A 57,671-nucleotide genomic window follows, 5' to 3' on the forward strand; every position below is an offset into this window, starting at 1 on the left:
CGACCCGGTGCTGGCCGCCGATGTCGTGGACCTCGTCGTGAGCGACGCCGACCGCGCCGCCGGCGCGCTGGGCTTCCTCCTCTGCCGCCCCGGCGGCACGCTGGCCCAACCCGTCGTGGTGGGGGAGGTGGCGCAGGAGGACCCGACCCAGGTGGTGGCGCGGATGATCCCGGTCATCGCGGACCTGCCGGACACGCCCGGATTCGTCCTGGCGCTCGCCCGCCCGCGTGGCGGGGTCGGCGACGCCGATCGGGCCCTGCACCAGTACGCCCTCGACGCCTGCGAGGACGCCCGCCTGACCCTCTGGGGCACCTTCCTCGCCACCCACGCGGGAGTGACCCACCTGCCGGTCGCCTCCGGCCTGGTGCCCCGCAGCGGCGCGGCCTGAGCCGCAGAGCCGCCGCCGGACCGGGACGCCGCCGCTCGGAAACCCGGTGGTGCCGCCTCGTTAGAGTGGAGGGCGTGCCCGAGCCCGACCGACGTGACCCCGACGCGGGCACCGGTCGACGGCAGGGGGGCCGGGGTCGCGCAGGCTCCGGGCGTCGTGGCCGGCGCCGGCCGCGCGGCACAGGGTCACCGACACGCTCGGACCCGGGGTCGGACCGTCGCTCACGCGGAGCCTCGCGAGAGCAGGCCGCCGCGGCGACCGCCGCCCGACGGGCGGCCCAGCCGGCCCCCGGATCGTTGCACTACCCGCCCGAGCTGCCCGTCTCCGAGCGGCGGCAGGACCTGCTGCAGACGGTCGCCGAGCACCAGGTGGTGATCGTCGCGGGGAGACCGGGTCGGGCAAGACCACCCAGCTGCCGAAGATCTGCCTGGAGCTGGGGCGCGGGGTCGAGGGCATGATCGGCCACACCCAGCCGCGCCGGATCGCGGCGCGGTCGGTGGCCGAGCGGGTCAGCGAGGAGCTCGGCGCCGAGCTCGGCACCGTCGTGGGATACCAGGTGCGCTTCACCGACGTCTCCCGCGCGGACACCCTGGTCAAGGTCATGACCGACGGGATCCTGCTCTCGGAGCTCCAGCGCGACCGCGACCTGCGCCGCTACGACACGCTCATCATCGACGAGGCGCACGAGCGCAGCCTCAACATCGACTTCATCCTCGGCTACCTGCGCCGGCTGCTCCCGCGACGACCCGACCTCAAGGTGATCATCACCTCGGCCACCATCGACGTCGAGCGCTTCGCGGAGTTCTTCGCCGACGAGCAGGGGCGGCCGGCACCGGTCATCGAGGTCTCCGGCCGCACCTACCCGGTCGAGGTCCGCTACCGGCCGCTCACCCGTGAGGAGCCGCCGCGGGGCCGTGGGGCCGACGCCGAGCCCCGGCAGGTCGAGATCGACCAGGTCACCGGGGTGGTCGAGGCGGTCGAGGAGCTGTGGACCGAGGACACCGGGCGCGACGGCGCGGGCGAGGACGTGCTCGTCTTCTGCTCCGGCGAGCGGGAGATCCGGGACGTCTGCGACGCGCTCGCCGGGCTCGACCTGCCCGACACCGAGGTGCTGCCGCTCTACGGCCGGCTGTCCGCCGCCGAGCAGCACCGCGTCTTCGCCCGGCACACCGGCCGACGCATCGTCGTCTCCACCAACGTCGCCGAGACCTCGCTCACCGTCCCCGGCATCCGGTATGTCGTGGACACCGGCACCGCGCGGATCAGCCGCTACAGCCAGCGGCTCAAGGTGCAGCGGCTGCCGATCGAGCCGATCAGCCAGGCCTCGGCCAACCAGCGGGCCGGGCGCTGCGGGCGCCTCGCCGACGGCATCGCGATCCGGCTCTACAGCGAGGAGGACTTCGCGAGCCGGCCCGAGTTCACCGACCCCGAGATCCTGCGGACCAACCTGGCCAGCGTCATCCTGCAGATGACCAACCTGGGGCTGGGGGAGATCGAGAAGTTCGGCTTCCTCGAGCCGCCGGACCCGCGGCAGGTCGCCGACGGCGTCCGGCTGCTCACCGAGCTGCAGGCCATCGACCCCAAGGCACCCGCGCACCTGCCGCGCCAGCGCCTCACCCCCTACGGCCGGGCCATCGTCGGCCTGCCGGTCGACCCCCGGCTCGCGCGGATGCTCCTCGAGGCCGAGCGGCAGGGGGCTCTCCAGGAGGTGCTCGTGGTCGTCGCGGCGCTGTCCATGCAGGACGTGCGCGAGCGACCCGCGGACCGGCAGCAGCAGGCGGACCAGGCGCACGCCCGCTTCCGCCGCGCGGGCGGTGCGCAGGGCCCGCCGAACCCTCGACAGCCGGCATCGAAGGACCAGACCGACAAGGACGCCAAGGACGTCGTCGACAGCGACTTCCTCGTCGTCCTCAACCTCTGGCGCTACCTCCAGCGGCAGCAGAAGCAGCTGTCCGGCAGCGCCTTCCGGCGGATGTGCAAGGCCGAGTTCCTGCACTACCTGCGGGTGCGGGAGTGGCAGGACCTGCACACCCAGCTGAAGCGGGCCGTCAAGCAGCTGGGGATGGAGCTCAACCAGCACCCGGCCACCAGCGACCAGGTGCACTCCTCGCTGCTCACCGGGCTGCTGTCCAACGTGGGGATGTGGGAACGCGAGGCACGGGCATACCTCGGCGCCCGCAACGCCCGCTTCGTCATCCAACCCGGCTCCGTCCTCCATCGGAGGAACCCCGAGTGGGTGATGAGCGCCGAGCTCGTCGAGACCACCCGGCTCTGGGCGCGGACCAACGCGGTCATCGACCCGGCCGAGGTGGAGCGAGTAGCCGCGCACCTGGTCAAGCGGTCCTACAGCGAGCCCCGCTGGTCGCGCTCGGCCGGGTCGGCGGTCGCGGACGAGCGGGTGACGCTCTACGGCATACCCCTCGTCGCGGGACGCGCGGTGCCGCTGGGGCGGATCGACCCGGAGACCGCGCGCGACCTCTTCATCCGGCAGGGGCTGGTCGAGGAGGACTGGGAGACGCGGCACGACTTCTTCCACGCCAACCGGCGGCTGGTGCGCGAGCTGGGCCAGCTCGAGGAGCGGGCGCGGCGCCGCGACATCCTCGTCGACGACGAGACACTCGTCGAGTTCTACTCCGCCCGGATCCCGGAGCAGGTGGTGTCCGGCGCGCACTTCGACACCTGGTGGAAGACGGCACGCCGCGAGGACCCGCAGCTGCTGACCTTCACCGAGGACCTCCTGGTGGGCGACGCCGGCGACCGGGTGAGCGGTCTCAGCGAGGACTTCCCGACCGAGCGGACCCAGGGCGAGCTGACCGTCGGGCTGACCTACCAGTTCGAGCCGGGTGCTGACGCCGACGGGGTCACCGCGCACCTGCCCGTCGAGGTGCTCAACCAGGTGCAGGACGAGGGTTTCGACTGGCTCGTGCCGGGGATGCACGAGGAGCTGGTGACGGCGCTGGTCAAGGCTCTGCCGAAGGACGTGCGCCGCAACTTCGTGCCGGCTCCGGACCATGCGCGCGCCGCGCTCCGGGGTATGCGCGAGGCCGGCGTGGTCGGGCAGGTCCCGGTCCGGGAGGCGCTGGCGGCCGAGCTCACCGGCCGCGGCCTGGTGCGCGTGGATCCCGCGGACATGCCGTGGGAGCGGGTGCCGGACCACCTGCGGATGACCTTCCGGGTCGAGCGCGCGGTGCGGCCGGGCGGGGGCAAGGGGCGGGGCCGGCGGCGCGGACGGGCCGAGGTCCTCGGCGAGGGCAAGGACCTCGCGGCGCTGCAGGAGCAGCTGGCGCCCGCCGTGCGCAGCTCGATGGCTGCCGCGGCCTCGGGCGTGGAGCGCACCGGTCTGACGGTGTGGCCCGGCGACCTCGATCCGTTGCCCGAGACCTTCAGCCGGCAGGTGGGGCCGCGTGAGGTGCAGGGCTACCCGGCGCTGGTCGACGCCGGTGACGCGGTGGACGTGCGCGTGCTCGCGACGCGCTCGGAGGCGGACCGGGAGACCCGGCGCGGCGTGCGCCGGTTGCTGCTGCTCGGCACGACACCGCCGTGGAAGCGGCTGCTGGCGTTGCTCTCCAACAGCCAGAAGCTCTCGCTCGGCCACAACCCGCACGGCTCGGTGCCCGCCCTGCTCGAGGACGCGCTCGCCGCGGCGGTCGACTCGGTCGTGGCCGAGCAGCCGGGGGCCACGGTGCGCACGCCCGCGCAGTTCGAGGCAGCGCTGGCCGGGGTGCGGCAGCAGAGCGTGCCGCGGGTGCTGGAGATCGTGGAGTCGCTCGTCCCGATCCTCGACACGGCGCGCGAGGTCTCGCTGCGGCTGCAGCGGCTGGACGCCCCAGCCGCGGCGGACCTCGCCACCGACCTGCGGCGACAGCTCGACGCACTCGTGCGGCCGGGCTTCGTGACCGACGTCGGGTATGCCCGGCTGCCGCGGATGGTGGTGTGGCTGCGGGCGATGGCCGAGCGGCTCGACAAGGGGGTGCAGGACTTGCCCCGGGACCGGCAGCGGATGGGGGACGTCGGAGTCGTCGAGTCCGAGCTCGCGTCCTTCCTCGACGGGCTGCCCCCGCACCGCCGGGAGGACCCCGACGTCCGCGAGGTGGTGTGGTCCCTGCAGGAGCTGCGGGTCTCGCTCTTCGCCCAGCGCCTCGGCACGCCCGCCCCCGTCTCGCCGAAGCGGATCTACGCCGCCATGGATCGCGCCGAGTCCGCCGGCTAGGGCCGCGGGTACTCGCTGACCCAGAGATCCACGAGGACCTCCTACCGTCCGGTCGGGCGACGCAGACCGTGCGGCCGGTCGTGATCTGGCAGAGTCGCGGTATGTCCTCCGAGACGCTGACCGACCACGCGCTGTCCACCGACCCCGAGCTCTCCGACTGGCGGGTGCTGCTCGGGAGGCTGCAGACCCGCTTCGCCTCGCCGGACTTCTCGACCGGGGCCCGGCTGGTGTCGCGGATCGCCGAGCTCGCCGACGAGCTGGACCACCACCCCGACGTCGACCTGCGCTACCCGCACGTCACCGTCTCCACGGTCAGCCACGACGTCCGTGCGCTCACCACGCGCGACCGGGCGCTCGCCGTCGCGATCACCGCCGCCGCCGCTGAGCTCGGGCTGGACGCCACGCCGCACGAGGTCGCGGCGCTGGAGATCGCGCTCGACGTCACCGACGCCCCGTCGGTCGAGCCGTTCTGGGCGGCCGTGCTCGGCTACGCCGAGGCCGGCGAGCACCAGCTCGAGGACCCGGCGGGGCGGCTGGCCCCGATGTGGTTCCAGCAGATGGACGACGGCCGGACCCAGCGGGGCCGCTTCCACCTCGACATCACCGTCCCGCACGACCTCGCGCAGGAGCGGGTCGCTGCGGCGCTCGCCGCCGGCGGCACCCTGGTCACCGACGAGTTCGCCCCGTCGTGGTGGGTCCTCGCCGACCCCGAGGGCAACGAGGCCTGCGTCTGCACCTGGCAGGGGCGCGAGGGCAGCGGCGAGATCTCGTCATGACTCTGCGCGTCGGGCTCTCCGGCGGCATCGGGTCGGGCAAGTCGACGGTCTCGGCCCTGCTCGCGGACCTCGGCGCGGTGGTGGTCGACGCGGACGCCGTGGCGCGCCAGGTCGTCGAGCCGGGTATGCCCGCCCTCGCGCAGATCTCCGAGCGGTTCGGGCCGGAGGTGCTGGCACCCGACGGGTCGCTCGACCGGCCCGCGCTGGGCCGGGTCGTCTTCGGCGACGAGCAGGCCCGGCGTGACCTGGAGGCCATCACCCACCCGCAGATCCGGCGCCGCTCCGCCGAGCTCATGGCCGCGGCACCGGACGACGCGGTCGTCGTCCACGACATCCCGCTGCTCGTCGAGCTGGGGATGGCCGCCGACTACGCGCTCGCGGTGATCGTCGACGTGCCCGAGGGCGAGCGGGTGCGTCGGCTGGTGCAGGACCGCGGCATGGACGAGCAGGCGGCCCGCGACCGGGTGCGGGCCCAGGCCGACGACGCCGCCCGCGCCGCGGCCGCCGACGTGCTGCTCGACAACACGGGCACCAGGGACGACCTGCGACGACGAGTCACCGAGCTCTGGCACGAGCGGCTGCTGCCCTTCGAGGCGTCGCTGCGCTCGCGGACCCCTCCCGAGGGCGCCCGCGAGCCCGCCCCCGGCAGCCCGGAGCACGAGCGGCTCGCGGCGCGGGCCCGCAGCGGCACCGACCCGGACGCGCTGCGGCGCCGGGGGATCGTGCCCGCTCCGGACGGCAGCGGGTCGCTCATCTGGTGCTGCCCGCCGGCGCCGCTGCTCTGGTCGCCCGGCGTCACCGCCGCCGAGGGGTAGCCGGCCCGGCCGGCCCGGTCAGGACGCGCCGGGGGAGCCGTCCTCGCGCGAGCCGTCCTTCGTCGGCGGGGTCAGGCCGAGGTGCTCCGCCGCGGGCGGCGGCTCCTCGCCGAGGACGTGCTCGGCGAGGAAGGCGCTGACGGTGGCATACCAGACGGTGGCGTGCTGGGGCTTGAGGATCCAATGGTTCTCCTGCGGGAAGAAGAGGAACCGGTGCGGGGTCGTGCCGTCCTCCGCCTGCGGCAGCCCGGAGCGCGAGAGCAGCTCGTACCACAGCCGCAGGCCCTCACCGATCGGCACGCGGTAGTCCTTGTCCCCGTGGATGACCAGCATCGGGGTGACGATGTCCCCGATGAAGCGGTGCGGGCTGTTGGCCTGCGCCATCTCCGAGGTCATCTCCCGCTGCCAGTAGAACGCGGCGTCCGTCGTCGGCCCGAAGCCGTCCAGGGCCCAGAGCGAGGCGTGCGTGACGACCGCCCGGAACCGGTCGGTGTGCCCGGCGATCCAGTTGGCCATGTAGCCGCCGAAGGAGCCGCCCATCGCCGCGGTCCGGTCGGCGTCGAGGTCGTCTCGTCCCAGGGCCGCGTCGGTGATCGCCATGAGGTCGGTGTAGGGCGCCTGGCCCCACGCGCCCCACCCGCGCTGCACGAAGTCCTGCCCGTAGCCGGTCGAGAGCGCCGGGTCGGGCAGCAGCACGGCATACCCCTGCGCGGTCATCAACCACGGGTTCCACCGCCAGGTCCAGGCGTTCCACGACCCGAGCGGGCCGCCGTGCACCCACAGCAAGAGCGGGTGGCCGACGTCCGACGCCGGCTCACCCTCCGGGAGAGCCAGCCAGGCGCGGACCCGGCTGCCGTCCTCCGCGGTGGTGTCGACCTCCTCCAGCCGGCCCGGGAGCGTCGGTCGCTCGGCCGGACCGGGGAGGCGGGTGACCTCCCCGGTGGCCAGGTCGAGGCGGGCGAGCTCGGGTGGGAAGAGGTAGGACGAGCGCACGCCGTAGGCGGTGGCGCCGTCGGGGGAGAGGACCAGCTCGCTCCAGGCGGCGTCGTCGTGGGTGACCTGGGTGACCTCGCCGGTGGCGACGTCGATCCGGAAGACCGGCCGCCGACCCTCGCTGTCGGCGAGCGCGATCACGGAGGCGCCGTCCGGGGTCCACGCGACGGGCTGCGCCCAGCGGTCCCAGTCGTGGGCCAGCGCTGTCGTCTCCCCGGTCGTGGTGTCCATGAGGTGCAGCCGGGGGCGTGGCGCGCTCGTCGGCGAGGTGATCTCGCTGATGACGACGACGGCGCGGGCGCCGTCCGGGCTCACCGGTCCCGCGTGCGCGTCGTGGCCCGGCGTGTCGACCAGGGTGCGCGTCCGCCCGCTGTCGAGATCCACCCGCACGACGCCCTCGCGCAGGTCCGCCCGGCCCTGGGTCACGGTGAGCCCGACGAGCGCGAAGCTCCCGTCCGGAGCGACCACGGGGCTGGGCTCGTGCAGGGGTGTCGGCAGGTCGCCGGTGAGCAGGCGCAGGTGCACCTCGCGGGCGCGGTCGACGGTTCCGGGCAGCTCGGCGGGTGCCTCGTGCTCCGTGTCCTCCGGGACGGCCTCGACGCCCGCTGCGGGACCGTCGTCCAGGGCGAAGACCTGCGGCCGCGCCGGGCCGAGGTCGTGGTCCCAGTAGCGGATCGGGTAGGACGTGTGCAGGATCGCGTCGACCTCGGCCTTGCGGCGGCTCGCGGACAGCTGTGCGTGCTCCGCCTCCGTGGACGCCCCCGGCAGCAGCCCCGCGACGACGAGGACGCGATCGGCGTCCCGGGCGGTCGCCACCGCGTCGACGCCGCCGGGGCGGCTCAGCACGACCCGCGCCTCCCCGCCGCGGCGCGGGATGGTCCACAGCGCCGCGCCGGCAGCGGAGCTCTCGGCGGCGTCGTCCTGCTGGCCGTCCGGGTCCGGGCGGGCGGAGGTGAAGTAGAGGTCGCCGTCGGCGGCGAAGGCCCCGCCGCTCTCGCCCTTGGCGCTGCGCGTGATCCGGTATGCCGGTCGCTCGCCCGTCGGGTCGACCTCCCACAGCGCGGAGACGTAGCCGGTCCCGGCGCCGTTGAGGGTCGCCACAGAGGTGACCAGGCGGGTGCCGTCGGGGCTCAGCGCGAGGCCGGAGACACGGGGGAGGGCGACGTAGTGGGACAGGTCGTGGAAGGGCGTCCGGGGGGAGGGCATACCTCGTTCCTATCATCGGCGCCCGCACGTCTCGCGCCGACATGGAATCCTGGGTGCCGGACCGACGTTGTGCTGGGCAGACCCCGAGAGGAGACACCGTGACGACGCACTCGCCGCTGTTCCGGCTGGAGGCTGACGCCGCCCGCCAGCCGCAGCCCGCCCCGCTGCTGCTGGTCTCGCTGGACGGCTTCCTCGACGCCGGCCAGGTGCGCTCGACGCTGGCCGAGCACCTGCTGGACACCCTCGAGCACGAGGTCGTCGCGACCTTCGACGTCGACGAGATGGTCGACTACCGGTCGCGGCGCCCGTTGATGACCTTCGACTCCGACCACTACACCGACTACGACGACCCCTCGCTCATCCTCTACCGGATGGTGGACGCCGCGGGCGAGCCGTTCCTGCTCCTGCACGGGGTGGAGCCGGACTACCGGTGGGAGGGCTTCGTCGAGGCGGTGCGCCAGCTCGGGATGGCCTTCGGGGTGCGACGGATGGTCAGCGCCCACGGCATCCCGATGGCGGTGCCGCACACGCGACCGGTCGGCACCACCCGCTTCGCCAGCGACAACTCGGTGCTCGGGGACTACACCCCCATCTTCGGGCAGGTCCGCATCCCCTCCAGCGCGGACTCGCTGCTGCACCTGCGGCTGGCCGAGTCCGGCCTGCTCACCATGGGCGTCGCGGTCCACGTGCCGCACTACCTCACCGAGACGCAGTTCGGCGACGCCGTCGTCGCGGCGGCGGACACCCTCATGGACCTCACCGGTCTGGTGCTGCCCACCAAGGAGCTCGTGGCCATGGCCGGGCTGACCCGGGGCCGCATCGAGGAGGAGCTGGCCAGCAACGACGAGGCGCGCGAGGTCGTCGAGGGGCTGGAGCAGCGTTACGACCACTTCATCGAGGGCCAGCGGCGCAAGAGCCTGCTCGCGGCCGAGGTGGCCAACCTGCCCAGCGCCGACGAGATCGGTGCCCAGCTCGAGGCCTTCCTGCGCGATCCGGAGGCCGCCGACGAGACGGACGAGTCCGACGACGACGCCCCGCCCGCGGATCAGGGTGGCGGCGGCAGGTCGTAGCGCGGCCCCGTGGGCCCGCCCTGCGGCGGGCCGGACGGCGGCGGTCCGTAGGGATCCCGCGTCGGGGGAGCGGTGCGCGGGTCCAGGGTGTATGCCCCGGGATCCGGGCCCTGCTCCGGCTCGGTCCGGCGCCGGGCGAGCACGGCCAGCACGGCGCAGGCCAGACCCAGCGGCAGCAGGAGGAGGCCGAGCGTGAGCCCGGTGCCCCCGCGCAGGCCCGTGGGGGCGGTGGCCGGCCCGAACGGCCCGGCGTAGACGGTGTCCTCGGTGTCGCAGACCAGCGGCAGGTCGCCGATCGGATGGCCGGCCGGGGTGCGCGCGACCTCGTGGAACTGCTCGCCCCCCACCCGGGTGGTGAAGTCCTCGCCCGGGCGCTCCAGGGTCTCAGAGTCCAAGGTGCAGACCGTGTCGGCCCGCGTGCCGGCGCTGCGCGACCAGACGGACAGGCCGTCGGCACCCACGCTGACCCGGTCCCCGGCGACCACGCCCACCATGTCCGCGCTCGCGCGGTCGCGCGAGCCGAGGACCCCCAGCACGAGCAGGACCAGGCCCGCCACGGTGAGCAGCGCCGCCAGCGGCCAGAGGACCCGCGCCCCCGGCGGCCGCTGCGGAGACGTCATACCGCGCAACCTAACGCACCCCGTGTCAGGATGAGGCGCAGACAGGCCCCCCAGACGTGAGGAGACATGACGTGGCTCGACGTGAGTCCGAGGTCGCGACCGACAACCCCGAGGCGCCCGAGGACGGGCCGCTCGACAGCCTGGCCAACGCCTTCGTCGGCAAGCTGCTCGACTTCGGCGTGGACGGGGTGGGGCCGCTGCAGTCCTCGAGCCAGGTGCTGGTCAAGGCGCGCCGGGAGAAGGGCCAGGACGACGAGAAGGTCGTGGACGAGATCGTCTCCGACCACATCAAGAAGGCCGCCGTCGGCGGCTTCGTGACCGGCGTCGGCGGCATCTTCACGATGCCGGTGGCGATCCCGGTCAACGTGCTGGAGTTCTACACCCTCGCGACCCGGATGGTGGCGGCCATCGCCGAGCACCGCGGCTACGACGTGAAGAGCAAGGAGGCGCGCGCCGCCGTGCTCCTCTCGCTCGTCGGCGCGGACGCGGACGACCTCATGCGCAAGGCGGGCATCTCGACCGCCGCCGGCCTCACCGGGTCCGGGCGGCTCGCGACGCTGGCGATGTCGAGGCTGCCCAAGGCCGCGTCCATGATGGTCAACAAGGCGGTCGGCTTCCGGCTGCTCACCACCGTCGGCGGCAAGGCCCTGGGGCGGCTCATCCGCTTCGTCCCGGTCGCGGGCGGCGTCATCGGCGCCGGTCTCGACGGCTACCTCATGAAGCGGATCGCCGACCATGCGCGCGCGGAGTTCGCGCCGCGGCCGGAGGTGGCGGGCGAGCAGCCCGGCTGAGTTATCCACAGATCGCGAGCGGGCCCGTCACGGCGGGCCCGCTCGCGGCACGCTGGGGGTATGACGACACACGAGCCCGGGGGGCGCTCGCGCCGGCACGACGTTGCCGCTGACCACGACGCCCACGACCACGCCCACGACCACGACGGCGCCCCTGACCAGCGCGGCCGTCGCGACCACGACGAGCACGATCACCCGTCGCGAGCCGCGACGACCTCGGCCCGGCTGCGCGGCGCCGAGCAGCTGATCGCCGTCCTGCCGCAGCTCATCGGCTACCAGATCGACCACAGCGTGGTCGTGGTGGCGGCCCGGATCGGCGGGCCTCACGGCCGGTCCGTGGGGCAGATGATCTTCACCGGTCGACTGGACCTCCCGCCGCCCGAGGCGATGAGCGACCACCTCGACAGCATCCGGACGGCGCTGCTCCAGGCGGACGACGGGTCACCGGGGCCGGTCCTGCTCACCGTCGTGGGCTACGACCTCCCGGAGCGGGAGCCGGGCCACGTCGACGAGGAGCACGTGATCGCCCTGGAGGCCGCGGCCGACCGCCTGGCAGACACCACCGGTGCTCACGTGCACGACCTGCTGCTGGTGCGTGATGAGGGGCGGGAGACCTATGGCGTCCGGCGCGACGGCGAGCACGTGCCGCCGCCGGAGCGAGGCTGGAGACCGACCCCACCGGCCGCGGACGTTCCGGTCGCCGCCGATCTGGTGCTGCAGGGCCGCGTCGCCCTGCCCAGCCGGGCGGCCCTCGCCGAGCTGGTGCGTCGCCGGGACGAGCCGGCGGCGCGGGCCACCGCCCTGGCCCTCGGGATCCTCGACCTCGACCCGACCCGGCACGACCCCGGCGCGATGCTGCGGGCGCTGACGGCCTGGCTGACCGACGGTGTCCCGCCGACGGCGGGCCAGCGCGCCGGCATCGCCTGGACGCTCGCCGACCGGGAGGTGCGCGACGCCGTCCTGGCCCGCTGGCTGCCCGAGCTCGGCTGGGACGACGGCCTCGGGCAGGACGGCGCGAGAGACCTGTGCGCGGGGTTGGCCGCCTTCCCCGGCGAGGGATGGCGGGAGCCGGTCGGGCGGCTGCTGGCCCTGGCGGGGGAGGTGCCGCACCCCTTCGACAGCGCGGTCCTGACGATGGTGGCGATGGTCTCCTGGGTGCGCGGCGACGGCACCCTCGCCAACGAGGCCGTCGACACCGCGCTCGAGCGGGACCCCCGGTATACCCTCGCCCGGCTCCTGCGCCGGATGCTGGAGGCCGGCCTGCGACCACCGCGCGGGGCGGGCGTCGGGGCTCGTCCGGACCGACGCTCGGGAGGCCGATCGCCCATGAGGTTGTAGCCTCTCGGCGAAGGCAGTCACCGTCAGGAGGTCCACGTCCATGTCGATCATCGTTGGCTACATCCCCACGCGCGAGGGCCGCGCGGCCCTGGTCGCGGCGCGCACCGAGGCGCTGCTGCGCAAGGTCAAGCTCGTCGTGGTCAACTCCCACCGCGGCGGCCGGGACTTCGACGCGGGGGAGGCGCGGCGGTTCGAGGAGGAGCTGGAGTCCGTGGCCAGCGACCTGGACGGCGCGGGGATCGAGCACGAGGTCCGGGCGCTCGCGCGGGGCAACGAGCCGGCCGAGGACCTCATCGAGGTGGCCGCGGAGTCGGACGCCGACCTCATCGTCATCGGGCTGCGTCGCCGGACCCCGATCGGCAAGCTCATCCTCGGCTCCAACGCCCAGCGGATCCTGCTGGAGGCGCAGTGCCCGGTCCTGGCGGTCAAGGCCGGCGAGGGCGACTGAGGCGCGCCCTCGCCTCGGCCTGCACCGCCGGTCACCCCAACGGGAGGGCTGCCGCGGGCGGCGGGAATGTGTCATCGGCCCGCAGGGTTCTATAATGGTGTAAGTCGCGTGCCGCACCCGGCACCGCTCACCACTTCCTGATCCGCGTCGGGGCGCCCTGCTGCCCTGGCTGCGGCATACCTGCGTCGTCAGAAAGAGTTGGTTCAGCCCGTGACAGCCAGGACGTCCCGCACCAGCACCCCTGAGCTCCCGCCCGCCTTCGAGCACGAGGCCCTGCGTGCCCTGCTGGCCTCCGGGACCGAGCAGGGCTACGTCGAGGCCGACCAGATCAAGACCGCCCTGGAGGCGGCGGAGGTCACCGCGGCCGCGACCCAGAAGAAGGTGCTACGCGTCTTCAGCGACCAGGCGATCGAGGTGCGCGCGGCCGAGCCGGCCCCGGCGCGCCGGCGCAGCTCCACGACGAAGAAGAAGGCGGCTGCCACCAAGGGGACGTCCACGGGCTCCGGGACGACGAGAAAGACGTCAGCCGCCGCGCAGGGCTCGACCTCGACGAAGGCCGCGACCCCGTCGAAGAAGGCCGCCCCGTCGACGACGTCCAGCAGGAGCAAGAGCACCACCAGCAAGAGCGCGTCCTCGGGCGCGAGCGCCGCGAAGAAGAGCACGCCGGCGTCGACGAAGAGCTCGGGCAGCACCCGGGCCGCGGCCAAGACTGCGTCGAAGACCCAGAAGGGCTCCGCGTCCGCGACCCCGACCAAGACCGGCGGCACCGGGCGGCGGAAGAAGAAGGACGTCGTCGAGGAGATCGTCGGGACCGACGCCACCGACCCGGCCGAGGTCGAGGACGCCGAGGACGCCGACGACGCGGCCGAGACCGAGACCCCCGAGGCGGCAAAGACCAAGACGCCGGCCACGAAGGGCGACGAGGACAGCTTCACCCTGTCCACGGCCGACGACGACGACGCCCCGGCCCAGCAGGTCGTGACGGCCGGCGCGACCGCGGACCCGGTCAAGGACTACCTCAAGCAGATCGGCAAGGTCGCCCTCCTCAACGCCGAGCAGGAGGTCGAGCTCGCCAAGCGGATCGAGGCCGGCCTGTTCGCCGAGGAGAAGCTCAACTCGGGCGAGAAGGTCGAGGCCAAGCTCAAGCGTGAGCTGTGGTGGATCTCCAACGACGGCAAGAACGCCAAGAACCACCTGCTCGAGGCCAACCTGCGGCTGGTCGTCTCGCTGGCCAAGCGGTATACCGGCCGCGGCATGCTCTTCCTGGACCTCATCCAGGAGGGCAACCTCGGCCTCATCCGGGCGGTCGAGAAGTTCGACTACACCAAGGGCTACAAGTTCTCCACCTACGCGACGTGGTGGATCCGGCAGGCCATCACCCGGGCCATGGCCGACCAGGCCCGCACCATCCGCATCCCGGTGCACATGGTCGAGGTCATCAACAAGTTGGCGCGCGTGCAGCGGCAGATGCTGCAGGACCTCGGGCGCGAGCCCACCCCGGAGGAGCTCGCCGCCGAGCTGGACATGACCCCGGAGAAGGTCGTCGAGGTCCAGAAGTACGGCCGCGAGCCCATCTCGCTGCACACCCCGCTGGGCGAGGACGGCGACAGCGAGTTCGGCGACCTCATCGAGGACTCCGAGGCCGTGGTGCCGGCGGACGCGGTGTCGTTCACGCTCCTGCAGGAGCAGTTGCACTCGGTGCTCGACACCCTGTCCGAGCGCGAGGCCGGTGTGGTCTCGATGCGCTTCGGGCTCTCCGACGGCCAGCCCAAGACGCTGGACGAGATCGGCAAGGTCTACGGCGTCACCCGCGAGCGGATCCGGCAGATCGAGTCCAAGACGATGTCCAAGCTGCGGCACCCGTCGCGCTCGCAGGTCCTGCGCGACTACCTGGACTGAGCCGACCGGGACCGACCGCGTTGTCCCGGACGGACGGTCGGTCCGGTCGGGGTCAGCCCTTGTTGCCCGTCTCCCGCCACTGCCGCTCGAAGGGCAGCCGCCAGGTGAACGGCGTGATGAGCTGGTGGATCTGGTTCGGTCCCCACGAGCCCTGCTGGTAGGGCCGCACCACCGGCGGGTTGTCGAGCAGCGGCTGCGAGATCTCCCACAGGCGCTCGATGCCGGACGCGGTGACGAAGAGCGTGCGGTCGCCGCGGGCGGCGTCGTAGATGAGCCGCTCGTAGGCCTCCAGCACCGATCCGGCCCAGTCGGTGTCCTGCATCGAGAACTGCATCGACAGCTTGTCCAGCTTCATCCCCGGCCCGGGCCGCTTGCCGTAGAAGCTCAGCGACATCCGGGCGCGGTCGGCCAGGTCGAAGGTCAGGTGGTCCGGGCCGTGGTCGCCCACCCCCGACCCTGGCGGAAACATCGACTGCGGCGGCTCCCGGAAGGCGATCGAGATGATGCGGGCGCCCTCGGCCAGCTGCTTGCCGGTCCGCAGGTAGAACGGCACCCCCGCCCAGCGCCAGTTGTCCACGAAGCACTTCAAGGCGACGAAGGTCTCGGTCTGGCTGTCCTCGGCGACCCCCTTCTCGTCGCGGTAGCCGACGTACTGCCCGCGCACCACGTCGGTGGGCTCCAACGGCAGCATGGACCGGAAGACCTTGTTCTTCTCCCGGCTGATGGCGGCCGGCTCCAGCGACGTGGGCGGCTCCATCGCGGTGAAGGCGAGGATCTGGAACAGGTGGGTCACCACCATGTCGCGGTATGCCCCGGTCTGCTCGTAGAAGTCGCCCCGTTGCGACAGGCCCAGGGTCTCGGGCACGTCGATCTGGATGTGGTCGATGTGGTTGCGGTGCCAGATCGGCTCGAAGAGCCCGTTGGCGAAGCGGAAGGCCAGGATGTTCTGAGCCGGCTCCTTGCCGAGGAAGTGGTCGATCCGGAAGATCTGCTCCTCGTCGAAGACCTGGTGCAGCCGGCCGTTCAGCTCGACCGCCGAGGCGTGGTCGGTGCCGAACGGCTTCTCCATGACGATCCGGCTGCGCTCGACCAGACCCGCCTCGCCGATGGTGCCCACCGCCTCCAGGGCCGCCCTGGGTGGCACCGACAGGTAGTGAAGGCGCAGCAGCTCGTCCCCGCCGAGCTCCTCCTCGGAGCGGTCGACCGCCTCCCGCAGCGCCTGCGGACCGGCGGAGCCGGGCACGTAGTCGAGGTGCTGGGCGAAGTCGCGCAGCGCCGCCTCGTCGCTGTCCCGGACGCTGAACTCCCGGACCGCCCCCGTCGCCAGGTCACGGAACTCGTCGACCGACATCTCGTCCAGCGAGGTGCCGACGACGCGCAGGTCGTCGACCAGCCCGGAGAGGAAGAGGTGCAGCAGCCCGGGGATGAGCTTGCGGCGCGCCAGGTCACCGGTCGCGCCGAAGAGGATCACGGTCAGCGGTGCGGTCATGGCCCCACTCTGTCCTGCCCGCACCCACGAGCGCCACCCGAGGGAGGTCCGGTGCTCCTGCCGTCAGCGACGCAGCAGCCGACGCACGCCTTCGCGCAGCCCCTCGACACCGCTGCCCGGCACCAGGGCGGCACCGGCCCGCTGGTTCCACGCCGAGGTGTGCCGGACCCCGTCGACCACGGTCCGGACCTCCTCGCCCATCCGCTCGGCCTCGTCGTCGGTCACGAGGTCCGGCGCGGCATACCGGGTGCGCTCCAGCGTTGCCGTGGCGCGGCCGAGCGCCTGCTGGCCGTCCTCCTCCATCGCCGTGGCCCGCAGGTAGTGGCGGCGCAGCTCGCGCGGGCTCCGACCGGGAGGAGGGTCCACCCCCAGGTCGGTGAGGGAGCGGGTCAGCAGCTGCCACTGCCCCTCGACCCGTTCGGCCGGCGTGCTCGCGGCCCGCAGCGCAGCCTCCCGGTGTCGGCGTCCGGCGAGCGGCAGCACCAGCAGGAGCAGGCCCAGGCCGACCAGGGCCACCACCGCGCGCAGCACGGTGGGCAGCAGGTCGCCGAGCCGGTCCAGGACGGTCGGGTCGGCGGGCGCCGGCGCGGCGGTCGGCTCGGGGGTCGGCGTGATCTCCTGCGGCACGGTGGCGGTGCTCGGCGCCGTGTCGGGCTCGTCGGTGGAGCGCGCGTAGGCGGGCGGGGTGCCCGCTCGTATGCCGGGCGTGGGCTCGAACCGGGTCCACCCGAGACCCTCGATCCACAGCTCGGGCCAGGTGTGCGCGTCGGAGGCGATGACCTGCCGGGTGCCGTCGTCCTGCGTGGTCCCGGGCAGGAAGCCCACGGCCATCCGGGCCGGGATGCCCTCGTAGCGGGCCATCATGACCATCGCGCTCGCGAACTGGACGCAGTAGCCCTGCCGGGTCTCCAGGAAGGCGCCGATGGGGTCCTCGGCGCCGACCTCGGCAGCCGGTGCGAGCTCCAGGGAGTACTCGTAGTCGCCGTCGGTGCGCAGGTGGTTCTGGATCAGCACCCCCGCCCGCAGGGCGTTGTCCTCCGCGCCCACGACCTCGTCCGCGAGGGCGCCGACCGCCTCGGCGGAGTCCTCGTCCAGGTCGAGCAGGTCGCCGTCGAACTGCTCCGGGTCCGCGGGGGTCTCACCGACCCCCTGCGGCAGCTCGCCGCCGGACTCCAGGCTGAGGTAGGTCGCGTCGTAGCGGCCCACCCGACCCTGCACGACGACGGTGCTGTCCTGGGGGTCGTAGCGGTAGGCGCCGCCCTGCAGTTCCAGCGAGGCCAACGGGCTCGGCGCTGCGAGGTGCGGGGGCTCCAGCTCGTTGGCGAGCACGCTGAACTCGGACTCGGTCAGGGGGACGCCGTCGCCGAGCCCCGGGGGGGCCGGCAGTGGTGCGCCCTGCGGCAGCAGGCCGGAGCTCAGCCGCTCCGGCGCGACCCAGCGACCGTCCTCGAAGCGCTCGGTGGCCGTGACCCGCAGCGGCTGGACGGAGACGGCGTTGGTGCGGTAGGTCACGACCGGGGCGCGGGACTGGTTGCGCAGGTCCTGCGCCGGGTCCATGGTCTCGGTGAAGGACACCTCACCGGTGTCGCCGTCGGCGTCGCGGGCGTCGGGGTTGCGGGCCAGCCCGTCGCCGAAGAAGGTGGGCGGCAGGTGCGGCAGGAAGGCGGCGCCGAGCACCGCAGCCACCAGGGTCAGCGCACCCACGACCTGCGCGAGGCCGCGGTAGGTGCGGGGGCCGGCGGCGACGTCGTCGCCGCCGCGGGACTCCCGGCGGTTCGCCGTAGGCCAGGCCAGGGTGAGGCGCTGCCCCTGCTGGGCGAGCATGAGCAGCCACATCACGAGGACGGCGGCGAAGTACCACGGCTCCATCGCCTGCCCGGTGTTGGAGACCGATACCAGGAAACCCGCCACCAGCGGTATGCCCGCGCTCGCCGGCGCCCGCCCCGTCACCCCCATCGAGTCCACCGAGACCGCGGTCAGGGTGAGCACCGCCACGACGAGGAAGGCGACGCCCTGTGTCGTCGGCGCGGGCGCGGCATACGTCTGCAGGACGGCACCGGCCTGCTGCAGCAACGTGGCGACCCGGTCCAGCGTCGCTCCCGTCGGGACGACCCCGCGCCACAGCGTGTCCCGCAGGTACAGCGCCACCAGGCCGGCCAGCCCGAGCAGGAGCTGCCCCAGGGCCACCACGGTCGGCGGTGCGTCGAGGGTGCGCAGGACCGCGCCGGTGAGGGCCACCAGGACCACCATCGCGACCGCGGGCACCACCCACATCTCCTCGCGCAGCAGGTCGGTGAGCGGCCACGCGACCGCCAGCGTGGCGAGGGCCGCGACGAAGCCCTCGGCCCACAGGCCGCGCTCCCACCACGCCCGGTCGTCGAGCCTCATGCCGACCTGCCCAGGGCAACCTGGCGCAGCGAGACCCACGCCTGCGCGAGCTCGGTATGGGGCCCGACCGTCACGGTGCGCCACCCGGCGTCCGCCAGCACGCCGGTCGGTCTGTCGGTGGGGCTGGAGCCGCCCTGATCCGCCCCGAACCGGGCGGGGTCGAGGACGAAGGCGATGGCGCGTGAGCCCGGCTGCCGGACGGAGGCCAACGAGCGGAGTGCGGCATCGTCGTGGGCGACGACCGCCGCGATCAGGAGCACCCCGCCGGAGGTGAAGGAGGAGGCGGCGGCCGCGACCCGGTCGAGCCGGGCGTCCTCCTCGGGCTGCACCCGGGCGAGGGTGTCCATGAGCGGGCCGAGCTCGACCTGGTGCTCGGCGCTCCCGTCGCGCAGGGTCTCGTCGGCGAGCAGGTGCACGACGAAGCCGTCGGCGACCAGGTGTCGGGCGATCGAGGCGATCGCGCTGACCGCCCATTCGTAGGAGGCGCGCATCCCGGTCCCGGGATGCGCGTCGGCCCGGGAGTCCAGGAGCAGCACGGCCCGGCGTCGGGCGGGACGGTCCTCCTGCCGGACCATGAGCTCGCCCCGGTGTGCCGTCGCCGGCCAGTGCACCCGGCGCAGCTCGTCCCCGTCCCGGTAGGAGCGGATGCTGACGTCGTCCTCCCCGTGCAGCGCGATCATCTGCGGCATCTCACCCTCGCTGCCGCGCGAGCTGCCCCGAAGCCGGTCGTCACCGAGGGACACCACGCGGGGGAGCACCAGCAGCTCGGTGCGGGAGGACAGGTGCAGGGTGCGGAAGGTCAGGCCGAAGGGGTCGCGCTGCCGCAGCACGATGGGCCCGAGCGCATACGCGCCGCGGTGCCGGGACCGGACGGTGTAGCGCAGCCGCCGCTCCTCCCCGGTGCTCATCCGGGGCAGGATGTAGCGCGGCCGGTCGCCGAGCTGGTAGTCGAGGTGCTCCTCGGCGAGGTAGACCGCTGAACGGGCACCGACGTTGCGGAACCGGACCTCGACCTCGCCGCGCTCCTCGGGCGTCAGCCGCTGGGGGGTGACCTCGCGGGACACCGTGAGCCGCGGGGGACGTCGCGGCATGAGCAGCAGCACGAGGACGGGCAGCAGCAGCAGCGCCAGCCCGACCCGGGTGACGTCCTCGTAGCCCAGGAAGGTCCCGGCCACGACGAGGAGCACCCCGAGCACGGCGAAGACCTTGCCGCGCGCGGTGAGCAGCCCCCACGGGGAGCCGGACGTCGTCATGCCCCTGGCACCTCTCGGTCAGCGTCCGGACGGCACGGCCGTGCGCTCGACCAGGTCGCGCACGATGTCCTCCGTGCCGCGATGGGCCAGCGACGCCTCACCCGTGGGCAGGACGCGGTGGGCGAGGACGGGGACGGCGACCGTCTGGACGTCTTCGGGCAGCACGTGGTCGCGCCCGGCGAGGGCGGCGTGCGCCCGCGCGGCCCGCAGCAGCTGCAGCCCGGCGCGCGGGGAGGCCCCCAGCCGCAGCAGCCGGTGCGCGCGGGAGGCCGCCATGAGCTCGACGACGTACTGCCGCAGCGCGGCGGAGATGTGCAGTCTCCGGATGTTCTCGATCTGCTGCTGCACGTCGGCCGCCGTGGTCACGGCGCTCAGCCCCTCCAGCGGGCTCACGGCACCGTGCGTCTCGAGCATCGCCATCTCCGAGGCGGCGGCGGGGTAGCCCATCGAGATCCGGGCCATGAAGCGGTCCCGCTGGGCCTCGGGCAGCGGGTAGGTGCCTTCCATCTCGATGGGGTTCTGCGTGGCCATGACGAGGAAGGGGCGGGGCAGGGCGTAGGTCTGCCCGTCCACGGTGACCTGCCGCTCCTCCATCGACTCCAGCAGCGCCGACTGCGTCTTCGGCGACGCCCGGTTGATCTCGTCCCCGACGACGACGTTGGCGAAGATCGCGCCGCGGCGGAACTCGAAGGCACGCGTGTCCTGGTTGAACACGCTGACCCCGGTGATGTCGCTCGGCAGCAGGTCCGGGGTGAACTGCACCCTGCTCACCCGGCAGTCGATGGCCCGGGCGAGCGCCTTGGCCAGCATCGTCTTGCCGACCCCGGGCACGTCCTCGACCAGCAGGTGCCCCTCGGCCAGCAGCACGGTCACCGCGGTGGAGACCGCCTCGTCCTTGCCCTCGATCACGGTGGCGACAGCGCGATGCACAGAGCCGGCGACGGCCTTCACGGCGTCCAGGTCGACGGTGTCGGGCGCGGGAGAGATCGCAGACATGACCCGATCCTGCCAAACTCCCGCCGCGCAGGCCGCACGGCAGGCCTCCCGGCCGCCCGCGGACCCTGGTCCTCCACATCGCCCCACCCCGGACCGGGAGGGCCGCCTGCTGCGGCCCATTGAATGTGTCGCCAGCTTGTGACCTGCGGCGATGCGGGCGGTGGCCGTCAGGACCTGCGACCGCGGTGACCGCGCGCCGGTCCGGCGCAAAATCTCCCTCCACCTCGCACCACCCCCTCTGACCTGCGTCGATGGCCCGCGATCTGGCACCATCGGACCCGAGTGCTCGCCAGAGTGGGGGAAAGTGGAGTAGAGTGGCGCGCACTGGGAGTCGTCCGCACCGGATCGCGTGAAAGGGGTGGTGCACGTGCTGTTCCTCGGCACCTACACGCCCCGCCTCGACGACAAGGGCCGGATGATCCTCCCAGCCAAGTTCCGCGAGCGGTTGGCCGGCGGGGTCGTCATCACCCGTGGCCAGGAGCGCTGCCTCTACGTCTTCACCCAGGCCGACTTCGACGGCCTCGTCGAGCAGTGGCAGAGCAGCCCGACCTCCTCGAAGACGGTCCGGGACTACCAGCGATTCTTCCTCTCCGGCGCCTCGGACGAGATCCCGGACAAGCAGGGCCGGGTCACCGTGCCCGCACTGCTGCGCACGTATGCCGGCATCACCGGTGATTGCACGGTGATCGGCGCCGGCAACCGGCTGGAGATCTGGGACACCCAGGCGTGGGAGTCCTACACCGACGCGCACGAGCAGTCCTTCGCCGACCTCTCCGAGGAGGTGGTCCCTGGGCTCATGTGAGCGCCGGCCCACCCGGGCCCCGGCCTCCCCCCGTCCGCACACGCCGTGCCCCCGACTCCTCTTCCCCGGAGCCGGGACGCACCTCGGCAGCCGACCCGACTTCCCCCGGGCCGGACGCCGGTGGACGGTGGGGGACCAGGATCCGGGTGGCGGGCGCCCGCCGACCAGGGACCACGAGACATGGCCGCCGCCGCGCAGCGCCCCACCCAGGACCGGCACACCCCGGTGATGCTGGACCGGTGTGTCGAGCTGCTGGCCCCCGCGCTGCAGCGCCCGGGCTCGGTCTACGTGGACGGGACGCTGGGGATGGGTGGCCACACGGAGGCCGTCCTGCGCGCGTGCCCGGACGCGAGCGCCGTGGGCATCGACCGCGACCCGCAGGCCCTGGCCCTGGCGACCGAGCGCCTCGCCCCCTTCGGTGAGCGCTTCCGCCCGGTGCACGCGGTGAGCGACGACCTCCCGCAGGTGCTCGCCGAGCTCGACCTGGTGGGCGCCGACGCGGTCCTCTTCGACCTCGGGGTCTCCTCGCTGCAGCTGGACGAGCTGGACCGGGGCTTCGCCTACCGCGCGGACAGCCCGCTCGACATGCGGATGGACCAGAGCACCGGACGCACTGCCGCCGACGTGCTCAACGACACGGAGGTGCGCGAGCTGGAGCGCATCCTGCGCGACTACGGCGAGGAGCGCTTCGCCCGCCCGATCGCCCGCGCCATCGTGCGCCGCCGGGAGAGCGAGCCGTTCACGACCTCGGCACCGCTGGTCGAGCTGCTGCACGACGTCGTCCCGGCGGCCTCGCAGCGCAGCGGCGGGCATCCCGCCAAACGCACCTTCCAGGCGCTGCGGATCGAGGTCAACGCCGAGCTGTCCACGTGGCGGGACGGCCTGGCCGCCGCCCTGCGCGCGCTGCGGGTGGGTGGCCGCATCACCGTCCTGTCCTACCACTCGCTGGAGGACCGCATCACCAAGCGTGGGCTGGCCGACGGCGCGAGCAGCTCGGCCCCGCCGGAGCTGCCGGTCGAGCTGCCCGAGCACCGGCCCTGGCTACGCCTGCTCACGCGAGGTGCCGAGCAGGCCGGTCCTGCCGAGCGCGAGACCAACCCGCGCTCCGCCTCGGTCCGGCTCCGGGCCGCCGAACGCACCCGGACCACCCCCGACCAACCGCACCTGCCCACCCGTGAGGAGCACCGATGAGCCAGATGACCATCTCCGCCCGGCTCGGCCGCACCGCAGCCCTGGGGGCGCGGGGCCGTGCCCGCGCCGTCGACGCCGCCCCGACCTCGGCCAACCACGGCTTCCGGCTGGTGTGCGCCCTGCTCGTGGCGCTCACCTTCACTGCGGTGCTGCTGCTCAACACGGTCCGGGCCGAGGGGTCCTACGTCCTGAGCACCCTCGAGGTGGAGGCCACCGCCCTGCACGACGAGAAGGTCACGCTCGCCGACGAGCTCGCCGGCAAGGAGTCCTCGGAGCACCTCGCCCAGGCCGCCACCAAGCTCAAGATGGTGCCGTCCACGTCCACGGCGACGCTGCGGCTGTCCGACGGTTCCCTCACCGGCGTGGCGTCCAAGGTGGACGGCTCGCGCACGCTTACCGTTGATCTGCCCTCGACGGGCACGGCACCGGCGAAGGACGACTGACAAGGGGTAGGCACCGTGGCAGCACCACGCAACGGTCGTCGACGGACCTCTCCCCGCGCGGTCGCGGCCGGCGTCGCCCACCCGGCCCGGCGCGCCCGCGCGCTCATGCTGGGCGTGCTCATCGTCCTCAGCCTCTTCGCCGCCCAGCTGGTGCGGCTGCAGGGTCTCGACGCCGCGAGCGTCTCCGCGGCGGCCCTGGGGGAGCGGCTGCAGAGCCGGGCCATCCCGGCGGCGCGAGGCAGCATCACCGACGTGGACGGCGAGGACCTCGCGGTCAGCGTGGAGCGGCGGCGCATCGTCGCCGACCCCACCCTGGTGGAGGACTACGAGCGCACCGAGAAAGGTCCCGACGGCAGCACCGAGGTGGTCGGCGAGGGGTATGCCGCGGCCGCCGAGGTGGTCGCCGACATCACCGGGGCCGACGAGGCCGACGTGCTGCGCCGGCTGACCGAGCCGCTGGGGGAGCAGTACGCCATCCTCGTCCCGGACGCCTCGCCCCAGCAGTGGCAGGAGATCAACGCCGCGGGGATCCGCGGGGTCTCCTCCGAGGAGTTCATGCGCCGGGAGTACCCCCTGGGGGAGTCCACCGCGCCGCTGCTCGGCTGGGTCGGGTCCGGCGACATGCCCGCCGGTGGCCTGGAGCTGGTCAACGAAGAGGCGCTGACGGGTGAGCCCGGCGAGGCCCTCTACGAGGTCGGCCGGGACGGCGAGATGATCAGCACCGGCGTCTACGAGGAGGACCCGGCCGAGCCCGGCCAGGACCTGCGGCTCACCCTCGACGGCGACCTGCAGTGGCGCGCCTACGACGCGGTGCGCACCCGGGTGAAGGAGGCCGGGGCGATCTCGGGCTACGCCGCGGTGATGGACATCGAGACCGGTGAGCTGCGCGCGCTCACCAGCTATCCCAGCTTCGACCCCTCGGACAGCACGCAGGACGCCGACGAGATGCGCAACGCGGCGATCGAGGACGTCTACGAGCCGGGGTCCACGTCCAAGCTCATCACCGCGGCGGCCCTGGAGCAGGGCATCGTCGACGTGGAGACCCCGATCGAGGTCCCGGTCACGATGAGCCGGGCCGGGACCCGCTTCAAGGACGCGGAGCCGCACCCGGTGGAGTACCTCACCTTCGGCGGCGTGCTGGCGAAGTCCTCCAACATGGGCACGATCCTCTACGGCGAGAAGCTCTCCGACCAGCAGCTCTACGACTGGATGCGCCGCTTCGGCATCGGCGACCCCAGCGGCCTGGGCCTGCCCGGGGAGTCGCCAGGGCTCGTCCCCGAGCCCTCGACCTGGAGCGCGACGACCCGCTACACCTTCATGTTCGGCCAGGGCCTGTCCGGCACCATGCTGCAGCAGCTCGGCGTCTTCCAGGCGGTCGCCAACGACGGGGTCATGGTGCCCCCGAGCATCGTGGCCGGCACGGTGGACGAGGAGGGGCGCTACACCGAGGACGAGCAGCAGGAGGGCCGCCGCGTCGTCTCCGCGGAGACCGCCCAGACCCTCACCGACATCATGCAGTCGGTGCCCTCCACCGAGGGCACCGCACCGCTCGCCGCGGTCCCCGGCTACCACGTCGCGGGCAAGACCAGCACGGCGAGCCGGGTGGACCCGGAGACCGGGCGCTACTCCGGCGGGGTGACCTCCTCCTTCATGGGCTTCGCCCCCGCCGACGACCCGAAGTACGCCGTCGCCGTGGTCATCCAGGGCCCCACCCGGATCAGCGAGTTCGGCGGCGTCATCGCCGGGCCGGTCTTCGCCGACCTCATGCGCTACACGCTGCAGCAGGAGGGCATCGCGCCCGCCACCACACCACCGACGCAGATCGACATCGAGTTCGACCCCGACGAGAAGGTGGGAGACGGCTCGGGTGACACACTGGGGGACATCGCCATCAAGGACGAAAGGACCGATGGGTGATCCCCCTGACCCTCGGTGAGGTCGCCCGCGTGACCGGTGGTCAGGTCCACCCGGGCTCTCCCGGGACCGAGGACCTGCGCGTCACCGGACCGGTCGTCACCGACTCCCGCGAGGCTGGCCCCGGAGCCCTCTACGTCGCGCGCCGCGGCGAGGTCGCGGACGGGCACGACTTCGTCGACGCCGCCGCCCGGCGGGGCGCGCTCGCCGCCCTCACCAACCGCGTCGTCGAGGGCCTCCCCTGCGTGGTGGTGCCGGAGGATCCCGACCGGCTCTCCGCCCGCCCGGACCGGCCGCCCTACGACGCCGTCACCCGCGCCTTCGCGGCGCTGGGACGCGAGGTGGTCGACCGGTGCGCCGCCGCGGGCGGGCTGCGGGTCGTCGGCATCACCGGCTCCTCGGGCAAGACCTCGACCAAGGACCTCCTGGCGCAGGTGCTGCCGGCGCTGGGCCCCACGCTGGCCCCCGAGGCGTCCTACAACTCCGAGGTCGGCGTGCCGCTGACGGTCTGCCGGCTCACCGAGGACACGGCCTACCTCGTCGCCGAGATGGGCGCCTCCGGCGCCGGTCACATCGCCCACCTCACCGCGATCGCGCCCCCGCAGGTCGCCGTCGTGCTCAACGTGGGGTCCGCCCACCTCGGGGAGTTCGGCTCCCGGGCGGCCATCATGGAGGCCAAGTCCGAGCTGGTGCAGGGGCTGGTGCCGGACGGGCTCGCGGTCCTCAACGGCGACGACGAGGCGCTGGTCGAGACGATGGGGGGCCGGGCCCGCGACGTCGGTGCCCGGGTCGTGCTCGTCGGGCTCGGGGAGCGGGCCGACCTGCGCGCGACCGAGGTCGTCACCGACGAGCGGGGCCGGGCCACCTTCACGCTCACCGCCCCGGGGCTCGGTGCCCCCGAGCCGGGGCTCCGCGTGGCGCTGCAGCTCGTGGGGGTCCACCACGTCGGCAACGCGCTCGCCGTCGCCGCGGTCGCCCACGAGTGGGGTATGCCGTGGGAGCAGATCGCCGCCTCGCTGGCGGCCGCGACGCCCCGGTCGCGCTGGCGGATGGAGGTCACCGAGCGCGAGGACGGCGTGACCGTCGTCAACGACGCCTACAACGCCAACCCCGAGTCCATGCGTGCGGCGCTGCAGAGCCTGGCCGCGATGCGCCGGGCGGAGGGCCGGACGCTGGCCGTGGTCGGGGGGATGCTCGAGCTGGGCGCCGACAGCGACGCCGAGCACGCCGGTGTCGGCGCCCTCGCCGCCCGGCTGGGCGTCGACCACCTCCTGACGGTGGGCGAGGTGGCGCGGCCGGCCGCGACGGCATACCAGCAGGGTGGTGGTGCCCGGGTGAGCTCGGTCGCCGACCGTCACGAGGCGCGCGCCCTGCTGGAGGAGGAGCTGCGGGCCGGCGACGTCGTGCTGCTCAAGAGCAGCCGGGACTCCGGGCTGCGGGTGCTGGGGGACGAGCTGGCGGGCGTGACCGACTGATGGTCAACGTCCTGCTCGCGGGTGCCGTGGCGATGATCTGCGCGCTCTTCGGCACCCCGCTGTTCATCCGCTTCCTCGTGCGCCGCGGCTACGGCCAGTTCATCCGCGACGACGGCCCGACCTCGCACCACACCAAGCGGGGCACGCCCACGATGGGCGGCGCGGTCATCATCGTGGCCACGGTCGTCGGCTACCTGCTCTCGCACCTGCTGCTCATCCTGCTCGACGTCACCGGGATCCTCGAGGTCACGCACTCCCGCTTCAGCCTCAGCGCGATCCTCGTGCTCTTCCTCATCACCGGCCTAGGGTTCATCGGCTTCCTCGACGACTACACCAAGATCTCCAAGCAGCGCAGCCTCGGCCTCACCTCGGTCGAGAAGCTCACCGGGCAGACGGTCGTCGCGATCGTCTTCGCGCTGGCCGCGCTGCTGCTGCGGGGTGACAGCACCCGCTCCCCGGCCTCGACCGCGATCTCCTTCGTCCGCGACACCTCCTTCGACCTCGCCTTCGCCGGCCCGGTGCTCGGGGTCATCCTCTTCATCGCCTGGGCCAACGTGCTCATCGCGGGGCATCCAACGGCGTCAACCTCACCGACGGGCTCGACGGGCTGGCCACCGGGGCCTCGATCATGGTCTTCGCCGCCTACTCCGTCATCGGCATCTGGCAGTACAACCAGAACTGCCAGCTCGCGCCCGGGCCCAACTGCTACGACGTCCGCGATGCGCTCGACCTCGCGGTCGTGGCCTGCTCGGTGGCGGGCGCCTGCTTCGGCTTCCTGTGGTGGAACGCCTCACCGGCCAAGATCTTCATGGGTGACACCGGCTCGCTGGCCCTCGGCGGCGGCCTGGCCGGGCTGGCGATCACCACCCGCACCGAGCTGCTGCTCGCCGTGCTCGGCGGGCTCTTCGTCCTGATCACCCTCTCGGTCATCATCCAGGTCGCGAGCTTCAAGCTGACCCGCAAACGGGTCTTCCGGATGGCGCCGCTGCAGCACCACTTCGAGCTGCTGGGCTGGGCCGAGGTGACGATCGTCATCCGGTTCTGGCTCATCGCCGGGATCTGCGTCGCCGTCGGCCTCGGGCTGTTCTACGGCGAGTGGGTGGCCAACCTGTGAGCGCCTCCCTCGACGACCTCACCCACCGGGACGCCGACTGGGCCGGGCTGCGGGTCCTCGTGACCGGGCTCGGGGTCACCGGCTTCGCGGCCGCCGACGCGCTGCTCCAGCACGGGGCGACCCTCACCGTCGTCGACGCCGGCAGCAGCAACGAGCAGCAGGAGACCCAGGCCGGGATCCTCGGGATCCTCGGCGCCGACGTGCGGCGCGGGCCGGAGCACACTGTCGCGTGGCCGTCCGCCCCGGGGGAGGGGGGTGACACGGGCGAGGGAGGTCCGGGCAGCGAGCCGCTGGACGTCGACGTCGTCGTGACCTCACCCGGCTGGCGTCCGGATCACCCGGTGCTCGCCGCGGCCGCGACCCGCGGCATACCGGTCTGGAGCGAGATCGAGCTCGCCTGGCGGCTGCGCCCGCGGGTCGGCGCCGCCCCCTGGCTCGTCGTCACCGGCACCAACGGCAAGACCTCGACGGTGCGGCTGCTCACCGAGATGCTGCAGGCGGCCGGGCTGCGGGCCATCGCCACGGGCAACGTCGGCACCCCGGTGCTGGACGCGGTGCAGCACCCGGACCCCTACGACGTCGTGGCCGTGGAGCTGTCCAGCTTCCAGCTGCACTTCACCCACAGCATGAGCCCGCTGGCCTCCTGCGTGCTCAACCTCGCGCCGGACCACGTCGACTGGCACGGGTCGATGGAGGCGTATGCCGCGGCCAAGGCCCGCATCTACGGGCGCGGTCGTGCGTCTACAACGTCCAGGACCCACGCACCGAGGCGATGGTCGAGGAGGCCGAGGTGATCGAGGGCTGCCGGGCCGTCGGCTTCACCCTCGGCACGCCGGGGCTGTCGATGCTCGGTCTGGTCGAGGACGTCCTCGCCGACCGTGCCTTCGTCGAGGAGCGGGCGACCTCGGCCGCCGAGCTGGGCACGCTGGCCGACCTGTCCCGGGCCTCCGGTGGCGACGGCAGCGCCGCACCCCCTCCGCACCTGGTGGCCAACGCCCTGGCGGCGGCGGCCCTGGCCCGCGCCGCGGGCATCACGCCTGCCGCGGTGCGAGAGGGCATGCGACGGTTCCGCTCGGAGGCGCACCGCACCACCATCGTCGCCGAGCGGGACGGGCTGACGTGGGTGGACGACTCCAAGGCCACCAACCCGCACGCCGCGCACGCGGCGCTGCTGGCCTACCCGCACCTCGTCTGGGTGGCCGGCGGCCAGCTCAAGGGCGCCGAGGTCGACGAGCTGGTCCAGGAGGTCGCGCCGCGGCTCCGGGGCGTGGTCCTGCTCGGCGCCGACCGCGAGCAGATCGCGCAGGCCCTGCGACGACACGCACCGGATGTCCCGGTCCACGACGCGGGCGTCGCCGACCATGGGGACATGGCTGCGCTGGACCGGTTGATGGACGACGTCGTGGCGCGGTGCGCCGCGCTCGCCCGCCCGGGCGACGTGGTCCTGCTCTCGCCTGCCGCCGCCTCGCTGGACATGTTCCCCAGCTACGGCAGCCGCGGCGACGTCTTCGCCGCCGCCGTGCACCGCGCGCTCGGGGAGGCCGCCCCGTGACCACGATCCTGGACCGGCGAGCCCCGGCCCGGTCGACCGGCACCGCGGGGAGCAGGGCCGGCTGGAGCGTGCAGTCGGTCGGGGAGTGGTTGCGCTCCCCGGTGGCCCCCTACTACCTCGCGCTGGTCTCGGCCTCGGTGCTCACCGGGCTCGGGCTGGTCATGGTGCTGTCCGCCTCGAGCGTCGGGTCCTACCGCGACAACGGCAGCTCCTACACCGTCTTCCTCGACCAGCTCCTCTTCGGTGCCGTGGGCATCGCCCTCGCGGTGGTCGGTTCGCGGTTGCCGGTCTCGCTCTGGAAGCGGCTGGCGTGGCCTGGGATCTTCCTGGCGCTGGCCCTGCAGGTGGCCGTCTTCACCCCCCTCGGCATCGAGTTCCAGGGCAACCGCAACTCGCTGTCGGTCGCCGGCTTCTCGCTGCAGCCCGCGGAGTTCGGCAAGGTCGCGCTCATCGTCTTCGGGGCGGTGGTGCTGGCGGCCAAGCGTCGGGTCATCCACAAGCCGGTCCACGCGGCCGTGCCGCTCATCTTCCCCTTCGGCCTGCTCCTGCTGGGCCTGGTCCTGCAGGGTCGCGACCTCGGCACCGGGCTCATCCTGCTGGCGGTCATGGCCGGGCTGCTGTGGGCGGCGGGGCTGCCCGCCCGCTGGTTCGTCGGGCTGGGCACCGTCGGCGGGATCGGCGTGGCCATCCTCGCCGCGGCAGCGCCAACCGGATGCAGCGCATCGAGGCGTGGATCGGCGGCATCTGCGACAACCCGCAGGTCGAGGGGTGTTTCCAGAAGGTCCACGCAGAGTATGCGCTCGCCGACGGTGGTTGGTGGGGGCTCGGGCTGGGGGAGTCCCGGGAGAAGTGGGGACTGCTGCCCGAGCCGCACAACGACTTCATCCTCGCGATCATCGGCGAGGAGCTCGGCCTGCCGGGCAGCCTGGCGGTGCTGGGGCTCTTCGCCGTGCTGGCGTACTCCTGCTTCCGGGTGGTCACCCAGGCCGAGGACGGCTTCACCCGGCTGGCTGCCGGCGGCCTGCTCGTGTGGTTCATGGGTCAGGCGGTGCTCAACATCGGGTCGGTGATCGGGATGCTGCCCATCATCGGCGTGCCGCTGCCGCTGGTCTCCAGCGGCGGGTCGGCCCTCATCGCCGCGCTCATCGGTGTCGGCCTGCTCCTTGCGCTCGCCCGGTCGCTGCCGGGCGCCGACGCGGCGCTGCGCGGGCGCACGGGGACGCTGCGGCGCACACCTGGCCGCCGTCCCGGGCCGGGCGGCGCCAGGCGCCGGCGGCCGGCGGCGGACGTCGCGGCCGACCCGGGGCCGCCGGCCACCGGGCGGACGGCGGTGACCGGCCGACCGGAGGGCGCCGCACCTGGGCCCGGAAGAAGCCACGGAGGACAGCACGGTGATCGGCCCGGAGGGCGGCTCGGTGTCGTGCTCGCCGGGGGTGGGTCGGCAGGCCACGTCAACCCGCTGCTCGCCACCGCTGACGCGCTGCGGCGCCGGGTCCCGGACAGCGAGCTGCTCGTGCTGGGCACCGCCGAGGGGCTGGAGGCCCGGCTCGTCCCCGAGCGCGGCTACCCGCTCACCGTCGTGCCCAAGGTGCCCTTCCCCCGTCGCCCCGACGCGACGGTCGCGCGCTTCCCGGGCGCTCTGCGCCGGGCGGTCGCCGCCGCTCGGGACGCCATGCGATCGGTGAAGGCGCAGGTCGTCGTCGGCTTCGGCGGCTACGTCGCCACCCCGGCCTACCTCGCCGCACGGCGCGCCGGCATACCCATCGTCATCCACGAGCAGAACGCCCGCCCCGGGTTGGCCAACCGCCTGGGCGCGCGCTTCACCCCGCACGTCGCCACGACCTTCGACCTGACCCGGCTCCCGCACGCCACACCGGTGGGCCTGCCGCTGCGCGAGGAGATCCGCACGCTGGACCGCGCCGCCTCCCGGGCCGAGGGGCTCGCCGAGTTCGGGCTCGAGGACCGGCGTCCCACCCTGCTCGTCTTCGGCGGGTCGCTCGGGGCGCAGCGCCTCAACGGTGCCTTCGCGACCGCCGGTGCCGACCTGCTCGCCGCGGGCGTCCAGGTGCTTCACCTCACCGGGGCGGGCAAGGACGTCGACGTGCCCGCCCCCGACGACCGCACGGGTGCCCGCTACGTCGCCCGGCCCTACACCGACCGGATGGACCTCGCGTATGCCGTCGCCGACCTCGCGGTCGGACGCTCCGGCGCCGGGACGGTCTGCGAGCTGGCCGCGGTCGGTCTGCCCGCGGTCTACGTGCCGCTGCCCATCGGCAACGGGGAGCAGCGGCTCAACGCCCGCGGCGTCGTCGAGGCCGGCGGCGGTCTGCTGACCGAGGACGCCGCCGTCACCCCGACATGGGTGCGCGACGTCGTGCTGCCGCTCGTCCAGGACGGGGAGCGGGTGGCGCGGATGGCGGCCGCCGCGGCCGAGCACGGCGACCGTGACGCGGCCGACCGGCTGGTCGACATGGTCTTGCGCGCGGCGGGACACCCGGCATGAGCGCCCCCCGGTTCGACTTCACCGTCCCGGTGCCGCCGGTGGACGAGCTCGGCCCCGTGCACTTCGTCGCGGCGGGCGGGTCCGGGGTGTCCGGGGTGGCCCGGATGTTCCTCGACCACGGGGTCCCGGTGTCCGGGTCGGACCAGCAGGACAGCGCCACGCTGCGCGCCCTGGAGCAGGCCGGTGCCCGGGTCCACGTCGGGCACGACGCCGCCCACCTCGGCGGCGCCAGCACCGTCGTGGTCTCCGGCGCGGTCCGGGAGGACAACCCCGAGCTGGCAGCCGCCCGCGCGGCCGGTCTGCGGGTGCTGCACCGGTCCCAGGGCATCGCCGCGCTGCTGCACGGGCGTCCGGCGGTCGCGGTCGCGGGGGCCAACGGCAAGACCACGACGAGCGCCATGACGGTGGCAGCGCTGCAGGCCGCCGGGGCGGAGCCCGGGTATGTCATCGGCGCGCCGCTGGCCAGCAGCGGCGTCAGCGCAGCGCTCGGTGGCCCCCGGGCCCCGCTCGTCGTGGAGGCGGACGAGAGCGACGGCAGCTTCCTCACCTACCGGCCTCAGGTCGCGGTGGTCACCAACGTCCAGCCCGACCACCTCGACTTCTACGGCGACGCCGCCGCGGTGGAGGCGGCCTACCGCGACTTCGTGGCGACCCTCCCCGACGACGGGCTGCTCATCACCTCCCTCGACGACCCCGGCGCCGCCCGGCTGGCGCGCGACGCGCGCGACGCAGGCACCCGCGTCCTCACCTGGGGGGCGGGTGGCGCGGACGTGCAGGTGGACGAGGTGAGCACCCACGGGACGACCTCGACCGGTCGCCTCACCTTCCGCTCCGGTGTCGGCGCGGTCGAGCCGGGGGCCACCGTGCGGCTGCGGCTGCCGGTGCCCGGTGAGCACAGCGTGCACAACGCCACCGCGGCGCTGCTCGTCGCGATCGCCGGCTTCGGCCTTGCGCTCGAGCCCGCGGTCGCCGGGCTGGAGAGCTTCGCCGGGGCGCACCGTCGCTTCGAGCGGCTGGGCGCCCACGGCGACGTCGAGGTCGTCGACGACTACGCACACAACGCGCCCAAGGTCGGCGCCGTGGTGCGCGCCGGTCGCAGCGCGGCGGGGGAGCGTCGCCTCGTCGTGGCCTTCCAGCCGCACCTGTTCTCCCGCACCCGCGACTTCGTCGACGGCTTCGTGGCGGGCCTCGCCGGCGCCGACGTCGTGCTGCTGCTCCCGGTCTACCCCGCCCGGGAGCGCCAGGAGGACTTCCCCGGTGTCGGCTCCGAGCTGCTGCGGCAGGGACTGCTCGCGCTCGGCCCCGGCGCCCCGCGGGTGGAGACCGTCGGTTCTGTCGACACCGCGGCGGCCGCGCTCGCCGCGTTGCTCGCCGACGGGCGGGAGACGCTCGTCGTCACGGTGGGGGCGGGTGACGTGACTCGGGTGGGACGTCAGCTGCTGGACCTGCTGGGCGACGGCTCGGGACAGGAGGCCCGGACGTGAGGGCGGGACTGCCGTGGCGCGGGCGTCGGGGGCGGGGCTCGGCGGGCGGTCGTCGCCCCGCCCGTCCGCCGCGGATCGGGAGGCGGGCCCTGCTCGTCTGGAGCGCCGTCGTGTTCGCCGCGGCCGCCGCCATGGTCTTCCTCTTCTATTTCTCCGCCGCCTTCGTCGTCAAGGACCTGCAGGCCACAGGTGCCCGTGAGGAGGTGGCGGCGAGCGCACTCGAGCATGCCCAGATCCCGCAAGGTCGCCCCCTGGCGCGGGTGTCGGAGGGCCGGGTGAGCGATCGGGTGCTGGAGGACCCGCGGGTCGAGTCGGTCGAGGTGGAGCGTGACTGGCCGTCCTCGGTGACGCTGGTGGTCACCGAGCGGGACCCGGCGGTCGCGCTCCGCGGAGGCGGGTCGACGTGGCTCGCCGACGACACCGGGGTGGTCTACGAGCAGGTGGACGACCCCAGCAACAAGCTGCCGCTGATCAGGCTGCGCTCGGACCCCACCGAGCTGGACGCCGCGACGGTGACCGGTCTGGCCGAGCTGTGGCGGCTGCGGCCGGACCCCGACACGCTAAAGGGTGATCTCGGTGCCCCCGCGGTGGGGCGGGACGGCTCGGTCGAGATGGACCTGGGGCAGGTCACCCTGCTGTGGGGGGAGCCGACCGACAACGAGACGAAGTGGAGCGTCGTCACCGCGCTGCTGCGGCAGGAGACCATCGATCCGCAAGGGGCGCTGGCGATGACGATCGACGTGCGGATCCCCGGCACGCCGGTGGTGTCCGGATTGCCCGAGGCCACGAGCTGAGCCCACCCTCGACCTTCGACTTGAGGTCGAGGTTCAGTCTCGCGCTGGCTGGTGGTGAGCGAGCGTATGCTCGCGCACACGCACCGCATCCATGCACCGCACCCCGCACCCGCACCCGAAAGGTCCATCGTGTCCGCAGCGCAGAACTACCTGGCCGTCATCAAGGTCGTCGGCATCGGCGGGGGTGGCGTCAACGCCATCAACCGCATGATCGAGGTCGGCCTCAAGGGTGTCGAGTTCATCGCCATCAACACCGACGCGCAGGCCCTGCTCATGAGTGATGCCGACGTCAAGCTCGACGTCGGGCGCGAGCTGACCCGCGGCCTGGGGGCCGGCGCGGACCCCGAGGTGGGTCGTCGGGCGGCGGAGGACCACACCGAGGAGATCGAGGAGGCGCTGCGCGGTGCCGACATGGTCTTCGTCACCGCCGGCGAGGGCGGCGGGACCGGCACCGGCGGTGCGCCGGTCGTGGCCAAGATCGCGAAGACGCTGGGGGCGCTGACCATCGGTGTGGTCACCCGTCCGTTCACCTTCGAGGGCCGCCGGCGAGCCAACCAGGCCGAGTCCGGGATCGCCACGCTGCGCGACGAGGTGGACACCCTCATCGTCATCCCCAACGACCGGCTGCTGTCGATCTCCGACCGGACCGTGTCGATGCTCGACGCCTTCCGCAGCGCGGACCAGGTGCTGCTCTCCGGTGTGCAGGGCATCACCGACCTCATCACCACCCCGGGCCTGATCAACCTCGACTTCGCCGACGTCAAGTCGGTGATGCAGGGTGCGGGGTCGGCGCTCATGGGCATCGGCTCGGCACGCGGGGAGGACCGGGCCGTGCAGGCGGCCGAGCTGGCGATCTCCTCGCCGCTGCTGGAGGCCAGCATCGAGGGCGCGCACGGCGTGCTGCTCTCGGTGCAGGGCGGCTCGGACCTCGGGCTCTTCGAGATCAACGAGGCGGCCCGCCTGGTGCAGGAGGCCGCCCACCCCGAGGCCAACATCATCTTCGGCGCCGTCATCGACGACTCCCTCGGCGACGAGGTGCGGGTCACCGTCATCGCGGCCGGCTTCGACGGCGGCGTGCCCGGTCGCAGCGAGGGCAATGAGCGCGCGCTGGGCCAGGTGCAGGCCGGGGGAGCGGGCCGGCAGCAGGGCGGCGGCCAGCCTCAGCAGCGTCCGGGCGCCTCCCAGCAGCAGCAGCCGCAGCAGCGCCCCGGCTCCGAGGGTCAGCAGGCTCCGGCTCAGGCGCCGCAGCAGCAGCGTCCCGCGCAGCCGGCGGAGTTCCCGCAGGGCGAGCGTCGCGACGCCGACGCCCAGCCGCAGGCAGAGCGGGAGCAGGCTCCGGCCCAGGACGGTGGGCAGCAGCAGCGGCCGGTCCAGCAGCCGCCCCGGCAGGTGACCTTCGAGGACTCCGACGACCTGGACGTGCCCGACTTCCTCAAGTGAGGCGGTAGTTCCTCGTGTTCACCTGGCGCGAGCGGCTGGAGCCCACCGGCGACGGCTACGGCGTGGAGTGGGCCGTGACCGACCGGCACGGCGGCTCCAGCGTCGACCCCTGGTCCTCGTTCAACCTCGGCGCGCACGTGGGCGACCGGGAGGACGCCGTCAGCACCAACCGGCACCGGCTCGCCCGCGAGCTCGGGCTGCGGGTCGCCGATCTGCGGCTCATGGACCAGCAGCACGGGTGCGCCGTCGCCCTGACGCCGTCGACGTCGGGCGCCGACGGCCCTGCCGTGCCGGCCGTCGACGCGCTGGTGACCGGCAGCAGCGACGAGGCGCTGGTGGTCCTCGTCGCCGACTGCGTCCCGCTGCTGCTGGTGGACCGCACCGAAGGGCTCGCGGCTGTCGTGCACGCCGGGCGCCCCGGGCTGCTCGCGGGGGTCGTCCCGGCGGCACTGGACGCCCTGCGCGACCTCGGGGCTCGTCGGCTGGATGCTGTCGTGGGGCCCTCGGTCTGCCCCCGCTGCTACGAGGTGCCGGCCGCACTGCGGGACGAGGCGGCAGCACTGACACCGACCGCCGCCAGTGTCTCGGGGAGCGGCACCCCCGCCATCGACGTCGCCGCCGGTGTGGTGCAGCAGCTCGCCGACAGCGATCTCGACGTCCGCCTGCGCTGGCTGGCCGGGTGCACCCGCGAGCGCGACGACCTCTACTCCTACCGCCGCGACGGCACGACCGGCCGGTTCGCCGGGGTCGTCCGGCTCCTCGCCCCGGAGCAGGTGGCCTGACGTGACTGCGACGCGGGAGCAGGAGCTGAGCGGGCGGCTGGCCGACGTCCGGCACCGCATCGAGGCGGCGTGCGCGGTGAGCGGGCGCCGGCCCGAGGACCTGACGCTGGTGGCGGTGACGAAGTTCTTCCCCGCCGCTGACGTCGAGCTGCTCGCCGGCATGGGGGTCACCGACGTCGGCGAGAGCCGGGACCAGGAGGCCGGGGACAAGATCGGCGCCATGCCGTCGGACGTGCGCTCGAGGATCCGGGTCCACTTCGTCGGCCAGCTCCAGACCAACAAGACGAAGCGGGTCGCGCGGTATACCGACGTCGTCCAGTCCGTCGACCGGGCGCGCCTGGTGCGAGCGCTCGCCGCCGGCCGCGCCGCAGCGGTCGAGGACGAGGTCGTGTCGGGCCCGCTCGAGGTGCTGCTGCAGGTCGACCTGGGGGAGGGGAGCAGGCCGGGCGTGGTGGCGCCGCCCCGGCCGAGCTCGGTCAGCTCGCCGAGGCCGTCGCCGGGTCGGAGCAGCTGCGGCTGCGCGGCGTGATGGCGATCGCGCCCCTCGACCTCGACGACGACGGCGTCCGCCGGGCCTTCGACCGGCTCCACGGGCTGGGGGAGCAGCTGCGGCACACCCACCCGGACGCGACCTGGGTCTCGGCGGGCATGAGCGGCGACCTCGAGGCGGCCGTGGCGGCCGGTGCGACACACCTGCGTGTCGGGAGCGCAATCCTCGGTTCGCGCCCACCGCAGCGGTAGCGTCGGTCACGACCGATCCACCACGGGCCGCACACCCGTCACGCACCTAGGAGCTCGCACACATGGCCGGGGCACTGCGCAAGACCATGGAGTACCTCGGACTCGCCGAGTCCGACGAGCGCTTCGACGACTACGACACCTACGAGCAGGAGTCGCCGGAGCAGCGCGGCGGCGGGGCGACCGTGCGCCAGCTGCGTGACGGCGACACCGCTGAGTCCCACGGTGAGGCGACGGTGGCCACGCTGCCCTCGCGCACCCCCGTCTCCCAGGTCGTCCGCGAGCCGGAGGTCGGCGAGTTGAACCGCATCACCACGATCCACCCGCGCACCTACAACGAGGCCAAGACCATCGGTGAGGCCTTCCGCGGGGGCGTCCCGGTCATCATGAACCTCTCCGACATGGACGACGCCGACGCCAAGCGCCTGGTCGACTTCGCCGCGGGCCTGGCCTTCGGGCTGCACGGGTCGATCGAGCGGGTGACGAGCAAGGTCTTCCTGCTCAGCCCGTCCTTCGTCGAGGTCGACGGGGGCAGCCAGCCCGAGCAGGTCCGCGGGGCGCAGGGCCCGTTCAACCAGAGCTGAGCCCGCTCGGTCAGGCGGCCGCCCCAGCGGCTCCTCCCAGCGTCCTCACGTAGGCTGGTCGCATGGTCGGCCAGATCCTCGCGCTCCTGCTCAATCTCTACTTCTTCGTCCTCATCGCGCGGCTGGTCTTCGACTGGGTCCAGGTCTTCGCCCGTGACTGGCGGCCGAAGGGCCCGGTCCTGGTCCTGGCCAACGGCGTCTACTCCCTCACCGACCCGCCGCTGCGTGCGCTGCGGCGGGTGATTCCCCCGCTGCGCATCGGTCAGGTCGCCCTGGACCTCGGCTTCCTCGTGCTCATCATCGCTGTCGGCATCGGTCGCAGCCTGGCGCTGTCGCTGCCCTTCTGAGGGTGTATTCGGTCCCCTCGGCCGCCTCGCTGCGCTGCCCGCCGCGGACCTGACCGGGCTCCGACGGTGCGTTAGAGTGCTCGCTGGACAAGGTGCATACCAGCACGTCACCGCCGGGCCCGGCACCGAGCCGGGGAGGCGGCCGTTCCCTGCACACGTGAGGTGAAACATGGCGCTGTCCCCCGAGGACGTCATCAAGAAGAGCTTCAGCGCGACGCACCTGCGTCGCGGCTACGACGAGACCCAGGTCGACGACTTCCTCGACGAGGTCGTGGTCGAGCTGCGGAGGCTCGTCACCGAGAACGACGGCCTGCGCACCGACCTCGGGACTGCGCGCCGGCGGAGGCTCGATGCGCTCCGTGAAGAGCCGACCCGAGGGCGAGGCGGAGCAGGACGCGGGGGCACCGGAGGGAACCGACGCCGTCGCGGCCGACGCGGGGGCGGCCGACGCGGACGTGGAGTCGCTGCGTCGTCAGCTCGAGGAGTGCCGGCAGGCCCGGGCGGCCGCCGAGGAGAGTCTCGCGGCGGCGCAGGAGCAGGTGGCGAGCGCCGAGCGCGAGCGCGACGAGCTGCGCGCCTCGCGGGACAGGGACATGGACACGGTGGCGGCTGTGCAGGACGGCGGCTCCGGTGAGCAGAGGACCGGCGACGGGGAGGACCCGAGCTCGATCATCTCCCTGGCCCAGCGCCTGCACGACCAGCACGTCGCCGAGGGCGAGAGCACCAAGGCCCGGCTCATCGAGGAGGGCGACGGCTACCGGGCAAGCGCCGTGGCCGAGGCCGACGAGCGCAGCGCCGAGCTGCAGCGCACCGGCCAGGAGACCCACGACCGGCTGGTCCGCGAGGGGCAGACCCAGCACGACGAGCTCGTCCGCACCGGTCAGGAGACGCACGACCGGCTCGTCGGCGAGGGGCAGAGCCAGCACGACGAGCTGGTGCGCACCGGTCAGGAGACCCACGACCGGCTCGTCGGCGAGGGCGAGACCAGCCGCGACCAGATGGTCAGCGAGGCCGAGGGCCGCCGTGACAGCGTGCTCAAGGACCTGCAGGGCCAGGAGGCCGCTCTCGGTTCGACCATCAGCAACCTGCAGGGTCAGGAGCGCGACCTGCGCCAGCGGCTGCGCACCTTCCTCGCCGACCAGATGGAGCGGGTGGACGCCACCGGGCCCACCTCCTCCTGAGCACGACCCCGAGAACTCGCCGCAGCGCCCCGGCCGACATCCTCGCCGGGGCGCTGCGGCATACCCGGGGGAGGGGGGTGTCGCCCTGCGTTGTCAACGTCTGGGCGCTGATCTATTCTGCCGCCACCATCGCTCGTCCCCAGGACGGGCCAGCTGCGAACGAAGGGCGAGGCGTGGCCACGACCGCGAAGAAGGGGGGCTCCGGGACCGCGACGCGCCCGGGGCGGGGCAAGGGTGAGCACCGCGCCCTGAGCGTGCGCGAGGGCGAGAGCCCGTGGAGCGCCGCCGAGGTGGAGGAGCTGCGCGAGGAGCTGGAGGGCGAGATAGCGCGCCTGCGCGCCGAGGTCGAGGAGGCCGAGCAGGAGCTCTTCGAACGCGGCCGGGCCTACGGTGACGGCGCCGGTGACGACCAGGCCGACGCCGGGTCGGCGACCTGGGAGCGGGAGCACGAGCTCTCGGTCACCAACAACGCGCGTGACCTGATCGACCAGAACACGCACGCGCTGGACCGCATCGCGGACGGCAGCTACGGCGACTGCGAGTCCTGCGGGACGCCCATCGGCAAGATGCGGCTGCAGGCCTTCCCGCGTGCGACGCTATGCATGTCATGCAAGCAGAAGCAGGAACGCCGCTAGCCTCACGTCCACCCCGACGACCCCAGGTGGTGCTGCTCGTCGCGCTGCTGTGGGCCGGTCTGGACCAGGCGACCAAGTTCTGGGCCGAGGCGAGCCTCACCCGGGGCGAGTCGGTGCCGCTGGTCGGCGAGCTGCTCCAGCTGCACCTGACCTACAACTCGGGTGCGGCCTTCTCGCTGGGCACGAGCTGGACCGGGGTCGTGACCACCATCGCCACCCTGGTGTCGGTCGGCATCGTCGTCCAGGCCTTCCGGACCCGCAGCCTGGGCTGGGCGCTCACGCTCGGGCTCCTGCTCGGTGGCGCCGTCGGCAACCTCATCGACCGCTACTTCCGCCCGCCCTCGGTCGGGCTGGGGCACGTGGTCGACTTCCTGGCGCTGCCCAACTTCCCGGTCTTCAACGTCGCGGACATGGGGGTCACCACCGCGGCGTGCCTCATCGTGCTGCTCTCCCTGCGCGGTTTCCACCCGGACGGCACGCGCGAGGGCCACGGCAGCCGCGAGGACGACGGGGCCGGCGCCGACGCGGCTGCCTCCCAGCACGAGGACGAGAGCGCCCGGTGAGCGAGTCGCGGGTCTTCACCGTCCCCGACGGCCTGGAGGGCGAGCGCGTCGACGCGGCGCTGCCGCGCCTGCTCGGGCTGTCCCGCTCCAAGGCCGCCACGCTGGCCGGCCAGGGCCTCGTGCAGGTCGACGGGCGGGTCGTCGGCAAGTCCGACCGGCTCACCGCCGGCTCCTTCCTCGAGGTGGAGCTGCCCGCGCCCGGCCCACCCGCCGGGCTCGAGGTCGTGGCCGAGCCGGTCGAGGGCATGCGGATCGTCCACGACGACAGCGACATCGTCGTCGTCGACAAGCCGGCCTTCGTCGCGGCCCACCCCAGCGTGGGCTGGACCGGCCCGACGGTCGTTGGCGGCCTGGCCGCTGCGGGCTACCGGATCTCGACCTCCGGCGCACCGGAGCGGCAGGGCATCGTGCAGCGCCTGGACGTGGGGACGAGCGGGCTCATGGTCGTGGCCAAGTCCGAACGGGCATACACCGTGCTCAAGCAGGCCTTCCGCGACCGGGTGGTCGACAAGACCTACCACGCCCTGGTGCAGGGGCTCCCCGACCCGCACGAGGGGACGATCGACGCGCCCATCGGGCGGCACCCCGGCCACGACTACCGCTTCGCCGTCATGACGAGCGGGCGGCCGAGCATCACCCACTACGAGCTGCTCGAGGCGCACCGGCGGGCGAGCCTGCTGCAGATCCACCTGGAGACGGGACGCACGCACCAGATCCGGGTGCACTTCTCCGCGCTGCGCCACCCCTGCTGCGGCGACCTCACCTACGGCGCCGACCCCACGCTGGCGCGCGACCTCGGGCTGGAGCGGCAGTGGCTGCACGCGGTGAAGCTCGGCTTCCTGCACCCGGGCAGCGGGGAGCAGGTCGAGTTCGAGTCGCCCTACCCCGAGGACCTGGAGGGAGCGCTGGACGTCGTCCGAGGTTGAGGTCGACGGCCCGCACGGTGCAGGCACAGCGCAGGCACGGCGCAGGGCCGGGGAGGAACTCCCCGGCCCTGCACGTGTCTCTCCGTCGGACGACGGTCAGCGGCCCCCGAGGATGCTCTCGAGCGTCTCGACGACCGTGGCGGAGAGGGCGCCGTCGCCACCGAGCACGTAGGCGTGCTCGGTCTCCTCGTTGCCCACGAGCCAGGTCGTGGTCGCTCCGGGCAGCGCGTCCGTCTCGCTGAGCAGGATCAGCTGACCCAGGGTGCCGCCCGGCAGGGCGTCCACCATGTTGGCCTGGATGCCGGAGGCGATGGACACCGAGCTGCTGTCCATCCCCTCGGCGACGAAGTGGTCGGCGACCGCGACGGCGGTCTCCCACCGGCCGGGGCCGGAGACCCGCAGCGGGTCGGGCAGCTCGTCGAGGACCTCCTCGTTGACCGCCCCGTCCCCACCGACGACCAGCGAGGAGTCGTAGTCCTCGAGGGCGCCCGCGGTGACGCCGGGCACGCCGTCCTGCCGGACCAGCAGCACCGGGGTGCCGGTGGCGGCAGCCGGGCCGGACACCGCGAGGGCGTCGACCAGGTTGTCCTGGCGGCCCGAGGCCACGATGACCTCGTCGGTGTCGGCGCCCAGCTGCTCGGCGACCGCGACGGCGGTGCCGTACCGGTCCGTACCTGAGACCCGCTCGACCTCGATGTCCATGGCCTCGACCGCCTCGACGACCTCCTCGCCGACGGCACCGTCACCGCCGACGACGACGACCTCGGTGACACCGCGGTCGGTGAGGTCCTGCGCCGTGGCGACGGAGAGCCCGTCGGTGTCGGTCAGCAGGACCGGAGCCTCGAGAGCGGCCCCGAGCGGTGCAGCGACCAGGCCGTCGACCATGCTGGCGTCCGGGCCGCCGACCAGCACCGCGGTGGTGCTGTCCGGGTAGGACTCCTGGCCGATGGCCACCGCCGTCTCGTAGCGGGTCTCGCCCGAGAGCCGGGTGACGTCCTCCCTGTCCTCGCGGGCGTCGTCTGCGGCGATACGGACGAGCTCGACCAGCCCGGCTGCATACTCCTGCGACTCGGGGTGAGCCTCCTCGAACGGCGGCTGGAAGCCGACGCCCTCCCAGCGCTCCAGCTCCGGGTTCCACAGGTCGTTGCCGACCTCGAAGTTGTAGGCCACGATGTCGTGCTCGTAGTACATGTGGTCGGCAGAGTTGCCGCCGGCGCTGTACAGGACGTCGATGACCGGGCCGGTGTTGGCCGGCCAGGTCACGGTGCCACGGTGCTGGCTGATCGCCTCGATGATCCGCTGGGAGGCGTCGAAGAACTCCTGCAGGTCCTCCGCCGGGGGGAACGGCAGCGGCTCGCGGCCGGGCACCTTGTAGGCGCCCGGGCTCCACATGAAGTAGCCGCCGTAGCTGTGCACGTTCATCGAGTGGGTGATGTTCTCGTAGTTCTCCCCGATCCAGGCGGTGTTCAGCGTCTCGGGCTCGGACAGCTCCTCGGGGCCTGCGTAGGTGCCCGAGAGGCAGTTCAGCGAGCCGCCGACATACCCGTCGTGGACGGAGCCGACCGTGAAGTTGCGGTTGAGGTCGACACCCCACCGGTCCTGACGCCGCGGGTCGCGGGCGGCACCCTCGCAGTGGTTGCTGAGGTTCTTGCGCTGGAAGTTGTAGTCGTAGAAGGAGTAGTTCGCCCCGTCCGGGTTGACCACGGGCACCAGGAAGATCTCCACCTCCTCGAGCAGCTCGGCCGTCTCCTCGTCGGTGGCGGCATTAGCCAGCATCCGCTCGGCGAACTCCATCGTCGCCAGCGGGGTGACCCACTCGCGGGCGTGCTCCTGGCTGTAGGCCAGGACGCCCGGGCGAGACCCGTCGCGGTGCTCACCGATGCGCATCATCCGCACCGTCCGGCCCTCGGGGTTCAGGTGCGAGGCGTCCAGCCCGTCGTCCAAGGTGACGGACTCCACGACGGTCATCGTCGCCGCGCCGTCGGTCACCGCGTTGGCGCGGAAGGTCTCCTCGAACGTCTCGTTGATGTATGCGGCCACCTCGTCGACGGTGCTGGTGACCGCGCCCTCGGCGTCGGTGGCCAGGGAGAGGGTCAGCGTGCCGTCCTCGTAGACGCCGGTGAGCCCCTGGCTGGGCTCACCCGGGTCGGCGACGACGACCTCGGTGCCGTTCATCCCGTCGGTGCCGTAGGCGACCGACTCCACGGCCAGCGCGGCGGTGGCGGGGTCGCCGACCAACGCCATGGCCGGGCGGCGGTAGCCGAGCGACTCGTTCGGCAGCTCGACGACGTCGACCAGGTCCGGATACTGCGCAACGAGCCGATCGATGCGCTCGTCGATCTCGCTCGGCGTCATGTACTGGTCGATGAAGTCCTGCTGATAGCCCTCGGGCAGCTCCGGCACGTCGGCACCGGGCCAGGGGGCGGGCTCGGCGGTCGCGGTGCCGCCCTCCGACGAGGTGACCGTCAGGCTGACCGGGGCCGACGGCAGCGGCTCCGGTTGGTGGTAGTGGAACATGTACTGGCCGGCGTCGACGTACCGGAACAGCTGGAAGGTGCCGCTCTCACCGTCCCCGGTCTCCCACTCGACCTCGATCTGCACGTCCGGGTTGTCGGTGGCGGAGGTCGACACCTGCACCTGCAGGAACGTCTGGCCCCCGGACTCCCACCAGTAGGCGTGGTCGACGACCAGGACGTCCGCGAGCATGCGGCCCTCGTCGGTCGCCTGCATCGTCATCCCCTCCTGGTGCCGGCGCTCGGCCTGCGCCCGGCTGGCCTCGAAGTTCGCGGTGCCCTCCTTCTCGCGCTGGATCACCTGGAGGAGGGTGGCGCCCTCTGCCTGCAGCGCGGTCAGCTCTGCGCCGGTGAGGACGACGTCGGCCAGCACCCGCTCGCCGCGGACGTCGGGAGCGGAGGCGGGCACGCCGGCGAGGTCAGCACCGTCAGCGACGAGCTGCTCGAGCATCTGACGGTTCGGCAGCTGGAGACGGACCAGCGCCGTCTCCTCCGCCGCCAGCTCGGCGTCGACGGAGGCGGTGGGCGGGTCGGCGTCACCGGGCGCCGCGGCGGCCGTGACGGAGCCGGCGAGCACCAGTGCTGCTGACAAGGTGGTGGCGAGGGTTCTACGCGACATTGCGCTCCTTGGGGGATGGCCGCCCGAAGGAAGATCATATGTAGCCAGGAATGTGCCGGGCGGAACTTTCATCCTGATCCGAGGCAACCCCCGGGTCAAGAATTCTTGGGCAAAGATGAGGTAAATGTTCCCGAGCCACGGGTCCGTGGTGCCCTCGCGAGTGCCGCGCTCCGGCCTGCGAACGGTGGTGGTGGCGTCGTGGTTCGGCATGACAGTCTCCGTCGCAGGTCAACGAGGTGCCCTCCGCGCAGGGTGACGGGCGCTCCATACCTGTCGGTCCGGGGCTCTAGGATCATCTGCGATGTCCTCCCCAGCCAGCCCCGCGCAGAACTTCGTCCACCTGCACAACCACACCGAGTACTCCATGCTCGACGGGGCGGCGCGCATCACGGACATGTTCGAGAAGGCCGCCGAGCTCGGGATGCCGGCCGTCGCGACGACCGATCACGGCTTCATCTTCGGCGCCTACGAGTTCTGGAAGACCGCGCAGAAGTACGACGTCAAGCCGATCATCGGGCTCGAGGCCTACGTCACGCCCGGCACGCACCGCACCGACAAGACCCGGGTGAAGTACGGCGACGGGGGACGCGACGACGTCTCCGGCGGCGGGGCATACACCCACATGACGCTGCTGGCGCGCAACAACAACGGCATGCACAACCTCTTCCGGATGGCCTCGCTGGCCTCGATGGAGGGCTACTACTTCAAGCCGCGGATGGACCGCGAGCTGCTGGAGACCTACGGTCAGGGTCTGATCGCCACCACCGGGTGCCCGTCCGGGGAGATCCAGACCCGGCTGCGCCTGGGCCAGTGGGACCAGGCGGTGCAGTACGCCTCGGACATGAAGGACATCTTCGGGGCGGACAACTACTTCCTCGAGCTGATGGACCACGGCATCCAGATCGAGCGGGTGGTGCGCCAGGACCTGCTGCGGCTGGCCAAGGAGCTGTCGCTGCCGCTGCTGGCGACCAACGACCTGCACTACACCCACCAGGAGGACGCCAAGGCGCACTCGGCGCTGCTGTGCGTGCAGTCCGGGTCGACGATGCAGGACCCCAACCGGTTCCAGTTCAACGGCGACGGCTACTACCTCAAGACGGCCGCCGAGATGCGCGAGGTATGGCGCGAGCTGCCCGAGGCCTGCGACAACACGCTGCTGGTCGCCGACCGGTGCGACATCTCCTTCACCGAGGGCGAGGGGCGTTACATGCCGCGCTTCCCGGTGCCCGAGGGCGAGGACGAGACCAGCTGGTTCATCAAGGAGGTCGAGACCGGGCTGCAGCGCCGCTTCCCCGAGGGCGTTCCCGACTACGCGCGGAAGCAGGCGGAGTACGAGTCCGAGGTCATCATCGGCAAGGGCTACCCGGGCTACTTCCTCGTCGTCGCGGACTTCATCAACTGGGCCAAGACGAACGGCATCAAGGTGGGCCCGGGGCGTGGCTCGGGGGCAGGGTCCATGTGCGCCTACGCCATGGGCATCACCGACCTCGACCCCATCCCGCACGGCCTGATCTTCGAGCGCTTCCTCAACCCCGAGCGCAAGTCCATGCCCGACTTCGACGTCGACTTCGACGACCGGCGCCGCTCCGAGGTCATCCGCTACGTCACCGAGAAGTACGGCGACGAGCGGGTGGCGATGATCGTCACCTACGGCACGATCAAGGCCAAGCAGGCGCTCAAGGACTCCTCCCGGGTGATGGGCTACCCCTTCGCCATGGGGGAGAGGCTCACCAAGGCGATGCCGCCGACCGTCATGGGCAAGGACATCTCGCTGGCCGGGATCCAGGACCCGCAGGACAAGAGGTATGCCGAGGCGGGCGAGTTCCGCGAGCTGCTCGCCGAGGACGACCACGCCGCCGAGGTCTTCGACACGGCGACCGGGCTGGAGGGGCTGAAGCGCCAGTGGGGCGTGCACGCCGCCGGCGTCATCATGTCCAGCGAGCCGCTGATCGACGTCATCCCGATCATGCGCCGCGACCAGGACGGCCAGATCATCACCCAGTTCGACTACCCGACGTGCGAGTCGCTCGGGCTGGTCAAGATGGACTTCCTCGGGCTGCGCAACCTCACGGTCCTGGACGACGCGATCCACAACATCAAGGACAACCGCGGCCAGGACATCGACCTGGACGCGCTGTCCAAGGACATGACCGACCGCAAGACCTACGACCTGCTCGGCCGCGGCGACACCCTCGGTGTCTTCCAGCTCGACGGCAACGGGATGCGCCAGCTGCTGCGGCTCATGCAGCCGGACAACTTCGAGGACATCTCCGCGGCGCTCGCGCTCTACCGTCCCGGCCCGATGGGCGTCAACGCCCACACCAACTTCGCGCTGCGCAAGAACGGCAAGCAGGAGATCACCCCGCTCGACCCCGAGCTCAAGGGCAAGCTGCAGCCGGAGATGGAGGCCGCCCTCGAGCCGATCCTCGGCACGACGTACGGCCTCTGCGTCGCGGGCGACACGCCGATCATCGATGCCGACACGGGCGAGAAGGTTCGAGTCGACGACCTGGAGCGCCGTGTGCAGGAGGGCTTCTTCACCTTCGGCGTGGACGAGCGTGGCAAGGTCGTGCGGCGACGCGTGACCCACTGGTGGCAGATGCCGGACAAGCCGGTGCTCACCGTAAGCACGAACTCAGGGCAGCAGTTGCGGCTGTCCTCGGATCACCCCGTGCTGACGACGCGAGGTTGGATCCAGGCAGGTGAGCTGCGGGCGGGAGAGGACCGGATCGCTCGTCCCCGTGACGGCATGGGGTACAGCTCCCCATCCTGCGTTCGACCGGAGGAGGCCGCCCTGCTGGGATACCTGCTCTCTGACGGCTACATCACGTTGTACGAGAACAGTTTCATCAATGCGAGTGCAGAGCTGCGCACCGAGGTGTCCCGCCTCTGCTCCACGTTGTTCGATGACGTCTTCCCCGTCGAGGAGTGCCAGGACCGCAGTGCCGCGCGCGTGAGGTTCGCCGCGTCCCCGGCCGGCACCGGGTCGGGCCGCAACCCGCGACGTGGCCACTTCACGAACATCGGCATCAACGCGTGGTTACGCAGCCTCGGATTCGCCGACAAGACGATTTCGGCTGACAAGTTCATCCCCGAGGCGATGAAGCGCAGTCAGCCTCTCGTGCGGCAGCGACTGATGGCAGCTCTCTGGGACGGTGATGGTCACGTCGGTGCCAAGTTGGCCTACTACAAGACCATCAGCGAGCGGCTGGCGCACGACGTCCTTGATGTGCTAGCCAGTCTCGGCATTCCAGCACGACTGCACGAGGCCGGCGAATACACCTCGGTCCGCCGTGGTCACCAGCGGGCGTGGACCGTCCACGTGTACGACCAGCGCTTCTGGCAGCTCGTCACGCCGCACATGGTCGAACAGCGCAAGATCGCGGCGCGGACCGACAGGAAGATCGCCTCGCGTAGCCGCGGCCTGAACCGTCAGCGCATGCTCGAACACGCCAGCGATGTGCTGCGGGACGCTCCCGACGTGTCCGCGAGGACGAAGAACGCCATGGGGTGGGGCCCCGCCTCGCCCGCTGGGCTGCACCGCCACCTCTGGCGGCAGGGTCGGGTGCCGGAGCCGAAGACCAGCCACCCGGCGGAGGGCGAGGGCGGCTTCTATCCGCTCAACGCCACCGCCCAGGCTTACCTGGACGTCATGGGTACCGACGAGGACCGCTTCTACGCCTCGATGGACTGGAACAGGGTGACTGATGTCTCGGTGGGTCCGGCGGAGCCGGTCTACGACATCACCGTCGACGACGTGCACAACTTCATCGCTCACGGGATGGTGCTCTCCAACTGCATCTACCAGGAACAAGTCATGGAGATCGCGCAGAAGCTGGCGGGCTACACGCTGGGTAACGCCGACCTCCTGCGGCGCGCGATGGGCAAGAAGAAGAAGGAGGTGCTCGACGCCGAGTACATCCCGTTCTCCGACGGGATGAAGGCCAACGGCTACAACGAGGCCTCGGTCGCGGCGCTCTGGGGCGTCCTCGTGCCGTTCTCCGACTACGCCTTCAACAAGGCGCACACCGCGGCCTACGGGGTCATCTCCTACTGGACCGGCTACCTCAAGGCCAACTACCCGGCCGAGTACATGGCGGCCCTGCTCACCAGCGTCGGCGACGACAAGGACAAGACGGCGCTCTACCTCGCCGAGTGCCGCCGGCTCAAGATCCCGGTGCTGCCGCCGGACGTCAACGAGTCGATCGGCACCTTCGCGGCCGTCGGCGACGACATCCGCTTCGGGCTGCAGGCGATCCGCAACGTCGGCGCCAACGTCGTCCAGGCGATCGTCGACACCCGTGAGGAGAAGGGCGCCTTCACCTCCTTCGAGGACTTCCTGCGCAAGTGCCCGGCCGTCGTGTGCAACAAGCGCACCATCGAGTCGCTGTGCAAGGCCGGCGCCTTCGACAGCCTCGGGCACAGCCGCCAGGGTCTGGTCACCGTGCACGAGCGGTATGTCGAGGCGCTCGCGGACGAGAAGAAGCAGGAGGCGGTCGGCCAGGACAGCCTCTTCTCCGGCCTCTCCTTCGGCGACGACGACGGCGCGGACGCGGCCGTCCAGATCGTCACGCTCCCGCCGATCCCGGGGATCGAGTGGGACAAGACCGCGCGGCTGGCCTTCGAGCGGGAGATGCTCGGGCTCTACGTCTCCGACCACCCGCTCAACGGCATCGAGCACATCCTGTCCCAGCACGCGAGCGCCTCGATCCTGCAGCTCGTCGGGGAGGACGGGGCCAAGGACGGCGACTTCGTCACTGTCGCGGGCCTGATCACCAACCTGCAGTTGAAGCGGACCAAGAACGGCGACCCGTATGCCCGCGCCTCGGTCGAGGACATGGCCGGCTCGCTCGACGTCGTCTTCTGGCCCAAGACCTACATGACGATCTCCACGATGCTCGCCGAGGACACCGTCGTCGTGGTCAAGGGCCGGCTGAAGAAGGACGACGCCACCGAGCTCATGGCCAACGAGATGACCCTGCCGGACATCAAGGCCGGACCGCGTGGGCCGGTCGTGCTCAACCTGCCGCTGACCCGCGTGACCGACGGACTGGCCCACAAGCTCAAGACGGTCCTCGCCGACCACCCCGGCGCCACCGACGTCCACGTCAAGCTCAACCAGCCGGGACGGACGGTGCTGCTCAAGCTGGACGAGAGCCTGCGGGTCACCGCGACCCCCGAGCTCTTCGGCGAGCTCAAGGCGCTGCTCGGCCCTGCCAGCGTCGGCAACTAGGCCGGCAGGTCGGGCTCGGGCACGACCAGCCAGGGGGAGGTCGCGCGCAGGACGATCTCCGGACGGTCCAGGCATCGCGCCGCCAGCAGCGCGCGGTGCCGGCCCGAAGCGGCCGGCGCCCCGAACGACGCGCTCACCTCCTCGGTCGTGACCTCGGCGACCTCGTCGGTACCGCGCACCAGGGTGAAGGTGTGCTCCAGCCGCCAGCCCGCCCGCTCCGCACCGACCCGCCGGGCGAGGAGCTCGCCGTCGACCAGCTCGAGGTGGCAGGAGACGCCCGGCTCGGTGCGGGGGTCGACCTCGAAGGTCTCGAGACCCGCGGACGGGGCGTTGACGGCATACCCCCGCAGGCCCCGGACCGACCCCGGCGGTCCGGCGCGCACCGGCGCGACCTCGACCCGCTCCCGCCTGTGCCACGGCAGGCCCCCGCCGTGGCGCACCCGCACCTCCAGGCTCGCGGGCGGGTCGGAGACCGGCTCGTCGACCGCCCGCAGGATCGAGGCGAGCCGCACCACCGTCGTGGCCGGGGTGATCGCCGATCGGCTCACGAGGTCGGCGAGCGGGCCGATCACGTCGGCCGGTGCGTCCTGCGGAGCCAGGTCGTGCAGCCGCCACAGGTCGGCCACGGCGCGGGTCTGCGCCGCGGTGCGGATGTCGAAGCGCAGCGGCCCGCTCGTCCAGCCGCGACGGAAGTGGTTGTGGTCCTCGGCCTCGAAGTAACTCGGGACCCGGTCGCGGCCGAAGGGTCCTCGCGGCGCGCGGGGGAGCGGCGCGGGGGCGCCGCCGCGCCGCTGCCACACTTGCTCGGGCCAGGTGCCGGAGGCGAGCCGGTGCCGGTTGAGGTCGGGCCGCAGCCGCTCGACGACGTCGAAGGCGGCCAGCCCCAGGTCCCGCTCGGCGAAGGGCAGCAGGTGCGCCGTGCGGAGGAACTCCGGCGTCGCGAGCGGGTGCAGGGCCAGGCTGCGCCGGTGCGTGGAGTGCAGCACGTGGCCGAAGTGGGCGCGGTTGCGGTGCAGCCGGTAGTGCGCGTCCACCTGCTGCCCGATCGGCGCGTCCGGGACCAGGGCGAAGGCCTCCGCCACCGCCTCCTGACCCGCCGCACGGATCGGGTCCGGCAGCGGGACACCGCCGTGGACCACGAGGCCATGCAGCCGGCGTAGGTCCGGCTCCAGGCTGGCGACGCTCTGCCCCATCGCGGCGAAGGGCTCGCCGGTGCGGATGGTCCGGTATGCCGTGCGCATGAGCTCCCCTGCCCCGCCCCGGACCGCGACGTAGGGGACCGTCGGCCAGCGCAGCTGCCGCTCCGCCGAGGCGGCCCACTGGCTCCCGGCGTAGAAGCTCTGGTGGTGGTCGATGCTCTCGGCGAAGGACAGCATCCGGTCCTCGTAGTCGGGCTCGACGTACCACGGCCGACCTGCCGCCTGCCGCAGCTCGTCCGAGACGACCAGGTCGCACCACAGCCCCTGGCGCCCCGCGGCGTCGGCCCACCGGCTGGGGTCGGCGGCCACGAAGCTGCTGCGGGAGAGCACCCCCGCGTGGTCCATGAGGGCGAGCACGACCCGGCTGTCCTTGCCGCCGGAGGCGAAGACCCGCACGTCCGGCACGGCGTCCGCGACCTGGGCCAGCAGCGCGGCGGAGCGGGCGATCCCGGCGTCGAGCAGCTCGTCGTAGGACCGCCCCTGCGGGTCGGTGCTCATCGCCCGTGGCACCGTGCCGACCCCGCGCTCGCTCATCACCAGCAGCTCGTCCGGACGCAGGCAGCGGACCCCCTCGACGAGGGTGCGGCGGGACCACTGGTTGCGCAGCAGGACGTGGTTGGAGGCGAGCGTGGTGAGCGCGACCGGCCAGTCCACCGCGAGCCGGTGCCCGTCGGCGCGCAGCCGGTCGACGACGGCGTCCAGGGTGGTCCCGAGGTAGACGTCCTGACCCTGCTCGCCGGGGCGCACCGCCCAGAAGAGGTGCCCGAAGCCGTGGTAGTCGCTCATCGCGACCCACGTCCGCCCGACGTCGTCGCTGAGCAGGCCGACCCACTCGCCGGTGCTGTCCAGCAGCTCCGCCAGCGGGTATGCCCGTGGCGCGGCCCCGTAGACCTCCTGCACCGCTCCTGGCCCCAGCAGCAGTCCCTCGGCCTCGCGCAGCCGGATGCGGGCATACCGGGACGGGCGCAGCACCGCCGACGAGCCCCGGCCCGCCCCCCGCACCACCCAGCAGGCCCGGCGGTGACGGACGGGGCGTTCGATCATGGTCCGCCCAACCTAGCCGGTCGGCGCCGCACCTGGCGCGACCCGGGACCCGCGGAGGGTTAGCGTGGGGCGGGTGACCGATCAGCCCGCCCCGCCCCGAGCCGCCCGCGTCGACGTCGTCCGCTCCCACCACGGCGAGGACGTCACGGACCCCTACGAGTGGCTCCGCGACAAGACCGACCCCGAGGTCGTCGCGCACCTCGAGGCGGAGAACGCCTACACCGAGGCGCGGACCAGCCACCTGGACGGCCTGCGCGAGCGGGTCTTCACCGAGATCAAGGACCGGGTCCAGCAGACCGACCTCTCGGTCCCGGTGCGCCACCGCGACTGGTGGTACTACAGCCGCACGATCGAGGGGGAGCAGTACGCCGTGCACGGCCGGGTCGCGGTGGGCGAGTCCCCGGAGCGGCCCGAGCTGGACCCCGGCGCCGCACCGGAGGGGGAGCAGGTGCTGCTCGACGGCAACGCCGAGGCGCAGGGGGAGGAGTTCTTCAGCCTGGGGGCCTTCGACGTCACCCCGCAGGGGGAGCGGCTGGCCTACGCCGTCGACACGACCGGTGACGAGCGCTTCGACCTGCGCGTCAAGGACCTCGAGACCGGAGAGGTGGTCGACGACGCCGTGACCGGGATCGGCTACGGCACGGCGTGGAGCGTCGACGGCGAGCACCTGTTCTACACCCGCGTCGACGACGCCTGGCGCCCCTTCCAGGTCTGGCGGCACCAGGTGGGCATGCCGGCGCAGGACGACGTGCTCGTGCACCAGGAGGACGACGAGCGGTTCTGGATGGGCGTCGGCACCTCACGTGACGACCGGCACGTCCTCATCTGGCTCGGCAGCAAGAACACCTCGGAGGTGCGGCTCGTGGACGCCGAGGACCCCACCGGGGCGGTCCGGGTGGTGGCTGCCCGCGAGGAGGGCGTGGAGTACGACGTCGAGCCGGCCGGTGACCGGCTGTGGATCGTGCACAACCGTGACCACCGGGACTTCGCGCTGGCCGTGGCGCCGGCGGGCAGCACCTCGGCGGACGACTGGGCCACGGTCCTGCCCGGCGAGGACGGCGTCCGGCTCGCGGGGGTGGAGGCCTTCGCCGGTCACCTCGTGCTCTCGCTGCGCCGCGACGGCCTCACCCAGCTGCAGGTCCTGCCGCTGTCCTGCGAGGGTCGCCCGGTGGGGGAGGGCTACCAGGTGCCGGTCGACGAGGCGGTCTACACCATCGAGTCGGGCAGCAACCCGACCTACGACACCGACACCCTGCAGGTCCTCGTCGAGTCGATGGTGACCCCGCGCAGCGTCTACGACCTCGACCTCGGCAGCGGGACGCTCACGCTCGTCAAGCGTCAGCCGGTGCTCGGCGGCTACGACCCGCAGGACTACCAGCAGCTGCGGCTCTGGGCCACGGCGCAGGACGGCACGCGGGTGCCGATCTCGCTCGTCGCCCGGGCGGACCTGTCGCCCGACGGCACGCACCCGGGGCTGCTCTACGGCTACGGCTCCTACGAGATCTCGGTCGACCCGCACTTCTCCGTCTCCCGACTGTCCTACCTCGACCGCGGGGTGGTGTATGCCGTCGCCCACGTCCGCGGGGGCGGCGAGCTGGGCCGGGGGTGGTACGAGGACGGGCGCATGGAGCGCAAGACCAACACCTTCACCGACTTCGTGGCCTGCGCGGAGCACCTCGTGGCGACCGGCTGGGTCGCGCCGGACCGGCTGGCCGCCGAGGGTCGCTCCGCCGGAGGACTGCTCATGGGGGCGGTCCTCAACCTGGCGCCCGAGCGGTTCCGGGTGGTGCACGCCGGGGTGGCCTTCGTGGACGCCCTCACCACGATCCTCGACCCCTCGTTGCCGCTCACGGTCAGCGAGTGGGAGGAGTGGGGCAACCCGGTCGAGTCGGCGCAGATCTACGCGCTCATGCGGTCCTACACCCCCTACGAGAACATCCGTCCTGTCGACTACCCGGCGATCCTGGCGACGACCGGGCTCAACGACACCCGGGTCTACTACGTCGAGCCGGCCAAGTGGGTGGCCCGGCTGCGGGAGACGGTGACGAGCGACCCGCAGGACCGGCCGATCCTGCTCAAGACCGAGATGGTCGCCGGTCACGGCGGCAAGACGGGCCGCTACGACGCGTGGCGGGAGACCGCCTTCGAGATCGCCTTCGTGCTGGACCAGCTCGACGCCACCCAGGTCGACGCGACCCCGGACCAGCGTCCGTGAGCCGAGGTCAGGCGCTGAGCTCGCACGCAGGTGCCTCCTCGAGGTCGGCTACCGCCGCCTCGTAGGGCTCCGTCGTGTCCGGGGCGGCGTCCACCATGCCCAGCCCAATCTCCTGGGCCACGCCTACCCGAGCAGCAGACCCGCTGCGATCCAGCAGCGTGCATACAGGAGGATTTCCGGTGTTTGCGAGATTCTTCCGTCAATCGTCCTGAGGATCTGGCAGTATGGCGGATGAACTTGACGATCCGCGAGATGTGAGGAGACGACGCAGTGTCCGAGCCCTACAAGGTGACCTACGCCACCCTGACCGCCGACAACGAGGACCTGCACACCGCCTACGAGGCCGGGGTGGGGGTTGCGAAGAGCTGGCTGGGCGCCGAGATCTCGGCGCCCGGCGACCCCGCCCCCGGCGACCCGGTCGAGGTGTTCAGCCCGGCCGACCCCTCCGTCCTCGTGGCCCGGGTGCGCGCCGCCTCCCCGGGCGCGGTCGACGCGGCCGTCGAGGCCGCCCGCGCCGCCGGCCGGGACTGGGCAGCGACGCCCTGGCAGGAGCGGCTGCCGGTGCTGCGCGACGTCGCGGACCTCATCAGCGAGCGGGCCAACGAGCTCGCGGCCCTCATGACCATCGAGGTCGGCAAGAACCGGCTCGAGGCCCTGGGCGACGTCGAGGAGGCCGCGGTCTTCTTCCGCTACTACTGCGAGCAGGTGGAGAAGAACGGCGGATTCGAGGCCGCCATGGAGCAGCTCTCGGACACCGAGACCACCCGCTCGGTGCTGCGCCCGCACGGGGTCTGGGGCGTGATCAGCCCGTTCAACTTCCCCATGGCGCTCGCCGCCGGACCGGCCGCCGCCGCCCTGGTGGCGGGCAACTCGGTCGTGCTCAAGCCCTCGGTCCAGGGCACCCACGTCGCGTGGAAGCTCTACGAGACGATGCTCGAGGCCGGCCTGCCCGAGGGACTCATGCAGATCCTGCCCGGCGGCGACGACGTCGGGAAGGCGGTCGTCGCCCACCCCGGCATCGACGGCCTGACCTTCACCGGGTCCTACGCGGGAGGCCGGGCGGTCATGGACGCCTTCCGCGGCGACTACCCGCGCCCGGTCATCACCGAGATGGGCGGCAAGAACCCGACCATCGTCACCGCGTCGGCCGACCTCGACGCGGCGGCCAAGGGGATCACCCGGTCCATCGCCGGGGCCTCGGGCCAGAAGTGCTCTGCCTGCTCCCGGGTGTATGTCGACGCCTCGGTCCACGACGAGCTGGTCCAGACCCTGGGCAAGGCGGTGAGCGAGGTCGTCGTCGGGGACCCGCTGGAGCGAGCGACGTTCTGCGGCCCGGTCATCGACGCCGAGGCGGTCGAGCGATTCCGCGCCGCGGTGGAGCACGCCCGCGAGGCCGGAGGCACGGTCGTCGCCGGGGGCGAGGTGCTGCAGGGGGCCGAGGGCCACCCGGGCTACTTCGTCCAGCCCACCCTCATCTCCGGCCTCCCGGCCGACGACGAGCTCTTCAGCACCGAGCTCTTCGTGCCGCTGGCGGTCGTCGCCCCGGTCGACTCCCTGGACGAGGCGCTGGAGCGGGCCAATGACACGGTCTTCGGGCTCACCGCCGGCCTCTTCGCCGGCGAGCAGGACGAGATCGACCGCTTCCTCGCCCAGATCGAGGCCGGCGTCGTCTACGTCAACCGGCCGGCCGGCGCCACCACAGGCGCCTGGCCGGGAGTGCAGCCGTTCGGCGGCTGGAAGGGTTCGGGCAGCTCGGGCAAGGCCGGTGGCGGCCTGCACTACGTCCAGCTCTTCATGCGCGAGCAGTCGCAGACGATCGTCAGCGGCTGACGCGCCCGAGCACTCCCGACCGGACACCCTTCCGTCCACACCCCGACCACACCCCTCCCGACCGGACACCCCTTCCGTCCGGGCGGGAGGGGGCATACCAGAACCTTCGTCAAGGAGACCCGATGACCGACACCGCCCTGGCGCCGAGCGAGCCCACCACCGACTGGGCCGACCCCACCCGTCCCGTCCCCGACCTGCGCACCGAGCTGCCGGGGCCGCGCACCCGCGAGATCGTCGCGGGCGACCAGGCCGTGACCAGCCCCTCGCTCCCGCGCGCCTACCCCTTCGCCCCGCACCGCGGGCGCGGCTGCCGGATCGAGGACGTCGACGGCAACCTCTTCCTCGACTTCAACGCGGGCATCGCGGTGAACTCGACCGGGCACGCCCACCCGGAGGTGGTCCGCGCCGTCCAGGACCAGGCCGCCGACCTGCTGCACTACTCGGCCAGCGACTTCTTCCTGCCCGTCTACTCGCAGATGTGCACCGCCCTCGCGCGCACCGCTCCCATGAGCGAGCCGGTCCGGGTCTTCCTGACCAACTCCGGCGCGGAGGCGGTCGAGGGCGCCCTCAAGCTGGCCCGCTACGCCACGAAGCGGCCCTACGTCGTCAGCTTCTACGGCGCCTTCCACGGCCGCACCATGGGCGCGGTCTCGCTCACCAGCTCCAAGCCGAAGTACCACCAGGGGTTCGGGCCGCTGCTGCCCGGCGTGATCCACGTCCCGTACGCCGACCCCGCCAAGGTCGCCGCCGGGCAGGACGAGCAGGACACCGCGACCTTCGAGGCGCTGGAGACGATCTTCCGCCACGACGTGGCCCCGAGCGAGGTCGCCGCGATCTTCGTCGAGCCGATCCAGGGCGAGGGCGGTTACATCGTCCCGGGCGACGGCTGGATGCGACGGTTGCGCGAGCTGTGCGACGAGCACGGCATCCTGCTGATCGCCGACGAGGTCCAGTGCGGGATGGGCCGGACCGGCACGATGTGGGCGATCGAGCAGACCGGCGTCGAGCCGGACGTGCTGCTGTCCGCCAAGGGCATCGCCTCCGGTCTCCCGCTCGGCGCCTTCATCGCCCGCGCCTCGCTCATGGAGAGCTGGGGCGTCGGCACCCACGGGTCGACCTACGGCGGCAGCCCGGTGCCGTGCGCCGCCGGGCTGGCGACGCTTCGGGTCATCGAGTCCGAGAGTCTCCTGGGCCACGCGCGCGAGGTCGGTGACCAGCTCCTGACCGGGCTGCGCGAGATCCAGGCGCAGCACCCGGACGCCGTCGTCGACGTGCGCGGCGTCGGGCTGATGATCGGCGTCGAGTTCGCCGACGGAGCCCTGTCGGGCGCGGTCCAGCAGGCGGCCTTCGAGCGGGGGCTGCTCGTCCTCGAGGCGGGCGAGAGCGTCGTGCGGATGTCGCCGCCGCTCGTGGTCACGCCGGAGGAGGCGCGGATCGGGCTGCGGATCTTCGGCGAGGCGGTCGCGACCGCCGTCGCCGACCGACAGGGCTGAGCCCCGTCGTGGCCTCGGCGCACGTCTTCTCCCGCGGTGGCGCCGAGCGGGTCCGCGTCGACCACGGCCGCGGTGCCGAGCTGGTCGACGTCGAGGGCCGGCGCTACCTCGACGCCGCGGGCGGCGCCGTCGTCGTGGGCATCGGTCACGGCGTCACCGAGGTGGTCGAGGTGGCCGCCGCCCAGGCCTCCCGGGTCGCCTACGTCCACGGCTCGGCCTTCTCCAGCGAGGTCCTGGAGGAGTATGCCGACGCCCTGGGCCCGCTGCTCCCGCTCGAGAACCCCCGCATCTACCCGGTCTCGGGAGGCAGCGAGGCGGTGGAGTCCGCGCTGAAGATGGCGCGGGCCTACCACCTCGCGCGGGGCGAGGACCGGGAC

38 protein-coding genes and 7 pseudogenes (2 of these 45 only partly in view) are annotated in these 57,671 nt (G+C 72.8%); 37 read left to right on the forward strand and 8 right to left on the reverse strand.

What is annotated here, in order from left to right:
• The 4 genes and pseudogenes from FU792_RS04890 to coaE all read left to right on the forward strand — a co-directional run.
• Positions 1–388 carry the 3' portion of a hypothetical protein gene (locus tag FU792_RS04890; protein WP_149814583.1) on the forward strand. It extends 47 nt beyond the left edge of the window, so the window shows 388 of its 435 coding nt (coding positions 48–435); its start codon lies off the left edge, out of view; it ends in the stop codon at positions 386–388.
• A gap of 74 nt (positions 389–462) precedes the next feature.
• Positions 463–4,598, forward strand: a pseudogene (hrpA, locus tag FU792_RS04895) (ATP-dependent RNA helicase HrpA).
• Positions 4,599–4,699: 101 nt separating this feature from the next.
• Complete coding sequence (locus FU792_RS04900) at positions 4,700–5,374, forward strand: VOC family protein (RefSeq protein WP_028130993.1); 675 nt, start codon at positions 4,700–4,702, stop codon at positions 5,372–5,374.
• The gene (gene coaE, locus FU792_RS04905; RefSeq protein WP_022924855.1) at positions 5,371–6,189 is read left to right on the forward strand and encodes a dephospho-CoA kinase; all 819 of its coding nucleotides are present in this window, start codon (positions 5,371–5,373) and stop codon (positions 6,187–6,189) included. Before FU792_RS04900 ends, coaE begins: the two co-directional genes overlap by 4 nt.
• Positions 6,190–6,207: 18 nt before the next feature.
• Here coaE and FU792_RS04910 read toward each other — a convergent pair whose 3' ends face one another.
• A complete protein-coding gene (locus FU792_RS04910; RefSeq protein ID WP_022924854.1) occupies positions 6,208–8,388 on the reverse strand; it encodes a S9 family peptidase in 2,181 nt (726 codons plus the stop codon).
• A 98-nt stretch (positions 8,389–8,486) separates the two neighbouring features.
• Between FU792_RS04910 and FU792_RS04915 the strand changes: the two genes are divergently transcribed.
• Positions 8,487–9,458 carry a PAC2 family protein gene (locus FU792_RS04915; RefSeq protein WP_022924853.1) on the forward strand — a complete coding sequence of 324 codons (972 nt, stop codon included), beginning with the start codon at positions 8,487–8,489 and terminating at the stop codon, positions 9,456–9,458.
• On the opposite strand, the gene FU792_RS04920 is transcribed toward FU792_RS04915, so the two are convergent.
• Positions 9,434–10,078: a hypothetical protein gene (locus tag FU792_RS04920; RefSeq protein ID WP_022924852.1), complete on the reverse strand. Its 645-nt coding sequence runs from the start codon at positions 10,076–10,078 to the stop codon at positions 9,434–9,436. The genes FU792_RS04915 and FU792_RS04920 overlap by 25 nt on opposite strands.
• A 71-nt stretch (positions 10,079–10,149) precedes the next feature.
• Here FU792_RS04920 and FU792_RS04925 point away from each other — a divergent pair, with 71 nt between their 5' ends.
• The 4 genes from FU792_RS04925 (at position 10,150) to FU792_RS04940 (ending at position 14,554) form a co-directional block, all read left to right on the forward strand.
• Complete coding sequence (locus FU792_RS04925) at positions 10,150–10,869, forward strand: EcsC family protein (protein WP_022924851.1); 720 nt, start codon at positions 10,150–10,152, stop codon at positions 10,867–10,869.
• Positions 10,870–10,929: 60 nt separating this feature from the next.
• Positions 10,930–12,207: a DUF4192 domain-containing protein gene (locus FU792_RS04930; RefSeq protein ID WP_022924850.1), complete on the forward strand. Its 1,278-nt coding sequence runs from the start codon at positions 10,930–10,932 to the stop codon at positions 12,205–12,207.
• Positions 12,208–12,247: 40 nt separating this feature from the next.
• Positions 12,248–12,655, forward strand: coding sequence for a universal stress protein (locus tag FU792_RS04935; protein WP_022924849.1), 408 nt, complete (start codon positions 12,248–12,250; stop codon positions 12,653–12,655).
• Positions 12,656–12,865: 210 nt separating this feature from the next.
• Entirely contained in the window at positions 12,866–14,554 is a 1,689-nt protein-coding gene (locus tag FU792_RS04940) for an RNA polymerase sigma factor (RefSeq protein ID WP_022924848.1), read from the forward strand.
• Between the two features lie 52 nt (positions 14,555–14,606).
• On the opposite strand, the gene zwf is transcribed toward FU792_RS04940, so the two are convergent.
• The 4 genes from zwf to FU792_RS04960 form a co-directional block, all read right to left on the reverse strand.
• Positions 14,607–16,043: a glucose-6-phosphate dehydrogenase gene (gene zwf / locus FU792_RS04945; protein ID WP_022924847.1), complete on the reverse strand. Its 1,437-nt coding sequence runs from the start codon at positions 16,041–16,043 to the stop codon at positions 14,607–14,609.
• 63 nt (positions 16,044–16,106) lie between these two features.
• The gene (locus FU792_RS04950) at positions 16,107–18,431 is read right to left on the reverse strand and encodes a transglutaminase TgpA family protein (RefSeq protein ID WP_022924846.1); all 2,325 of its coding nucleotides are present in this window, start codon (positions 18,429–18,431) and stop codon (positions 16,107–16,109) included.
• Positions 18,428–19,684: a DUF58 domain-containing protein gene (locus FU792_RS04955; RefSeq protein WP_022924845.1), complete on the reverse strand. Its 1,257-nt coding sequence runs from the start codon at positions 19,682–19,684 to the stop codon at positions 18,428–18,430. Before FU792_RS04955 ends, FU792_RS04950 begins: the two co-directional genes overlap by 4 nt.
• 18 nt (positions 19,685–19,702) lie before the next feature.
• Positions 19,703–20,680, reverse strand: coding sequence for an AAA family ATPase (locus tag FU792_RS04960; RefSeq protein ID WP_022924844.1), 978 nt, complete (start codon positions 20,678–20,680; stop codon positions 19,703–19,705).
• Positions 20,681–21,050: 370 nt separating this feature from the next.
• Here FU792_RS04960 and mraZ point away from each other — a divergent pair, with 370 nt between their 5' ends.
• From mraZ to FU792_RS05065, 23 genes and pseudogenes are all read left to right on the forward strand, one after another.
• Positions 21,051–21,482, forward strand: coding sequence for a division/cell wall cluster transcriptional repressor MraZ (gene mraZ, locus FU792_RS04965; RefSeq protein WP_028130992.1), 432 nt, complete (start codon positions 21,051–21,053; stop codon positions 21,480–21,482).
• Positions 21,483–21,662: 180 nt separating this feature from the next.
• Positions 21,663–22,673 carry a 16S rRNA (cytosine(1402)-N(4))-methyltransferase RsmH gene (gene rsmH / locus FU792_RS04970; protein ID WP_022924842.1) on the forward strand — a complete coding sequence of 337 codons (1,011 nt, stop codon included), beginning with the start codon at positions 21,663–21,665 and terminating at the stop codon, positions 22,671–22,673.
• Entirely contained in the window at positions 22,670–23,116 is a 447-nt protein-coding gene (gene ftsL / locus FU792_RS04975) for a cell division protein FtsL (RefSeq protein WP_022924841.1), read from the forward strand. The genes rsmH and ftsL overlap by 4 nt, the downstream gene beginning before the upstream one ends.
• Before the next feature lie 15 nt (positions 23,117–23,131).
• Entirely contained in the window at positions 23,132–25,033 is a 1,902-nt protein-coding gene (locus tag FU792_RS04980) for a peptidoglycan D,D-transpeptidase FtsI family protein (protein ID WP_149814584.1), read from the forward strand.
• Complete coding sequence (locus tag FU792_RS04985; RefSeq protein WP_022924839.1) at positions 25,030–26,505, forward strand: UDP-N-acetylmuramoyl-tripeptide--D-alanyl-D-alanine ligase; 1,476 nt, start codon at positions 25,030–25,032, stop codon at positions 26,503–26,505. Before FU792_RS04980 ends, FU792_RS04985 begins: the two co-directional genes overlap by 4 nt.
• A pseudogene (gene mraY, locus FU792_RS04990) lies at positions 26,505–27,619 on the forward strand (phospho-N-acetylmuramoyl-pentapeptide-transferase). Before FU792_RS04985 ends, mraY begins: the two are co-directional and overlap by 1 nt.
• Positions 27,616–29,171: pseudogene (murD, locus tag FU792_RS04995) on the forward strand (UDP-N-acetylmuramoyl-L-alanine--D-glutamate ligase). The pseudogenes mraY and murD overlap by 4 nt, the downstream one beginning before the upstream one ends.
• Positions 29,172–29,332: 161 nt before the next feature.
• Positions 29,333–29,812 (forward strand): annotated as a pseudogene (locus FU792_RS18385) (FtsW/RodA/SpoVE family cell cycle protein); the annotation flags it as partial.
• Positions 29,813–29,883: 71 nt separating this feature from the next.
• Positions 29,884–30,291: pseudogene (locus FU792_RS18390) on the forward strand (FtsW/RodA/SpoVE family cell cycle protein); the annotation flags it as partial.
• 300 nt (positions 30,292–30,591) lie between these two features.
• Positions 30,592–31,674, forward strand: coding sequence for an undecaprenyldiphospho-muramoylpentapeptide beta-N-acetylglucosaminyltransferase (murG, locus tag FU792_RS05005; protein ID WP_028130991.1), 1,083 nt, complete (start codon positions 30,592–30,594; stop codon positions 31,672–31,674).
• Entirely contained in the window at positions 31,671–33,158 is a 1,488-nt protein-coding gene (gene murC / locus FU792_RS05010; protein ID WP_022924833.1) for a UDP-N-acetylmuramate--L-alanine ligase, read from the forward strand. The genes murG and murC overlap by 4 nt, the downstream gene beginning before the upstream one ends.
• Positions 33,155–33,952: a cell division protein FtsQ/DivIB gene (locus tag FU792_RS05015; protein WP_149814585.1), complete on the forward strand. Its 798-nt coding sequence runs from the start codon at positions 33,155–33,157 to the stop codon at positions 33,950–33,952. The genes murC and FU792_RS05015 overlap by 4 nt, the downstream gene beginning before the upstream one ends.
• 129 nt (positions 33,953–34,081) lie before the next feature.
• Positions 34,082–35,392: a cell division protein FtsZ gene (ftsZ, locus tag FU792_RS05020; RefSeq protein WP_022924831.1), complete on the forward strand. Its 1,311-nt coding sequence runs from the start codon at positions 34,082–34,084 to the stop codon at positions 35,390–35,392.
• Between the two features lie 14 nt (positions 35,393–35,406).
• Positions 35,407–36,174 (forward strand): purine nucleoside phosphorylase YfiH/LACC1 family protein, encoded by a 768-nt coding sequence (locus FU792_RS05025; RefSeq protein ID WP_022924830.1) that lies wholly within the window; start codon positions 35,407–35,409, stop codon positions 36,172–36,174.
• A gap of 1 nt (position 36,175) precedes the next feature.
• The gene (locus FU792_RS05030) at positions 36,176–36,703 is read left to right on the forward strand and encodes a type III PLP-dependent enzyme domain-containing protein (RefSeq protein WP_338101161.1); all 528 of its coding nucleotides are present in this window, start codon (positions 36,176–36,178) and stop codon (positions 36,701–36,703) included.
• Positions 36,679–36,915 (forward strand): annotated as a pseudogene (locus tag FU792_RS18760) (alanine racemase); the annotation flags it as partial. The gene FU792_RS05030 and the pseudogene FU792_RS18760, both read left to right, overlap by 25 nt.
• Before the next feature lie 62 nt (positions 36,916–36,977).
• The gene (locus FU792_RS05035) at positions 36,978–37,496 is read left to right on the forward strand and encodes a cell division protein SepF (RefSeq protein WP_022924828.1); all 519 of its coding nucleotides are present in this window, start codon (positions 36,978–36,980) and stop codon (positions 37,494–37,496) included.
• Positions 37,497–37,558: 62 nt separating this feature from the next.
• Positions 37,559–37,843, forward strand: coding sequence for a YggT family protein (locus FU792_RS05040; protein WP_022924827.1), 285 nt, complete (start codon positions 37,559–37,561; stop codon positions 37,841–37,843).
• A gap of 169 nt (positions 37,844–38,012) precedes the next feature.
• A pseudogene (locus tag FU792_RS17720) lies at positions 38,013–38,171 on the forward strand (DivIVA domain-containing protein); the annotation flags it as partial.
• 31 nt (positions 38,172–38,202) lie between these two features.
• Positions 38,203–39,024, forward strand: coding sequence for a hypothetical protein (locus FU792_RS05050; protein WP_238706110.1), 822 nt, complete (start codon positions 38,203–38,205; stop codon positions 39,022–39,024).
• Between the two features lie 173 nt (positions 39,025–39,197).
• Positions 39,198–39,659, forward strand: coding sequence for a TraR/DksA family transcriptional regulator (locus FU792_RS05055; protein ID WP_022924825.1), 462 nt, complete (start codon positions 39,198–39,200; stop codon positions 39,657–39,659).
• A gap of 26 nt (positions 39,660–39,685) precedes the next feature.
• A complete protein-coding gene (gene lspA, locus FU792_RS05060) occupies positions 39,686–40,222 on the forward strand; it encodes a signal peptidase II (protein ID WP_052327806.1) in 537 nt (178 codons plus the stop codon).
• Entirely contained in the window at positions 40,219–41,148 is a 930-nt protein-coding gene (locus FU792_RS05065) for an RluA family pseudouridine synthase (RefSeq protein ID WP_022924823.1), read from the forward strand. The genes lspA and FU792_RS05065 overlap by 4 nt, the downstream gene beginning before the upstream one ends.
• 96 nt (positions 41,149–41,244) lie before the next feature.
• Here FU792_RS05065 and FU792_RS05070 read toward each other — a convergent pair whose 3' ends face one another.
• Positions 41,245–44,280 carry a M14 family zinc carboxypeptidase gene (locus tag FU792_RS05070; RefSeq protein ID WP_022924822.1) on the reverse strand — a complete coding sequence of 1,012 codons (3,036 nt, stop codon included), beginning with the start codon at positions 44,278–44,280 and terminating at the stop codon, positions 41,245–41,247.
• A gap of 301 nt (positions 44,281–44,581) precedes the next feature.
• On the opposite strand from FU792_RS05070, the gene dnaE reads away from it, so the two are divergent.
• Complete coding sequence (dnaE, locus tag FU792_RS05075; protein ID WP_022924821.1) at positions 44,582–49,513, forward strand: DNA polymerase III subunit alpha; 4,932 nt, start codon at positions 44,582–44,584, stop codon at positions 49,511–49,513.
• Here the strand turns inward: dnaE and FU792_RS05080 are convergent.
• Entirely contained in the window at positions 49,510–51,756 is a 2,247-nt protein-coding gene (locus FU792_RS05080) for a hypothetical protein (RefSeq protein ID WP_022924820.1), read from the reverse strand. The two genes, dnaE and FU792_RS05080, sit on opposite strands and share 4 nt — an antisense overlap.
• A 73-nt stretch (positions 51,757–51,829) precedes the next feature.
• Here FU792_RS05080 and FU792_RS05085 point away from each other — a divergent pair, with 73 nt between their 5' ends.
• From FU792_RS05085 to FU792_RS05100, 4 genes are all read left to right on the forward strand, one after another.
• Entirely contained in the window at positions 51,830–53,971 is a 2,142-nt protein-coding gene (locus FU792_RS05085) for a S9 family peptidase (RefSeq protein ID WP_028130990.1), read from the forward strand.
• A gap of 270 nt (positions 53,972–54,241) precedes the next feature.
• A complete protein-coding gene (locus FU792_RS05090; protein ID WP_022924817.1) occupies positions 54,242–55,801 on the forward strand; it encodes an aldehyde dehydrogenase family protein in 1,560 nt (519 codons plus the stop codon).
• A 122-nt stretch (positions 55,802–55,923) separates the two neighbouring features.
• Positions 55,924–57,294 carry an aminotransferase class III-fold pyridoxal phosphate-dependent enzyme gene (locus FU792_RS05095; protein WP_022924816.1) on the forward strand — a complete coding sequence of 457 codons (1,371 nt, stop codon included), beginning with the start codon at positions 55,924–55,926 and terminating at the stop codon, positions 57,292–57,294.
• An 8-nt stretch (positions 57,295–57,302) separates the two neighbouring features.
• A protein-coding gene (locus FU792_RS05100) for an aminotransferase family protein (RefSeq protein ID WP_022924815.1) crosses the window boundary here: on the forward strand, positions 57,303–57,671 show its 5' end (the start). The gene runs 966 nt beyond the window's last position; the window shows 369 of its 1,335 coding nt (coding positions 1–369); its start codon is at positions 57,303–57,305; the stop codon falls past the right edge of the window.

This window comes from Serinicoccus marinus DSM 15273, assembly GCF_008386315.1.
GTDB lineage: Bacteria > Actinomycetota > Actinomycetes > Actinomycetales > Dermatophilaceae > Ornithinicoccus > Ornithinicoccus marinus.

Excerpts from the sequence above, each read along its gene's own strand:
- FU792_RS04900 (WP_028130993.1), top strand. The coding sequence starts at position 4,700 with ATGTCCTCCGAGACGCTGACCGACCACGCGCTGTCCACCGACCCCGAG.
- coaE (WP_022924855.1), top strand. The coding sequence starts at position 5,371 with ATGACTCTGCGCGTCGGGCTCTCCGGCGGCATCGGGTCGGGCAAGTCG.
- FU792_RS04910 (WP_022924854.1), bottom strand. The coding sequence starts at position 8,388 with ATGCCCTCCCCCCGGACGCCCTTCCACGACCTGTCCCACTACGTCGCC.
- FU792_RS04920 (WP_022924852.1), bottom strand. The coding sequence starts at position 10,078 with ATGACGTCTCCGCAGCGGCCGCCGGGGGCGCGGGTCCTCTGGCCGCTG.
- FU792_RS04930 (WP_022924850.1), top strand. The coding sequence starts at position 10,930 with ATGACGACACACGAGCCCGGGGGGCGCTCGCGCCGGCACGACGTTGCC.
- FU792_RS04935 (WP_022924849.1), top strand. The coding sequence starts at position 12,248 with ATGTCGATCATCGTTGGCTACATCCCCACGCGCGAGGGCCGCGCGGCC.
- zwf (WP_022924847.1), bottom strand. The coding sequence starts at position 16,043 with ATGACCGCACCGCTGACCGTGATCCTCTTCGGCGCGACCGGTGACCTG.
- FU792_RS04950 (WP_022924846.1), bottom strand. The coding sequence starts at position 18,431 with ATGAGGCTCGACGACCGGGCGTGGTGGGAGCGCGGCCTGTGGGCCGAG.
- FU792_RS04955 (WP_022924845.1), bottom strand. The coding sequence starts at position 19,684 with ATGACGACGTCCGGCTCCCCGTGGGGGCTGCTCACCGCGCGCGGCAAG.
- FU792_RS04960 (WP_022924844.1), bottom strand. The coding sequence starts at position 20,680 with ATGTCTGCGATCTCTCCCGCGCCCGACACCGTCGACCTGGACGCCGTG.
- rsmH (WP_022924842.1), top strand. The coding sequence starts at position 21,663 with ATGGCCGCCGCCGCGCAGCGCCCCACCCAGGACCGGCACACCCCGGTG.
- ftsL (WP_022924841.1), top strand. The coding sequence starts at position 22,670 with ATGAGCCAGATGACCATCTCCGCCCGGCTCGGCCGCACCGCAGCCCTG.
- murC (WP_022924833.1), top strand. The coding sequence starts at position 31,671 with ATGAGCGCCCCCCGGTTCGACTTCACCGTCCCGGTGCCGCCGGTGGAC.
- FU792_RS05035 (WP_022924828.1), top strand. The coding sequence starts at position 36,978 with ATGGCCGGGGCACTGCGCAAGACCATGGAGTACCTCGGACTCGCCGAG.
- FU792_RS05040 (WP_022924827.1), top strand. The coding sequence starts at position 37,559 with ATGGTCGGCCAGATCCTCGCGCTCCTGCTCAATCTCTACTTCTTCGTC.
- FU792_RS05070 (WP_022924822.1), bottom strand. The coding sequence starts at position 44,280 with ATGTCGCGTAGAACCCTCGCCACCACCTTGTCAGCAGCACTGGTGCTC.
- dnaE (WP_022924821.1), top strand. The coding sequence starts at position 44,582 with ATGTCCTCCCCAGCCAGCCCCGCGCAGAACTTCGTCCACCTGCACAAC.
- FU792_RS05080 (WP_022924820.1), bottom strand. The coding sequence starts at position 51,756 with ATGATCGAACGCCCCGTCCGTCACCGCCGGGCCTGCTGGGTGGTGCGG.
- FU792_RS05095 (WP_022924816.1), top strand. The coding sequence starts at position 55,924 with ATGACCGACACCGCCCTGGCGCCGAGCGAGCCCACCACCGACTGGGCC.